Here is a 47,045-nt window from a genome sequence, read left to right on the forward strand (position 1 = left end):
TGACCGGTCCAGAGTGGTCGCCGTCCAGCTGGGTGCCCATCGGGTCGTGCGCGGTGATCCGAACCGTCCGTCCGCGGTGGTATTCGATCACCGGAATCGGCGCTGCGTGCCGGACCAGGGTCTTGGCCGCAATCCACAGCCAGCCGACCACGCTGCGCGGGCTGAGCACCACAATGTCCAGTTCGCCGTCGTCGATCTCCGCGGTGGGGATGAAATCGATTCCCGCCGGGAGCTTGCCGCAGTTGGCCAGCAGGATGCTGCGCACCCGCCGTGGCTGGGCCGGCTGGCCGTCGATGCTGACCATGACCCGTTTGCGCTGCCCGGCCAGGTGGCGGACACCGGCTTCCGAGTAGGCCACCCAGCCGAAGCGGCGTTTGAGGTCGTCCCGGGTGTCGGCCAGCACGTCCGCATCCACCCCGATGCCGGCGATCACCAGGAAACTGTCATGCACGCGTGAGCCGGTGGCCGAGTTCTCCAGCGTAATGTCCGCCGTATCGATCATCCGGATAACACCGTGCAACGCCACGTTGATGTTGGCCTGCAGGGCGCTTGGCTCAAGGCCGAGGTTCCGCGCCAGCAGGTTCCCGGTGCCCAGCGGCAGCACGCCCATCGGCATCTGGGTGCCGGACAGTTCCGAGGCGACCACCCGGATGGTGCCGTCCCCGCCGCCTGCAATGACGACGTCGGCCCGCTCTTCCAGGGCGCGTCTCGCCTGGCCGTGGCCCGGGTCCTCGGGAGTGGTTTCCAAGACCAGCGGAGGGCTCCACCCGGCAGCGGCACAGGCAGCCTCCAGTTGCAGGCGGGCTTCGGCGGCGCCGTTCTTGACCGGGTTCAGGATGAACACCACGCGCTGGTCGGGCAAGGCCGGAGACGGCACCGCAGCCGCGGACCCCGGCTCCACCCGCCGCCGGGAAGCCCGCCGGACGCCCAGCCAGATCACCAGCAAGGCGGCCGCAACAGCGGCTACGGTGAGGGCGACGATCCATTCGGCAGGCATGGTGCTCCTAGGATATCCAGCGGCGACTCTGTGTCCGCCCGCTGCATCGCTGCCGGTGCCGGCTGGCGCGGATCGAGGGCGGAACGCCTTATTCGGTACCCTTAGCAGGTGATCGATGTAAACGAACTCCGCGCCAATCCAGAGATCTTCCGTGCCTCGCAGCGTGCCCGGGGCGCTGACGAGTCCGTCGTCGACGCCGTCATTGCCGCCGACGTGGCGCGCCGGGAAGCGATCAACCGGTACGAGGGACTGCGCGCCGAACAGAACGTCTTCGGCAAGAAGGTGGCACAGGCCAAGGGCGAGGAAAAGGCAGCTCTGCTGGCGCAGGTCAAGGAGTTGGCTGCTTCGGTCAAGCAGGCGCAGGCGGCATCGGATGCCGCGCATAGCCAGCAGGAGTCACTGCTGCGCAGTATCCCGAACCTGATCGAGGAGGGTGTTCCCGCCGGCGGCGAGGACGACTTCAACGTAGTCAAGACCGTCGGCAAGCCCCGCGATTTCGGTCCGGACGGCTTTGAGCCCCGGGACCATCTGGCCATCGGCGAGTTGATCGGCGCCATCGACATGGAACGCGGCGCCAAGGTGTCCGGCTCGCGCTTTTACTTCCTCAAGGGAGTGGGCGCCCGGCTGGAGATCGCGCTGATGAACATGGCGCTGGACCAGGCGGTGTCCAATGGCTTTATCCCGATGATCACCCCCACGCTGGTTCGCCCGGAAGCGATGCAGGGCACCGGCTTCGATGTGGAGCACGACGACGAGATCTACCGCCTGGAGCGCGACAACCTGTACTTGACCGGTACGTCGGAGGTCGCTTTGGCGGGGTACCACGCGGACGAAATCCTTGACCTGTCCGCCGGCCCGACCCGCTACGCCGGCTGGAGCTCCTGCTACCGCCGGGAGGCCGGCGCCGCCGGCAAGGACACCCGGGGCATCATCCGGGTGCACCAGTTCAACAAGCTGGAAATGTTCATCTACTGCCCGGTCGAGGAAGCCGCCGACGAGCACGCCCGGCTGCTGGCTTGGGAAGAGGAAATGCTGGCGAAGGTAGAACTGCCCTACCGGGTGATCGATACCGCCGCAGGCGACCTCGGCATGAGCGCGGCCCGCAAGTTCGACTGTGAGGCATGGGTGCCCACCCAGCAGGCCTACCGGGAGCTGACCTCCACCTCCAACTGCACCACCTTCCAGGCCCGCAGGCTGAACATCCGCGAACGCCAAGTCTCGGCCGAGGGCGAGAAGAAGGGCACACGGGCGGTCGCCACACTGAACGGGACCCTGGCCACCACGCGCTGGATCGTGGCCATCCTGGAACACCACCAGAACGCCGACGGTTCGGTGAACGTACCCGCTGCCCTGCAGCCCTACCTGGGCGGCATGGAAGTACTTCCCGTGCTCTCCTGAAAGCCGGTTCCACGGCCGAGTCCCTGGCCTGGGAAGCGTCTTCGGGACCCCCGTCCGTTCACCAGCCTGTCATTCGCCCGTAGAAAACTTCTACCCGTCCGTAGCTTGGTCATGCTTCACTAGGTGGATGACAACTACAGCTGATAAAGCTCACGCTGGCATCGACGACCAGCGGATAGCAGCAGAAAACACGAAAGATCAGTCCAGCGCGGCCCTGCGGGAAAACTTTGTGGAGAACGGGGCCCGCAAGTTGGTGGCCTTGGACGTGGACGGCACCTTGGTCAACCACGACGGCCACATGAGCGATGCCGTCCGCGAAGCGGCCCGCGCCGTCGTCGACGCCGGCCACGAAGTGGTCGTATCCACCGGTCGGTCGCTGAATGCCACGCTGCCGATCATCGAGTTGATCGGGATGACCAAGGGGTACGCGGTGTGCTCCAACGGCGGCGTCACCCTGCGGATCGACACCTCGCTGGACGCCGGGTACGAGGTGGTCGACCGGGTGACGTTCAACCCCGGCCCTGCCCTGCGCGTGATGCGCTCGAAACTGCCGACCGCGAAGTTTGCGCTGGAGGACGAAGAGGGCAACTTCCTGGCCACCGAGCGTTTCCAGGACGCCAGCTTCGGCATCGAAGCCAAGGGTGTGGATTTTGAAACACTGCTGGAATCCACCGCCGTGCGCGTGGTGGTATCCAGCGCCGAAAACACTCCCGAAGAGTTCAAGGAAGCCATCGACACCGCCGGACTCAAGGGCGTGACGTACTCAGTCGGCTGGACGGCCTGGCTGGACATCGCGGCCAACGGCGTCACCAAGGCCAGCGCCTTGGAAGCGCTGCGCCGAAAGCTGGACGTGGAGCCGTCGCACACGGTTGCCATGGGCGACGGGCGCAACGACATCGAAATGCTGGACTGGGCCGCCCGCGGCGTGGCCATGGGGCAGGCGCCCGAAGAAGTCATCGCCGTCGCCCACGAAGTCACCGGCACCGTGGAAGAGGACGGCGCCGCCCGCATCCTGCTCAGCCTGCTGGACTAACACCCGGGCCGATCCCGGTGGCTGGCGGCCGGGTCAGGCTGCGCTGATCCCGAAGAGGCCGATGATCAGGGCCATGACCAGGAACGTGACCAGTTCGTGCACGATGTTCAGCACGGTCAGCCCGGCCGGGCGCCCCTCGAAGGCATCATGGGTGACGAACCGTGCCGCGGTAAAACCGGCCCAAAGGATCACCGCGGTCAGCACGGTGTTCCAGAGGAAGTTGCCGCCATAGAAGTCCTGCGCAATGGCAGCCGAGCCCGCCAGCACCCAGGCGCTGATGAAGCTGACAATCAGAGTGATGATGATAGGGCGCACGGCGCTTTTGCCGTCACCGGGACTGACCTTGGCGACCTTCATCCAATAGTTGCCGAAGACCTTCGGCGTGTACCAGATGGACCCGACGACCATAGTCGAAATGGTCGCCACGATGACCGCCCAGACATTAATTTCGGGGACCATGTGTGCACTCCTTTGTTCCACGCCACCGGCGTATTGCCGACGGCATCCTCACACGGAGTCTAAACGCCGCACCCGCGGTTGCCACGCACGCGGCGGGTCAGTAGGGCAGCGCGGCGGCCGGCATTGACCGCGGCCCGTAGACCAGGTCCAGCAGCCGGGCCGCAGCCGGACGGCACGCCCATTCCTCCACCCAGTGCGACCGGACCACCGCCTTGCTCACGGCCTGGCTGGTGATGCCCAGTTCCTCGGCAATGAACTTTTGCTGGCCGCGGGCCCCCGGCGTCATCAGGTCCAGGACCTTCCACTCCGCGTCGGTGCGGGTGGCGACAATCTGGCCTAGCAGCCGCAACACCGCCTCTGCTTCGGCCGCAACGTCCGCATCGGGGCCGGAGACGGCCAGCGGGACGCGCTCCCCGGTTTTTTGCGCACGGTTCACGGCGCGGCGAGCATAGACCAGCCCGTATCCTTCGGCGTCCTTGATCTCCGCCGGCAGCGGCAGCCGCAGTTCGCCGACGCCAATGCCCACATGCCAGCGCCGGCTGCGCAGCGCGATCAGCGCCGCGTCGATGGCCGTGGAAGCGTCCGCGACCGCACCGATGGCTTCGTCGCCGACGGAGCGCTGGAAGGGGATAGCCGCGGGCAGGTGGCGCAGCGACTTGATCAGTTCGGGCACCAGGTCGCCCACCTCGCGGGAATCGCGCTGGTTGACGGTGAGCACATACATGGCACCAGTATTGCCTCCACCCCGGCGGGAACAACCGATTTCGGTTGGTGGCGTGTCCGGTGCGCCCCAACAGCAGGCGGTCCGGACCCCAAAAGGGCCCGGACCGCCGTCGTTGTTGCCGCCGTCGCCCGGCGGAAGCGTCAGCTAGACGTCGCGGCCCTGCGGCTCGTCAGCGGCCGAGGCCTCGCCCTGCGCGGCAAAGCGCTTGATCGAGGCTTCCAGCTCGGCTTCGGCTGCGGCGCGGTCCGCCCAGCCCTCGGCCTTGACCCACTTGCCCGGCTCCAGGTCCTTGTAGCGGGTGAAGAAATGCTCGATCTCCTTGACCAGGAACTCCGGCACATCGGAGAGCTCCTGGATGTGGTCGAAACGCTTGTCGGCCGGAACGCACAGCACTTTGGCGTCCCCGCCGCCGTCGTCGGTCATGTTGAACACGGCGATCGGGCGGGACTCGACCAGCACGCCCGGCAGCAGGTCGAAGTCCTGCAGCATGACCATGGCGTCCAGCGGATCGCCGTCTTCGCCCAGCGTGTCCTCGAAGTAGCCATAGTGGGTGGGGTACTGCATGGAGGTGAACAGCACCCGGTCCAGACGGAGGCGGTGGGTTTCGTGGTCGATTTCGTACTTGACCCGGGATCCCTTGGGGATCTCGATGGTGACGTCATGCTGCATGGCTTCGCTCCTTGGAGACGTTCAGACTTTTGGCTTCGGCGCCGCCGGTGCACAACCGTGGCCCGGCGCCGACTACGCTTAACGATATCGGTCTTGCCTTCGCCCCCCGGCATCGGGGTTGAGCCGGGCGAAAAGCAACAAGCACAATCCTCAGGAGGGGCAGCATGGGGCGTGGCTTCCGCGTGCTCACCTCAGGACTCCTGGCCGTGGTCTTCGCCGCGCTGGCAGTGCCCGCAGGGTTCAACCTGGCGCAGGCCATCGAGTGGCCTCAACCGGAGCCGGTGATCAGCACGCCCGCGGCGCAGTTGCCCCCCACCACGCTGACCGAGGACCCCTTGGCGACCGGACCGAGCGGCACCGCTCCGCTACCCGATCCGGCCACGTTGAAACCGGCGCTGGACAAGGCCTTGGCATTCGACGGCGCCGGCAGCTTCACCGGGACGGTCACCGATGCGGCCAGCGGCGAGGTGCTGTACACCAAGGCCGCCACCGAGCCGGTGATTCCGGCGTCGAACCTGAAGACACTCACCGCGGTCGCCGCACTGGAATCGCTCGGCGCGGACCGCCGGCTCTCCACCACGGTCAAGCGCGGCAGCAACCCGGGGGTGCTGTACCTGGTGGGCGGCGGCGATACGTTGCTGGGAGCCGGGAAATCACGGCCCGGCGCGGTCTTGGGTGAAGCAGGACTGGCAACGCTGGCGGAGCAGGCAGCCGGGAAACTGGCCGCCAGCGGCTACACCGGTGAGCTGACCGTGGTGGTGGACGATTCGCTCTACTCCGGGCCAACCATCAGCGCCGCCTGGGACCCGGGCGATGTGAAGAACGGCGAAATAGCCCCGGTCTACCCGATGGCGCTGAATGCCGGGCGGGACCAGGCCGACGGCGGGGGAGAGCTGGTGGCCGATGCCGCCGGTCTGGCCGGGGCCACCTTTCGGGATGCGCTGGCCCAGGCCCTGGCCGGGAAGGGCCTGACCGTGGCGGCCACGGTGGGCCGCGACGCGGCACCGGCGGACGGGACCGTGCTGGCGGAGGTGCGGTCCGCGCCGGTCGCCGACCAGGTGGCCTACATGATGCAGCATTCGGACAACTACGTGGCCGAGGTGCTGGCACGCAACACGGCAGTGGCAGTGGGCAAGCCCGGCTCCTTCGGCGGCGGCACCGAGGCCGTGCGGGAGGCGGCCGAACGGCTGGGCATCCCGGTGGCGGGGATGGTGCTGGCCGATGCCAGCGGACTCTCGATGAAAAACCGGGTCAGTCCCGCGCAACTGGCCGCTGCGGTCAGCTTGATCGCCACCGCCGAGGACCCGGACCTGCGGGCAGGCATTGGTTCGCTGCCGATCGCCGGGCTGACCGGCACCCTCTCCGGCCGGTACCTGCAGGCCAACGCCGGCGGCGCCGGACTGGTCCGCGCCAAGACCGGCACGCTGAACTCGGTGACATCGCTCAGCGGCTACGTGGCCAGCGCGGACGGACGGCTGCTGATTTTCGCCTTCGTGGCCAACGGGCTGAACGGTTCGATCGACGCCGCCCGCACCGCCGCCGACCGCGCCGCCACCGTGCTGGCCGGCTGCGGTTGCCGCTGACCGGGCACCGATCCGGCAGGCGGGGAGGTAGTGACCGGCTTGGCGCTGGTGTGATCTGATGGAACGCATGGACAGCAGCGCACCCACCCCCAGTGATTCCGGCGCCTCCTCTGGCCCGCCCCCGCGGCTGGTCAATTGGGAACTGGCCGCCTCCACGGCAGCAAAACTGACCCCGGCCGGTCCCCGGATGAAGGGATCGGAGATCCGTGCCACCGTCGAAGAGCTGCGGCGGCTTGCCGAGGTATCGGTGGACCACGTGCACCGCATCACCGGACTGGACGCCGCCCGCGACCTCCGCGATTCCGAGGTGCTGATCATCGACCGCGCCGGCTGGTCAAAGGCCAACGCCCGCAGCTTCGAAGTCATGCTGGCTCCGGCCCTCACCGCGCTCGCCGAGAAACGCCCGGAGCAGCTCAAAAGCGCCACCACGGTCGTGGGCGGCGCTCTCACCGGGACCCAGATGGGCGCCATCCTCTCCTTCTTGTCCAGCAAGGTGCTGGGCCAGTACGACCCGTTCTGCTCGCTGCTGCCCGGCGGGCCCGCGGCCGGACGGCTGATGCTGGTGGCACCCAACATCGTGACCGTGGAACGCGAACTGAATGTGGTGCCCTCCGACTTCAGGTTGTGGGTCTGCCTGCACGAGCAGACACACCGGGTGCAGTTCGCCGCGGCGCCCTGGCTGCGCGACCACATGATGGAGCAGATCGGCGAGCTCTCGTCGTCCCTGGTGGAAAAAGCGGACACCCTGGGCGAGCGGCTGCAGCAGACGGTCAAGGCTGCCGTCGCCGCGACCAAGGACAGCGGCAAGAACGACGGCGGAGGGCCGGGTTCTTCGCTCAAAGGTTCCGTCCTGGAGTTGATCCAGGGTCCGGAGGAGAAAGCGGTCTTCTCGCACCTGACGGCGGTGATGAGCCTGCTGGAGGGCCACGCCAACGTGGTGATGGATGCGGTGGACGCCTCGATTGTGCCGACGGTGAAGACCATCCGCCAACGCTTCAATGCCCGCGGTCAGAGCCGCGGCGCGCTGGAGAACTGGGTCCGCAAGATCATGGGACTGGATGCCAAGGCGCGGCAGTACTCCGACGGCGCCAAGTTCGTCCGTGCCGTGACCCGGCAAGTCGGCATGGAAGGCTTCAACGCTGTGTGGGAGCGTCCGGAGAACCTGCCCACGGAAGACGAGATCCACCATCCCGACCTGTGGATCAGCCGCATGGACCTTAGCCGCGCATGAGCGGTGTGGCAGCGGGCCGGCGCAAGCCCCGGCTCCATCCGCATCTGGGAGCCGTCCGGCACCAGTTGCGCCAAGCGCTGGATGAATGTGGACCGGCACCCGCGGGCGCGGACTCCGCCGAGGCCCCGCTGCTGCTGGTGGCCTGCAGCGGCGGTCCGGATTCGCTCGCCTTGGCCATCGCCGCGGAGTTCTTCAACCGCCCCGCGCGCAACGGCGTCCGTCCCTACCGGGTGGGAGCCGTCGTCGTCGACCATGGACTGCAGCCGGGCAGTGCCGAGGTGGCCGAGGGGGCACGGCTGCAGCTCGAATCGCTGGGCCTGGCGCCGGTGCAGGTGCGCCGCGTGCAGGTGGAATCCGCCGGAATGGGGCCGGAAGCTGCCGCCCGCACCGCGCGCTATGCGGCCCTGGATGCGGCGGCGGCGGAGTTCGGGGCGGCCGCGGTCCTGCTGGGGCACACGCTGGACGACCAGGCAGAACAGGTGCTGCTGGGCCTGGGCCGCGGTTCCGGCACCCGCTCGCTGGCCGGCATGCCGGTGAAGCGGGGCCAGTACCTGCGTCCGTTCCTGGCGCTGCGGCGGCGGGATACCGAAGAAGTCTGCGCCGTGGCGGGACTGCAGCCCTGGCACGACCCCACGAACTCGGATCCGCGCTTCATGCGCTCGCGCATCCGGACCCGGGTGATGCCGTTCCTGGAGGAGGAAATGGGCCCCGGCGTGGCAGAAGCACTGTGGCGTTCGGCCCGGATCCTGGCCGCGGATGCCGAGTACCTGCAGGCGCAGGCGGTCGAAGAATACCGCCGGGTGCGGCTGGCGACGCCGGACGGAGTGGAGTTGCAGCGCGACGGGATGGAACGGCTTCCGGCCGCCATGAAGCACCGCGTGATCGCCTTGGCAGCGGCGGAGCTGGGCGGCGAGAATCCCAGCTACGAACGGCTGCAGGCGGCCGAAACGCTGCTGCGCCGCCAAGGCTCCGCCGGCCCCGTGCAGTTGGCCGGATTCGTCAGCGTCTACCGGCGGACTGCCGCCAATTCGGTTCCCCAAGATGGCACCGGCTATGGCAATCTTGTGTTGAGAACAACTGACCGCAGCCCCGGTCAGTCAGACCGCTAGACCCGGGAGCAAGTGGTGGATTCCAACGACGTCCAGGCAGACCTCAAGCACGTCCTCTACACCAAGGAGCAGATCCAGCAGCGCATTACCGAGCTGGCTGCCCAGATCGATAAGGATTACGAAGGGCGCGATCTGCTGATCGTCGGCGTCCTCAAAGGCGCGGTGATGGTCATGGCAGACCTGGCGCGCGCCCTGCACAGCCACGTCAAGATGGACTGGATGGCTGTCTCCTCCTACGGCTCCGGCACCCAGTCCTCGGGCGTGGTGCGGATCCTGAAGGACCTGGAGACGGACCTGATGGGCAAGCATGTGCTTATCGTGGAGGACATCATCGACTCCGGCCTGACCTTGTCCTGGCTGAAGACCAACCTGATTTCCCGCGGTCCGGCCAGCGTGGAAATCTGCACGCTGCTGCGCAAACCTGACGCCGCCAAGGTGGAGATTGACGTCAAGTACGTCGGCTACGAGATCCCGAACGAGTTCGTGGTGGGCTACGGGCTGGACTACGCCGAGCGCTACCGCAACCTGGACTTCATCGGCACGCTGGCGCCGCACATTTACGAATAACCGCTGCACCGTCTTCCGCAGGCCGCGCTACGCCGAGAGGGAACTAATCGGCTCCGCCGAGCGTGAATGAAGACGGACGGTGTATAGCTGTAGTAGCCCACCGGGCTGCCATCACGCGCGGACAAGCAGGAGGGACGGGCGCAAGCCCCCAAGTCGCATGAAATTGAAGAACCTTTTCAAGGGACCAATCATCTGGATTGTCCTGGTCTTGGTCATCCTCCTGATCGCCGTGCCCAACCTGGCCGGCCCGCAGTCGTCGCGGGTGGACACCAGCGTGGGTCTTTCGCTGCTGCAGGATAAAAAGGCGGAACAAGCCCGGATCAACGACGGCGCCCAGAGCGTCGACCTGACGCTGCGTGACGATCTGGTGATCGACGGCGCCAACAAGGGCAAGTCGATCACCTTCTTCTACAGCCGTGACCGCGGGCCGGACATCGTCCAAGCGATCAACACCTCCGGCGTGGACAACTTCACCGACCAGCCGGTGGAAAACAACTGGTTCATGAGCTTTATCAGCCTGATCCTGCCCATCCTGATCATCGGCCTGATCTTCTGGTTCCTGCTCTCGCGCATGCAGGGCGGCGGTTCCAAGGTCATGCAGTTCGGCAAGTCCAAGGCGAAGATGATCTCCAAGGACATGCCCCAGGTGACCTTTGCCGATGTCGCCGGCGCGGACGAGGCCGTCGAGGAACTGCACGAGATCAAGGAGTTCCTCTCCGAGCCGGCCAAGTTCCAGGCCGTGGGAGCTAAGATCCCCAAGGGCGTGCTGCTCTACGGCCCGCCCGGTACCGGCAAGACGCTGCTGGCCCGCGCCGTGGCCGGCGAGGCCGGTGCGCCGTTCTTCTCGATTTCCGGTTCGGACTTCGTGGAGATGTTCGTGGGCGTCGGCGCCTCCCGTGTCCGTGACTTGTTCGAGCAGGCCAAGGCCAACGCGCCGGCCATCATCTTCGTGGACGAAATCGACGCCGTGGGCCGGCACCGCGGCGCCGGCGTGGGTGGCGGCAACGACGAACGCGAGCAGACGCTGAACCAGCTGCTGGTGGAGATGGACGGCTTCGATGTGAAGACCAACGTCATCCTGATCGCCGCCACCAACCGCCCGGATGTGCTGGACCCGGCATTGCTGCGCCCGGGCCGTTTCGACCGGCAGATCGCCGTTGAGGCACCGGACCTCGAAGGCCGCCACCAGATTCTCCAGGTACACGCGGCCGGCAAGCCGATGGCCCCCGGCGTGGACCTGAAGTCGCTGGCCAAGCGGGCCCCCGGATTCACCGGCGCCGACCTGGCCAACGTGCTCAACGAAGCGGCGCTGTTGACCGCTCGGTCCAACGCCCAGCTGATCGACGACCGGGCACTGGACGAAGCCATCGACCGCGTCATGGCCGGCCCGCAGAAGCGCTCCCGCGTGATGAAGGAGCATGAGCGCAAGATCACCGCGTACCACGAAGGCGGGCACGCGCTGGTCGCGGCCGCGCTGCGCTACTCCGCCCCGGTCACCAAGGTCACCATCCTGCCCCGCGGGCGGGCCCTGGGCTACACCATGGTGGTGCCGGAGGAAGACAAGTACTCCGTGACCCGGAACGAACTGCTGGACCAGTTGGCCTACGCCATGGGCGGCCGGGTGGCCGAGGAGATCGTCTTCCACGATCCGTCCACCGGTGCCTCGAACGACATTGAGAAGGCTACCGGCACCGCCCGGCAGATGGTCACGCAGTACGGCATGAGCGAACGCGTCGGTGCCGTGAAGCTGGGCCAAGGCGGCGGCGAGCCGTTCCTGGGACGCGATATGTCGCATGAACGCAACTACTCCGACCACGTGGCGTTTGTGGTGGACGAGGAAGTTCGCCGGCTGATCGACGATGCCCACGACGAGGCCTACGCGATCCTGACCGAGAACCGCGACGTGCTGGACCGGCTGGCCCTGGCCCTGCTGGAACGCGAAACCCTGAACCAGAGCGAGATCGCCGAGATCTTCCACGACCTGCGCCGCCGCGACCTGCGCGATGTGTGGCTGTCCAAGGAGACCCGGCCGGTCCACGACATTCCGCCCGTCGTTTCGCGGCGGGAGCGCGAAGCCGCAGCCAACGGCCAGCAGGAAGAAGAAAGCCATGCGGCCGTGATCGTGGACCCGAATCCGGCTGGCGGAGACCTGCCGGAGGACGAGGGCCGAGGCGGCGTTCTGGGCACCAGCGGCTAGGATCGCATACGTGACCGATTACGATGACGTCGTTGCCGAACTGGACTTTGACCCGCAGATCGACCTGCCCCGGATCGAAAAAGCGGTTCGCGAGATCCTGATCGCCGTCGGAGAAGATCCGGACCGCGAAGGCCTGCTGGATACCCCGCAGCGTGTCGCCCGTTCGTATGCTGAGGTCTTCGCCGGACTGCACCAGGACCCGGCAGAGGTCCTCGGCACCACGTTCGACATCAACCACGAAGAAATGGTGCTGGTCAAGGACATTCCGTTCTACTCGACCTGCGAGCACCATCTGGTGCCGTTCCATGGCACTGCGCATATTGGCTACATCCCGTCGCATGACGGTAAAGTGACCGGGCTGAGCAAGCTGGCCCGCCTGGTGGAGATCTATGCGCGCCGCCCGCAGGTGCAGGAACGCCTCACCACGCAGATCGTGGAGGCCCTGGTCAAGTACTTGGAACCCAAGGGCGCGATCGTCGTCGTCGAATGCGAGCACATGTGCATGTCCATGCGCGGGGTGCGCAAGCCCGGGGCCAAGACGGTCACCTCGGCGGTGCGTGGCCAGTTGCGCGAGCAGGCCACCCGGGCCGAGGCCATGAGCCTGATTATTGGACGATAGCGAAAAGATAGAGACGGTAGAACTAGATGGATTCACTCGCCGCAGTCCCCGGAACCGGGCCCGCAACCTCGCCCCTGCCCGTGCTGCGCAAGGCACGCGCACCGAAGAAGTTCGCGGACCTGCCCACCGACCGGGCCGTCGTCATGGCCATTTTGAACGTCACGCCGGACTCGTTCAGCGACGGCGGTGAACACGCCAACCGCGAAGCGGCGATCGCCTACGGCCTGAAGCTGCTTTACGGCGGGGCCGACATCATTGACGTGGGCGGGGAATCCACCCGCCCGAACGCGGACTCCATCACGCCGGAAGAAGAGCAGCAGCGCATTTTGCCGGTGATCGAGGCGTTGGCCAAGGCCGGCGCCCTGATCAGCGTGGACACCATGCACGTGGACACCGCAGCGAAGGCCCTGGATGCCGGGGCAGCCATCATCAACGACGTGTCCGGCATGACCTTCGACCCTGACATGCCGGCGCTGGTGGCGGAGCGGAAGGTTCCCTACATCCTGATGCACCGGCGCGGCGACGCCCGCCATGCGGATCCGAAGGCGGATTATCAGGACGTGGTGGCCGAAGTCCTCGCGGAACTGACCGAACTGCGCGACAAGTTCGTCGCCGCCGGGGTTGCGCCGGAGCAGATCATTCTGGATCCGGGTCTGGGCTTCTCCAAGAATGCCGAACACAACTGGGAGCTGCTGCGCGCCACCGGGCAGTTCGCCCAGCTCGGACACAAGCTGCTGATCGGTGCGTCCCGTAAGCGGTTCCTCGGCTCGTTGCTGACCTCCGCCGGCAAGGCCGCCGCCCCCAAGGAACGCGACGAGGCCACGCTTGCGGTCTCCGCACTGGCCGCGGCCAACGGCGCGTGGGGCGTGCGCGTGCACGACGCCGGTGCCTCCCTTGACGCTGTCAAGGTCGCCGCTGCCTGGGCCAAGTAGGGCGGTCATGGCGGCAGGACAACCGGCGCGCCCGGACATCATCAAGCTCACCGGCATCTCCGCGGTGGGCTACCACGGCGTGCTGGAACACGAGCGCCGCGACGGGCAGCGGTTTATTGTGGACGTTGCCCTGCACACGGACATCCGCCCGGCGGCCGCCGGCGACGACCTGACGAAGACCGCTAACTACGCCGAGCTCGCGGACCAGGTGGAAGCGATCATCACCGGCGAGGCGCTGCAGCTGATTGAAACCCTGGCCGAACGGATCGCGGACCACGTGCTGCGCACCTTCTCCGTGGCAGCGGTGGAAGTCACCGTGCACAAACCCCACGCGCCCATCCAGGTGGAGTTTTCCGACGTGAGCATCAGCATCTACCGGGAGCAGCCATGAGCGTGCGCGCCGTGCTGGCGCTGGGCAGCAACCTGGGCGAACGCAGCGACACGCTCTCGCACGCCGTGGCAGACCTGGTGGACACGCCGCACGTGCGGCTGCGGGAAGTGTCAGCGGTGGTGCAGACCAAGCCGGTGGGCGGTCCCGAGGACCAGCCGGATTACCTGAACATGGTGCTGGAAGTGGAGACCGACCTGGATCCACACCAGCTGTTGGCCCACTGCCAGTCCGTGGAGAACAAGCATCACCGCACGCGGGAAGTGCGTTGGGGCCCGCGGACCCTGGACGTGGACATCATCACCTACGGCGATCTGACCCTGAACGATGACGACCTGATCATCCCGCATCCGAGGGCACATGAACGCGCCTTCGTCCTGGCGCCCTGGGCTTGGATGGACTCCAACGCCACGCTCAACGGCATCCCGGTCGGCGAACTGGCGAAGGCGGCGGGGGACCTGGACGGCGTCGAGCCCTACGAAGCCGAACCGTTCGAAGCCGGGCAGTAGTGTCCGGCGGGGTGGGGGCTTCGTGAGGACCATCAGGTACCGCTACCTGGCGACCATCGCCGTCGTTACTGCGGCGCTGGGCTGGATGGGCAACCAGATCACCGAGCGCAACGGGCTGCCGGTGCCGTTCCTGCATCTTTCCTCGCTGGTCACGATGGCGGCCATCGCCGTCTTCACGCTGGTACTGGGCCTGAAAGTGCGTCGCTGGCGCAACGGCAAACGGGACAAGGAACTGAATCCGGTGCTGGCCGCCCGCACGCTGGTGCTGGCCCAAGCCTGCGCCTATGCCGGATCACTGATCTTCGGCTGGCACACCGGCATCCTGGTGGACCAACTCCTCCTGCTGCTCTACCGGCCCGGCCTCGGAGCGCTGCCGGCCGTGCTGGCTATGATGGGCGGTGGCCTGGTCATGGTGGTGATAGGGCTGGTGGTGGAGCGCTTCTGCAAGCTCCCGCCTGAAGACACCGACGCGGCCAAGAACAATGGAACCGAGGCCCAAGGCGAGGGAGAGTATGCCTAGCGAAGCGATCGACCCGGCGGGGATCAACTGGATCCGGGTCTCGCCCAAGTACATCACGGTACAACTGATCGGCTGGGCGATCTTCACCGTGGTTGCACTCGCCGTCCTGTCCATTCCGCTGGTGCTGTTGCTGACCGGCGTGTGGCCCGATTTCCCCGCCTGGCTCGCCTGGCTGCTGAGCGTGGGCACCGTGGCGGCCCGCATCTGGATCGGACTGCTGATTCCGCGCCAGGTCAGGGCCATCGGCTACGCGGAACGGGACGAAGACCTGCTGATCCGGCGTGGCCTGTTTTTCCAGCGCGTCATGGTGGTTCCCTACGGCCGGATGCAGTACGTGGACGTCGCCGTGGGCCCGCTCGAAAGGGCGTTCGGGCTCTGCTCCGTGAAACTGCACACCGCCAGCCCGCAGACCAATGCCAGCATCCCGGGTGTGCCGGCGGCAGAAGGCGCACGGCTGCGCGAACAGCTCTCCGACCGCGGGCAGGCAAGGCTGGCCGGGCTATGACCGTTCCCGGCAGCACCGGGCCGGACCCGCTGCAGGGGCGGGACCCGCTGCACGGACAGGACCCGTTGCAGGGGCGGGACCCGTTGCGGGGGCGGGACCCGCTGCAGGGGCGGGGACCGGAAGCGCCGCCCGGCGATGTCCTGCCGGCCTCCCAGGGCGTGCCGCTCACCCCGGACCCCACCGGCATCTGGCACCGGGTTCATCCCGTTTCTCCGCTGGTCCGCGGCTGGATTGCCGTGGCGGCCATCGCCTACTTCTTTGGCCGCGACTGGTTCGAGACCGTGTTCCGCGGCGAGGAGTTCTGGGGGCTAAGCGGTGGCCGGGCGGTCTGGACCGTGCTGATCGTGGCCGGCGTGGTCCTGCTGCTGCTGGCCGGGTTCTTCCTGTCCTGGTGGTTCACCCGGTACCAAGTCACGGACGACCACGTCCGGGTGAACTCCGGCGTTCTGTTCCGCCAGCACCGCCAGGCCAGGCTCGACAGGGTGCAGGCGATCGACGTCATCCAGCCCCTGCTGGCCCGGATCTTCGGCCTGGCCGAACTCAAGTTCGAGGTGGCCGACGCCGGTGAGTCCGCCGTGCGGTTGGCGTACCTTCCGCTGGCCTCGGCCCAGGAGCTTCGGGCCACCATCCTGGCCCGGGCCGCCGGGCTGACCAGTGCTCCCGGCCATGCCCAGGAACCGGTACCCGAAGCCCCCGAGCAGCAGATCCTGGCCGTGCCCGGCAGCCGGATTGTCGGCGCGGCCCTGCTCTCCGGCACCACGGTGTTCCTCGCCGTCATGCTGATCGCCGCCGGGCTGTCCACCTTTGTGTTCGATGCAGCGTTCGGCCCCGCCCTGCTGCTGCCGGCCGCGTTCGGTGTGGCCGCGGGCTACTGGTCTACCTTCAGCACCGGCTACAACTTCCGGGCCGCGGTATCCCCGGACGGCATCCGGCTGCGCTACGGGCTGCTGGAGACCCGGGCGCAAACTGTTCCGCCGGGCCGGGTTCAGGCGGTGGAGATCATGCAGTCGCCGCTGTGGCGCTTCAAGGGCTGGTACCGGATGCGCGTGAATGTGGCCGGCTACGGGGTCAGTACGGAGAATTCCGGTGCCCGCACCACATTGTTGCCGGTGGGCACGCAGCAGGAAGTCATGCAGATGCTGGCCCTGGTCCTCCCGGACCCCGGCACCGAGGATCCGTTCACCGTCTTCGCCGCCGGCCTGGACGGGATCGCCGGCACGGACCAGAACGACGGCGGGGCCTTCGACGGCGGCTTCGTCACCTCGCCGCGGCGCGTCCGCTGGCTCTCCTGGCTGACCTGGCGGCGCAACGGCTTTGCCGTTACGGGCACCGCACTGCTGGCGCGCGGCGGCCGGTTGTGGCGCAGCCTCGCCGTGGTGCCGCACGAGCGGACCCAGTCCATTGCGCTGCACCAAGGTCCGCTGGCCCGGCGCCTGCGGGTGGCCGACCTGCGGCTGCACACCACCACAGGACCGGTCACGCCGGTGGTCTACCAGATCGACGCCGGCACCGCCCGCCGGCTCTTCGACGAACAGGCGTCCCGGGCCGCAGCGGCCCGGCGCCGCAGCCTTCCGGACCGCTGGCTCGAAGCCAGGCCCGAAGCCACGCCGGACCCCCATGGCGGACCAGGATCGGAGCCTGCCACTCGGCGCCCGGACGGGCAGCAAGCCCAGCAGGACAACCAGCAGCCGCAGCAGGAGGGGCACCAACGGCAGCCGGACGCCCACCAGTCGCAGCAGGACGGACACCATCCGGAGCAGGAGAGCCACCATGGCGGGTAGTACACGGCCCGGCCGGCTGGGCATCGGCGTGATCGGCGCCGGCAAGGTGGGCGCCGTCCTCGGCGCAGCGCTGCGGGGAGTGGGGCACGCCGTCGTGGGCGTTTCCGCCGTGTCGGAGGACAGCAGGGAACGGGCGGAGAACCTGCTGCCCGGCGTCCCGGTGCTGCAGATCCCGGAGATCGTTGAACGGGCCGAACTGGTGCTGCTGGCGGTACCGGATGACGCGCTGCCCGAACTGGTGGAGGGCCTGGCCGCGGCCGGCGTCTGGCAGCCGGGCCAACTGGTGGTGCATACCTCAGGGCGCTTCGGCACCGGCGTGCTCGCACCGGCACGGGCCAAAGGGGCCATCCCGCTGGCCATCCACCCCGCGATGACCTTCACCGGCATGAGTCTTGACCTGGCCCGGTTGACCGACTGCAGTTTCGGGGTGACCGCCGAAGCCACGGTCCTTCCGATAGCGCAGGCGCTGGTGGTGGAGATGGGCGGCGAGCCGGTGGTCATCGCCGAGCAGGACCGCACGCTCTACCACGCAGCCTTGGCGCATGCCTCAAACCACCTGGTGACGATTGCCGCGCAGTCCGCCCAGCTGCTGGCAGAAGCCGGCGTGGAGCAACCGGACCGGGTGCTCAGCGCACTGATGCGGGCATCCCTGGAGAACGCGCTGGCCTCCGGTGAATCGGCGCTGACCGGCCCGGTGGCGCGCGGCGATGCCGGCACGGTCCGCAGCCATCATGAAGCGCTGCTGCGCCGCGAAGTGGATTCGGGCAGCACCGACATCCGGCTGGCCTACGAGGAACTGGCCCGCGCCACCGCCCAGCGCGCCTTGGAGCGGGGCCTGTTGAAAGAGACGCAGGCCACCGAAATTCTGGACATTCTGGCCCAATCCCATCCGGAGGAGAACCCGTGACCCGCCCGCAGCTTGTGACAACCCAAGCCGAACTGAAGGATGCCACCGCCGGACTCCTGGCCGATGCCGGGGCTGGGGCCGAGGCAAGCGGCCGGCCGTCGGTGGGACTGGTGCTGACCATGGGAGCGCTACACGCCGGCCATGCAGCCTTGGTGCGCGCCGCGCGGCAGGAGAGCGACGTCGTCGTAGTTTCCATTTTTGTGAATCCGCTGCAGTTCGGTGAAGCGGAGGACCTGGATCGGTACCCGCGCACACTGGAGGCCGATCTGGACCTGCTGGCGGAGTGCGGCGCAGACGTGGTCTTTGCGCCGAGCGTGGAGGAGGTCTATCCGGACGGCGCGCCGGGGATCAGGATTGCCGCCGGGGAACTCGGCGCCAAGTTCGAGGGGGCCTCCCGTCCGGGCCACTTCGACGGAGCGCTCACCGTGGTGGCCAAGCTGCTGCATCTCGGGCTGCCGGCCGGTGCAGCCGACTATCGGACGTTCTTCGGGCAGAAGGACGCGCAGCAATTGGTCCTGGTCAAGCGGATGGTGGCTGACCTGAACTTCCCGGTGCAGGTCGTGGGAGTGCCCATTGTGCGCGACGACGACGGACTGGCGCTCTCCAGCCGCAACCGCTTCCTCGCCGAAGCGGAGCGGGACGCGGCACTGGTGCTGTCCCGCAGCCTCGCCTACCTGCGTGGACAGGCAGAGCGCCATGAAGCCCTGGATATTGACGGCGCCCTGGCGATGATCGACTCGGTCCCGCTGGTGCAGCTGGACTACTTGGAAGTGGTGGACCCGAGCACCCTGGAGCCGTTGGCCTTCAACTGCCGGGAAACCCCGTTCACCGGCGAGGCCTTGGCGCTGGTCGCCGCCAAGGTCGGCCCGGTGCGGTTGATCGACAACGTGCAGCTGGGGTACTGACGCTGAACTACTGACGTGGGACGTTTGGCTGGCCCGCCCCGGGTACCGGTACCCTTAACTACCGTGACCCGCGAAAATTCCCCCACTCCTCATCCCACAGCCGAGGCTGCCGACGCCTCCGAGCAGATGCACGTGCGCATGGCCAAGCGCGCCAAACTACTTGAACGCGGCGTGGAGGCCTACCCGGTGGGGGTGGACCGGACCCACACGCTGGCCGAGGTGCGGGAAAAGTACGGCCACCTCGAGGCGGACGAAACCACCGGAGACATCGTCGGCGTGTCCGGCCGTGTGGTCTTCATCCGCAACACCGGAAAGCTGTGCTTCGCCACCTTGCAGGAAGGCAATGGCACCCGGCTGCAGGCCATGTTGAGCCTGGCCAACATCGGCGAGGAAGCGCTGGCGGACTGGAAGGCGCTGGTGGACCTGGGCGACCACGTGTTCATCCGCGGCGAGGTCATCAGCTCCAAGCGCGGAGAGCTGTCCGTCATGGCCAACACCTGGCAAATGGCCTCCAAGGCGCTGCGTCCCCTGCCCGTGCTCCACGCCGGCCTCAACGAAGAGACCCGGGTACGGCAACGCTATGTGGACCTGATGGTCCGCGACGAAGCCCGGCAGATGGTGTACACCCGCGCAGCCGTGATCCGCTCCATCCGGGACACCCTCCACTCCCATGGCTATGTGGAAGTGGAGACGCCCATGCTGCAGTTGATCCACGGCGGTGCCACGGCGCGTCCGTTCGAAACGCACCTGAACGCGTTCAACCAGGACATGACCCTGCGCATCGCCACCGAGCTCTACCTCAAGCGTGCAGTGGTCGGTGGTATTGACCGGGTCTTCGAGCTCGGTCGGATTTTCCGCAACGAGGGCGTGGATTCCACGCACAGCCCGGAATTCACCACACTGGAAAGCTACGAGGCTTACGCCGACCAGTTCGTGATGGCTGACCGGATCAAGGAGATGATCCTTAATGTGGCCGACAGCCTGGGTACCCGCGTGCTGGAAACCCCGCAGGGCACCATCGACCTGAATGGAGAATGGCGCTGGCTGGCGGTCTACCCGGGATTGTCCGAAGCGGTGGGCCAGGAAATCACTCCGGAGACCGGCGGGCACGTGCTGCGCGAAATTGCCGACAAGCACGGCGTGAAGATCGATCCGAAGTGGGACACCCAGAAAACGGTGGTCGAGTTGTTCGGCGAAATCGTCGAGCCCACCCTGCTGCAGCCGACCTTCGTTTACGATTATCCGCCCGCTGCGCAACCGCTGGCACGAAACCACCGGGATAAGCCGGGCCTGATTGAGGCCTGGGATCTGATTATCGGCGGAATGGAGCGCGGCACCGCATTCTCCGAGCTGATTGATCCGGTAATCCAGCGCGAACGGCTGACCCAGCAGTCGCGTTTGGCAGCTGCCGGCGACGAGGAGGCCATGCAGCTGGATGAAGACTTCCTGCGCGCGCTCGAATACGGTGCTCCGCCGATGGGCGGCATCGGACTGGGCATTGACCGGCTGGTGATGCTCTTCACCCAGGTGGGAATCAGGGAGACCATACTGTTCCCGCTGCTGAAGCCGGAGGTGGGCTAAGGATGGAATATCTCTGGGTACTTGCGCCGTCGCTCGGCGTTGGACTCTTGTTCTATTTCGTGATGAAAGCCATATTCAATGCCGACCGCAAAGAACGCGAAGCATTGGCCGAAGCTGAGCACGAGGCCGATAGGCGTGCAGCCGAAGGCGGCACCGAATAACGGCTAACACCCCGGAAACCCTGGACAATGATCGATTGTCCGGGGTTTCTCCTTTAAGCACTACAGAACACGTGGTTTGCGCCCATTACGGGCAAACCAATATCACTCATACCGGATTTTTCCTAGTTTCCATTAATCAGTTCGTATTGCCTTCAAATCGAGTGTGCGCAATAATCAATTTGGTTCGGCAATCCCGGCCAAATAGATCCACTCACTAAAGGAGCCTTCCGTGGCGCAAGAAGTAAAAATCATTCTGGTTGACGATCTGGATGGTGGCTCGGCGGATGAAACGGTCCGCTTCAGCATGGATTCCAGCAGTTACGAGATTGATCTTTCTTCAACGAATGCCGCGGCCCTTCGCGACGCACTAAAGCCGTACATTTCCGCCGGTCGGAAGATTCCTTCCCGCGGCGCACGGGCCGGAAAGCCGGCCAGCAGCACCCGCAGCCAGGATGCCTCGGCAATTCGGGCGTGGGCGCGGGACAACGGTTACAACGTCAGCGACCGTGGTCGTGTGCAATCGGAGATCATTGAGGCCTACAAGGCCGCCCACGGGGGATAGCGGGCGGCCCGTTCCAGCGCGGGCAGATCAATCGGCGGGGCGGACAGGCAACTGTCCGCCTCGCTTTGCGCTCTCCGGCAGGGCATTACCCCTAGGGCGAACAGACCTCCGCAGACGCAGTCGGGCACGTAGCATCAAAGTACGCAGTAGCTAGGAGTGTGCGAGATGTTTGAGAGATTTACCGACCGTGCCCGTCGCGTTGTCGTGCTGGCTCAAGAAGAAGCCCGCATGCTCAACCACAACTACATCGGCACCGAACACATCCTCTTGGGTTTGATCCACGAGGGTGAGGGCGTTGCCGCCAAAGCACTGGAGTTCCTCGGCGTCTCCCTGAACGGCGTTCGCGAGCAGGTCCAGGAAATCATCGGCCAGGGCCAGCAGGCGCCGAGCGGTCATATCCCGTTCACGCCGCGGGCCAAGAAGGTCTTGGAGCTGTCGCTGCGCGAAGCCCTCCAGCTTGGCCACAACTACATCGGTACCGAGCACATCCTGCTGGGCCTGATCCGCGAAGGCGAAGGCGTGGCCACCCAGGTGCTGGTCAAGCTCGGCGCAGACCTCAACCGCGTACGCCAGCAGGTTATCCAGCTGCTCTCCGGTTACCAGGGCAAGGAGCCGGTCACCGCCGGCCAGCAGCAGGAGGGAACTCCTGCCGGGTCCGTGGTGCTGGACCAGTTCGGCCGCAACCTGACCCAGGCGGCGCGTGAATCCAAGCTCGACCCCGTCATCGGGCGCGAGCATGAGATGGAACGCGTGATGCAGGTCCTCTCCCGCCGCACCAAGAACAACCCGGTGCTGATCGGCGAGCCCGGCGTCGGCAAGACGGCCGTGGTGGAGGGCCTGGCCCAGGCCATCGTCCGCGGCGACGTGCCCGAGACCATCAAGGACAAGCAGCTCTACACGCTGGACCTCGGCTCGCTGGTGGCCGGCTCCCGCTACCGCGGTGACTTCGAAGAGCGGCTGAAGAAGGTCCTGAAGGAAATCCGGACCCGCGGCGATATCATCCTGTTCATCGACGAGATCCACACGCTGGTCGGTGCGGGTGCCGCCGAGGGCGCAATCGACGCCGCCTCCATCCTGAAGCCGATGCTGGCCCGCGGCGAACTGCAGACCATCGGTGCCACCACCCTGGATGAGTACCGCAAGCACATCGAGAAGGACGCCGCGCTGGAGCGCCGGTTCCAGCCGATCCAGGTCGAGGAACCGTCCGTGGAGCACGCCGTGCAGATCCTCAAGGGCCTGCGCGACCGTTACGAGGCCCACCACCGGGTCTCCATCACCGACGGCGCCCTGGATGCCGCCGCGCATCTGGCACACCGTTACATCTCCGACCGTTTCCTGCCGGACAAGGCCATCGACCTGATCGACGAGGCCGGCGCCCGGCTGCGCATCCGCCGGATGACCGCACCGCCGGAGCTCAAGGACATCGACGAGCGCATCGCGCAGCTGAAGAAGCAAAAGGAATCGGCCATCGATGCCCAGGACTTCGAAGGTGCCGCCACGCTGCGTGACCAGGAGAGCAGGCTGCAGGACGAACGGGCGGAGAAGGAACGCGCCTGGAAGTCCGGCGACCTGGATGAGATTGCCGAGGTTGACGAGGACTTGGTGGCCGAAGTGCTGGCCAACTCCACCGGCATCCCGGTGTTCAAGCTGACCGAGGAAGAGTCCAGCCGCCTGATGCACATGGAGGCCGAGCTGCACAAGCGCGTGATCGGCCAGGACGAGGCGATCAAGGCCATCTCGCAGGCCATCCGACGCACCCGCGCCGGCCTGAAGGACCCCAACCGTCCCTCCGGCTCGTTCATCTTCGCCGGCCCCACCGGCGTCGGCAAGACCGAACTGGCCAAGGCCCTGGCGGAGTTCCTCTTCGGCGAGGAAGACGCGCTGATCACCCTGGACATGTCCGAATACTCGGAGAAGCACACCGTCTCGCGGCTCTTCGGTGCCCCTCCGGGCTACGTCGGCTACGAAGAGGGCGGGCAGCTGACCGAGAAGGTGCGCCGCCGCCCGTTCTCCGTCGTGCTCTTCGACGAGGTGGAAAAGGCCCACGCGGACCTGTTCAACTCGCTGCTGCAGATCCTTGAGGACGGCCGCCTGACGGACAGCCAGGGCCGCGTTGTGGACTTCAAGAACACGGTGATCATCATGACCACCAACTTGGGTACACGGGACATCTCCAAGGGCGTCATGACCGGCTTCCAGTCGGGCACGGACACCAAGACCGGCTACGAGCGGATGCGCGCCCGGGTCCAGGATGAGCTCAAGCAGCACTTCCGGCCCGAGTTCCTCAACCGAGTAGACGACACGGTGGTCTTCCCGCAGCTGAGCGAGGAAGAAATCGTCCAGATCGTGGATCTGTTCGTCGAGCGGCTGCGGAAGCGGCTGACCGAGAAGAACCTCAAGATCGAGCTGAGCGATCCGGCCAAGGTACTGCTGGCAACCCGCGGCTACGATCCGACGATGGGTGCCCGTCCGCTCCGCCGGACCATCCAGCGGGAGATCGAGGACCAGCTCTCGGAGAAGATCCTCTTCGGCGAGTTCCACCCCGGCGAAACCATCCACGTGGACGTCGACGGCGAAGGCGATGCGGCAACGTTCGTGTTCACCAGCACCGGCGCCCCCAAGGCGATTGAGGAAGTTCCGGACACCCCGGCACTGTCCCAGTAGCCAGCACTGCGCACGGTGAACCCCGGCTTCGGCCGGGGTTCACCGGTTTAACCGTATTAACCGTCCGGATCCGGCAGCGACCTCGAAGATCATTTTGTGCAGCAATCTGTGATCCGTGGCACAAGTAGTGTTTACTGAATCCATGAGTTCTGAAGCACTTACTTCCGATATCCGGACGACGGCACCCCTGCAGCAGGATTCCGGTTCCCCGTTCGGCGACCTGGACCGCTACATCGCCCTGCCGCGGCTCGGCTCGCTGGCGCTCAGCCCGGATGGCAGCCGGCTGGTGACCTGTGTCAGCGTTTTGAACTCCGCCGCCACCGAGTACACCTCGGCCCTCTGGGAGGTCGACCCTGCCGGTGAGCGCCCCGCCCGCCGGATCACCCGCAGCTCCAAGGGCGAATCCGGTGCAGCCTTCGCCCGCAACGGCGATCTTTACTTCACCTCCGCCCGCCCCAGCCCCGATGATGCCGCTGAAGAACCGGTGCCCGCCCTGTGGCGCCTGGCGGCGGCCGGAGGAGAGGGCCGCGTGGTGCTGTCGCGCCCCGGCGGAGTGGCCGCGGTGCGCTGTGCGCGTGATGCAGACACCGTGGTGGTGGATGCCCAGGTTTTGCGGGGTTCCGACGGCGAAGAGGACGACGCGAACCTCCGGACCGCCCGCAAAGACAAGAAGGTCTCTGCCATCCTGCATACCGGCTACCCGGTGCGCTTCTGGGACCACGACTTGGGGCCGGGGGAGAAGCGGCACTTCGTCCTGCAGCAGTCCGCGGATGACGCGCCAACCACCTTCACGGTGGACGACGAGCCCAGCGGCAGCCTGCGCAGCATCACCGATTGGGCGGGAAGTGCCCTGATGGAAACCGGCGCGGAACTCAGCCCGGACGGGGCCACGCTGGTGGTCAACGTCCGCCAGCCCATGCCGCGGGGGGATGCCCGCAGCGTACTTGCCGCCGTGGATACCGGCACGGGCGAACGGCGGATCCTGCTGGATAGCTCGGATACCGACTACTCTCCCGGTCCGGTCAGCCCCGACAACAGCACCGTGGTGGTGGTCTGCGAGTCCGTATCCGGGCCGCAGACAGTTCCTTCGGTCAGCCTGGGTCTCCTCCCGCTGGGCGGCGGCGAACTGCGTCCGCTGGCCGCAGATTGGGATCGCTGGCCGCATCCCGCCGCCTGGCTGCCCGACGGGTCGGGCCTGCTGGTGACAGCCGACGACGGCGGCCGCGCTCCGCTGTTCCAGATCGACACCGGCACCGGCTCGGTGCGTAAGGTGACGCACGACGATGCGGCCTACTCCGACGTCGTGGTCAGCCCGGACGGACGTTTCGCCTACGCCCTGCGCAGCTCCTACCTGTTCCCGCCCGAGCCGGTTCGCATCGACCTGTCGTCCGGGGACACGACGGTGTTGCCCGCGCCGGCGCCCCGGCCGGAGCTGGGAGGGCGGCTGGAGGAAATCACCACGCCGGTGGGCACCGACGGCGAGCAGGCCGAGGTGCGCGGCTGGCTGGCGCTGCCCGAGAACGCTTCCGCGCAGAACCCCGCGCCTTTGCTGCTGTGGGTGCACGGCGGTCCCCTTGGCTCCTGGAATGCGTGGAGCTGGCGCTGGTGTCCGTGGCTGCTGGTGGCCCAGGGCTACGCCGTGCTGCTGCCGGATCCGGCCCTGTCCACCGGCTACGGGGACGACTTCATCCGGCGGGGCTGGGGCCAGTGGGGCCAGGCACCGTACACCGACCTGATGGCCATCACCGACGCCGCCGTGCAGCGCGAGGACATCGACGATGCCCGCACGGCCGCGATGGGTGGTTCCTTCGGCGGCTACATGGCGAACTGGATCGCCGGACACACCGACCGCTTCCGGGCCATTGTCACCCACGCCAGCCTCTGGGCGCTGGACCAGTTCGGACCGACGACGGACGTCTCTACTTACTGGGAGCGGGAGATGACTCCCGAGATGGCGCTGGAAAACTCCCCGCATCTGCACGTGGAGAAGATCAACACGCCGATGCTGGTGGTACACGGGGACAAGGACTACCGGGTGCCGATCGGCGAGGGGCTGCGGCTTTGGTACGAACTCTTGTCACGGTCGCAGCTGGCCGCGGGAACGGACGGGCAGACACCGCACCGGTTCCTGTACTTTCCGGACGAGAACCATTGGGTGCTCTCACCGCAGCACGCCAAGATCTGGTATTCGGTCGTCGGCAACTTCCTGGCCCGGCACGTGCTGGACCAGGAGACGGAACTGCCGGCCGAACTGGGGCTTTAGACTGACTGGGTGACCGACGCCTTCAAGATCCGCCCCGCCCGCACTTCCGACGTCACGGAGATCCGCCGCCTGGTCAAGCCGCTGGCCGACGAACGCGTGCTGCTGGAGAAGGAAGCGGTGGCCTACTTCGAAGGCATCCAGGAGTTCCGGGTGGCAGAGACGCCGGACGGTGAAGTCGTGGGCTGCGGCGCCGTGCACGTGATGTGGGAGGACATCGCCGAGGTGCGCACGCTGGCTACCGCGGCGCATTGGCGCGGCAGGGGAGTGGGCCACGCGCTGCTGGACGAACTCATCGGCGCGGCCAGGGACCTGGGTGTCAGCCGCGTGTTCTGCCTGACCTTTGAAGTGGACTTCTTCACCCGGCATGGCTTCGAGGTGATGGCCGACCAGTCGGCGGTTGATCCGGAGGTGTATTCCGAGCTGCTGCGGTCCACCGATGAAGGCGTGGCCGAGTTCCTCGACCTGGCCCGGGTCAAACCCAACACGCTGGGCAATACCCGGATGATCCGTTCGCTCTGAGCCGCCGGGCTGCCGCGGGCGCAGCTCGCGTCTGCCGCCGACGCACCCACCGGATACGCAGCGTTCGACCGTGAAGAACCGATCAGCCGTCGACGCGGACCGATCCCGGCACATACCGTGGAGCCGTTGGGGACGACCAGCCGGCCCTAATGCCGGCGTGACGGAGGGAAGCATCATGGGCGTTGGAGATCTCGGCGACGACGACGCAGAGCAGCAGGACGGCTCCAACAAACTGCAGGGCGACAAGCTGGACGGCCTGGCGGACAAGGCCAAGGGGATCGCCGGCAACCGGGCCGTCGACCAGGCCGACGACCATCAGGAGCAGCACAGAGGCGAGCAGGGCGAACCCGGCGACCATGCCGACGACCAGCGGGAACAGCACAGCGGCGAGCAGGGCGAACCCGGCGACAAGGCCAACGAAGTCTAGGCGGGGAGGCTGATCCCGCTGCCTGCGGTGACGGCCAGCCCGTCCGCGAGCAGCCCGTCGAGGGCGCGGCCCAACTGTTCGTCCCCGGCTGGCAGCGCGCGCAGCGCCTGAAGAGGCTTGTGGTAGGCAGCAGGCAGGGCCGCCAGGTCGATGCTGCCCAGCAGGACCTCGCGCGGAACGGACGATTCCGCTTCGCGCAGCACGGCCATCATGGCGCCCCGCACTTGCCGGTCGGTGCCCGCCCAGGCTTGCCCCTTGGGTACGTAATGAGGTTCCGGGCGCCCGGCTGCCACCCAAGCGCAACGATCCAGCACCGGGCAGGCGTCGCACCGCGGCGCCCGGGCAGTGCACACCAGGGCGCCGAGTTCCATCGCACCGGCGTTCCATTCCTTGGTGCCGCTGGCCGGCATCAGTTCCTGCGCCAGGCGCATCTCCGCTGCGGTGAGCGCTGGTGCGGGAAGGGCAGCGCCGGTCACCAGGCGCGCATGTACCCGGCGGATATTCGTGTCCACCACGGTTTCCGGCAGCCCGAAGGCAAAGGATGCCACCGCGGCTGCGGTGTAGGTTCCGACGCCCGGGAGTTCCAGCAGGCTGCCGTGGTCGTCCGGCACCCGGCCGCCGTGCCGCTCCACAATCGCCGTGGCCGCGGCATGCAGGCGAAGCGCGCGGCGGGGATACCCCAGCCGCCCCCAGGCCCTGACCGCTTCGCCGGCCGAATCGGCCGCGAGATCGGCAGGGCGAGGCCAGCGCTGCATCCACTGCTCCCAGACCGGCAGCACCCGGACTACAGGAGTCTGCTGCAGCATAAACTCGCTGACCAAGATGCCCCACGCGTCGCACTCCGGGCGGCGCCAGGGCAGGTCCCGGGCGCTGGCCGCAAACCAATCGCGGATGCGCCGGTGCAGCAGGTCGGCTTCTGCCGATGCGAGGGAAGAAGCCGGAGCGGCGGCGTCGAGACGGGGCATGGAACTCCTACGATGTGACCAACCAATACTGTACTGCCCGGCGTGGTGCTGACTGCACCGGCCGATGCGGTCTCTTAACCTTGAGGTATGGCAGGCAGCGGCACTTCGGGCGGGCGCGGACAGGGTTCACCTGTTCGGCGGCCCAGCCCTGCGGTCTATCGCCGCCGGCGCTTGGTGGCGCTGTCCCTGGTTGTGCTGGTGCTGGCCAGCATCGTGGCTGCCGGGTTCTGGATCGCCAGCCTGCTGGGACCGGGACCGGAAGACGCCTCGGCCGAAGTGGCCGGGCCGGCAGCGCCCAGCGCCCCGGCTGCCAGCCCCACAGCCAGCGCGGGCTGTGAGGACTCGGACGTGGTGGTGCGGGCCGAAACCGATGCCGCGGCTTACGGGAGCGGGGAGAATCCCACGCTCATTCTGGAAGTGGCCAACAAGGGCAAGAGCCCGTGCGAAGTAAACGTCGGCACCGATGCCATGGAGTTTGTGGTCACCAGCGGCGATGACCGCATTTTCTCTTCGGCGGACTGCCAAGTGGACCCCGAGCCACTGATGATGACGCTTGAGCCGGGCAAGAGCGAGCAGGCGCGTTTTACCTGGGAGCGGAACCGGACCGCCCCGGGCTGCACCTCGGTGGAGGCCAAACCGCAGCCTGGCACCTATGTCCTGACTACCAAGCTGGATAAGAAATCCAGCAAGAAGACCGTGTTCGAACTGCGTTAGCCGAGCCCCCGGCCCGCCAGATCCTAGAGGAACCGGTCCAGCAGGCTGGTTTCGGCAATCCGGGACAGGCCCTCACGGATCACCCGTGCGCGCTGCTCGCCGATGCCGTCAACGGCCATCAGATCATCGATGTTGGCCGCCATCAACGACTGCAGCCCGCCAAAGTGGTCGACCAAACGGTCGGCCACCGCTCGCGGCACCGATTTCACTCCCGCCAACAGGCGGTAGCCGCGGGGTTGGACCACGGCATCCAAGGAGTCCTGGCCGGGCTGGATGCCAATCACGCTGGCCACGCGGCCCAAATCGATCAGATCGTTGGAGGTGAAATTGCGCAGCGTGTGGAGTGCGCTGTCGACGTCGATGCCGCCCTTGATTTCCGCGTAGTCGCGCAGGATCATTTCGCTGTCCGGGCCCAGCCCCGAGGTCAGCTCATCCAGCTGCAGGGAGAGCAGCCGGCCGTCCACGCCGAGCTCAAGGACGTATTGCGAGATCTCGTCGGAGATGCGGCGGACCATTTCCTGCCGCTGCAGGGTCACGGCCACGTCCCGGACGGTGACCATGGCCTCGATTTCCAGCGCGGAGAGCGAGCCGGTGACCTGGTCCAGCCGCGCGCGGTAGCGCTCCAAGGTGGCCAGCGCCTGGTTGGCGCGGGCAAGCACCGGTTCGGAGCCCTCCAGCACATGCCGGATGCCTTCCACATACAGCGCGATGATCTGCATGGACTGGCTCACCGAAATCACCGGCAGCCCGGTCTGGATCGCGACTCGTTCGGCGGTGCGGTGCCGGGTGCCCGACTCCTGGGTGGCGATGGAAGGGTCCGGGACCAGCTGTACTGCGGCCTTGACGATGGTCGCCGCGTCCTTGTCACAGACGATGGCGCCGTCCATTTTTGCGAGTTCCCGAAGCCTGGTGGGTGAGAATTCGATTCCGATATCGAACCCGCCGCTGCTGATCTCTTCCACCTGCTGGTCGTAGCCCAGCACGATGAGCGCGCCGGTGCGCCCACGAAGGATTCGTTCCAACCCGTCGCGCAGTTGGGTTCCCGGAGCTACGCGGGCCAGTGTCGCCTTGAGGGCGTCCTCGGGGCTCTTGACCATATGGGCGTTTCCTTAGGGCAGGCGGGCATGGGAGCAGGGCCGCCGTCCGGACAGCCTCAGGCTCCATGATAGTGCCGGATTCGGGCTATTCTTCTCCCCGGCCGCTCAGCGGAAGAGCGTAGACAGCGCTTCGGAGACGGTATGCACTTCCTTGACCGTGAATCCGGCCGGAACCTGGCCTGTTCCATCCGGGGAAGCCGGAACGATAGCGTGGGTGAACCCGAGCCGTTCCGCTTCCTGGATGCGCCGGCCGATGCCCGGCACTGGCCGCACTTCGCCGGCCAGGCCAACTTCACCGAAGGCGATCAATTGCGGCGGCAGCGGCTGGTTGGTCTTCGCTGAGGCAATGGCCAGCACGGTGGCCAGATCGGTGGCCGGTTCGCCCAGCCGGACCCCGCCCACTGTCGCCACGTAGCTGTCGTCCTTGTGCAGCGACATTGATGCCCGGCGCTGCAGCACGGCCATCATCATCGCCACGCGGGAAGAATCCAGCCCGCTGGTGGCGCGCCGCGGCTGGGCGTTGGAGGTCTCGGCCAACAATGCCTGCACCTCCGCCACCAGCGGCCGACGGCCTTCGAGCGTGACCGTGATGCAGGTGCCGGAGACCGGGTCCTTGGTCCGGGAGACAAAGAGTCCGCTCGGATCGGTCAGCCCCTCGATGCCGCCTTCGGTCAGATCGAAACAACCGACCTCGTCGGTGGGGCCGTAGCGGTTCTTGACCGCACGCACCAGCCGCAGGCGCGAATGCCGGTCGCCGTCGAACTGGCACACCACATCCACCAGGTGTTCCAGGAGCCGCGGCCCGGCGATGGAGCCGTCCTTGGTCACGTGCCCCACCAGGATGGTGGTCATGCCCTTGGTCTTGGCTGCGTTGATCAGCGACGCCGCGACCTCCCGCACCTGCGTGACGCCGCCGGCAGCGCCTTCCACCGCGCTGCTGCTGAGCGTCTGGACCGAATCGACGATCAACAATGACGGCTGCAGTTGCTCCACGTGGCCCAGCGCAATGCCCAGGTCCGTCTCGGCGGTCAGATAGAGATTGTCCGCCACCGCGGAGATCCGTTCGGCGCGCAGCTTGACCTGGGCCGCGGACTCTTCTCCGGTCACATACAACACGTCGCGATCCTTCCGTGCCACCCGCGCCGCAACGTCGAGCAGCAGGGTGGATTTGCCGATGCCGGGCTCGCCGGCCAGCAGGATGACTGCCCCCGGCACCAGGCCACCACCCAGCACCCGGTCCAGTTCGCCAACCCCGGTGGCGCGGAAGGCGGCGTTCGTGGCATCAACGTCAGCGATCCGTTCGGCCGGCCGGGCGACAGCGGCGGCGGCGGTGGTGCGGGCCGCCACCTGGGTGGCCTCTTCAACCGTTCCCCACGCCTGGCACTCGCCGCAGCGCCCCACCCATTTTGCCGTGCTCCAGCCGCACTCGGCGCAGCGGTAGGCGGGGGCTTTGGAACGGGTCTTGGTGCTCATGCACCCAGCGTAGCCGGGGCGTAAGACAGTCAGAGTCTGGGCAGGTAGGCCGCGGCGTCGTCGTGGCTGAGCCCGGTGGCCTCGAGCAGGTCCACCATCAGCGGCCGGAAGACCAAGACCAGGCCCTCTCCTTCCATGGTGACTATGCCCAGATGCTTGGGGTGCAGCCGCGTGGCGATCTCGGCCAGATCGTTCCTGGCCCCGGAGAGCCGGCGCTCGCGCGCTCCCGAATCGCTGTCGGAGAGGCCTTCGGCAAGGATTTCGACGGCGTCGGCTGTTTCCTGCAGTACCTCGGAGAAGGCTTCGATCGCTTCGTCCGTCATGGCCGCGTGGTTGATCACCGAAGTGAGGCGGCGCGAAAACACCCGGCTGTTGCGCATGGCCAGATCGGCCATTTCGGCGGAATCCTGCAGGTCGCCGACTTCGTCGCGGTGGCGGCGGTAGGCCAGGGAGATCCGGGCAACTTCCCGCGCCGAGGAAAAGCTGCCGCGCACGTCGTCGATCAGCGGTTGGCTGGCCCGAGCCCGGACCAGTGCATGCCATGCCTTGGTGGGGTCGCTCTGCGCCAGGGCATCTGCGCACTCGCGCAGCACTCCGGACAGTTCATCCAGCAGTTTCTGCAGGTGCGAGCGTGGTTCCGAACGCGGGTCGCCAGGAATCAGCATGGTCACGATCAGCGCGAAGGCCCCGCCGATGACGGCATCCAGGCTACGGGTGAAGGGTCCGCCCACCGGCGCGGGCAGCAGCACCACCAGCACCGACTGCAGCGCCATCTGGGTGGTGAAGATGGTGCCGCTGTCCAGGAACCTGGCCAGCAGGATGGAGACCAGCAACACCAAGGCCGCCTGCCAGATGCCCGGACCGAGGAAGTGCAGCAGCAGGTCGCCGACGGTGATGCCCAGGGTGCAGCCGACGGCGACTTCGAGCACTTTGCGCACCCGTGGTCCTTTGGCGAAACCGAGCGCGATGATCGACGAGGTGGCTGCGAACAGCGGGCCCTGATGGCCCAGCACCCTCTCGGCCACGACGTAGGCGGCGACGGCGCAGAAGGTGATCCGCAGCGCGGGCATGAACGAGGACTTGCTGCGGCTGAAACCGGCACGCCCTCGCCTGCGCAGGAACGACCGGGCCTCTGTCAACCGGGTGCCTGCGCTCATGCTCCCAGTCTAGGCGGGCCGATCCGCGATTCTGCCGGACCACGGTTGCGCCGCCGGGCCGCACGCCGAAACCGGGTCCATAGTATGAGGCTGCTCACGAAGGCAAGGCATGCGCGCGGTTCGTTAGCAAACAGTCCGGTCTTGTTCACTTTGCGTTCACCTTGGTCGTGCACATTCTTTACGTGACGCCCATAGCGTCAAAGGAGCACGACACGGGGGCGGAAAAACGTCCGGTTGTCGTGATCCGTTCTCACCCTGAAAGGGACCATACTCGTGAAGGCAATTCGCATCGGCCGCGCGGCCGCCGTCCTCTCCGTTGCAGCTCTGGCACTGACCGCATGTGGCTCGGACAACGCCACCGGAAACCAGGCAGCAGCCGGCAGCACCGAGTCCGCGTCGACCGTTTCCGGCACCCTGTCCGGTGCCGGTGCTTCCTCGCAGGATTCGGCCATGCAGGCCTGGATGGCCGGCTTCACCGCTCAGAACCCCGAAGCCAGCGTGCAGTACTCGCCCGACGGCTCCGGCGCCGGCCGCGACGCGTTCCTCGGCGGCGGCGTGCAGTTCGCCGGCTCGGACGCCTACCTGGACGACGATGAGTGGAAGCAGGCCCAGGAAATCTGCGGCCCCGACGGCGCGATGAACATCCCCGGCTACGTTTCCCCGATCGCCGTCGCCTTCAACCTCGAAGGCGTTGACTCGGTGAACATGGACGCCGAGACCATCGCGAAGGTCTTCCGCGGCGACATCACCAAGTGGAACGACGAGGCCATCGCCTCGCAGAACGGGGGCGTCGAACTGCCCGACACCGCCATCACCGTGGTGCACCGCTCCGACGAGTCCGGCACCACCGAGAACTTCGTCGAATACCTGTCCGCTGCCGCCGGCGATGTCTGGACCGATGAGGTTTCCGGCGACTGGCCCGCCAAGCTGCAGTCCGAGAACGCGCAGGGCACCTCCGGCGTCGTTTCCACCACCACCGCCACCGACGGCGCCATCACCTACGCGGACGCTTCCGCCGTGGGCGGACTGGGCACCGTGAAGGTCAAGGTCGGCGAAGAATACGTCGAGCTCAGCGCCGAGGCAGCCTCCAAGGCCGTCGAGGTGGCCACCCCGGTTGAGGGCCGCAGCGACGTGGACATGTCCCTGGACCTCGAGCGCGACACCACCGAGTCCGGCGCCTACCCGATCGTGCTGGTTTCGTACCACATCTACTGCTCCACCTATGCTGATCAGAACACCGTGGACCTGGTGAAGGCCTTCGGCAGCTACGTGATCAGCGAAGAGGGACAGAAGGCCGCCCAGGATTCGGCCGGCAACGCTCCGATCTCTGAGACCCTGCGCGAGCAGGCCCAGAAGGCTATCGACTCCATCTCGGTGAAGTCCTAGTCATCATCGAATCCGGTTGGCCCCGCGCCGTCGCAGTTTGACGCGCGGGGCGCAGCCGTGTTCCGGCCCGGCAGCATTGCCGGGACGGAACGAACCAGCAAGACTGGCAGAACAGCCAGACGAAGTACAGAAGGAACCCGAAGGGTTGTGAAGTGTCCCAAACAATGACCGAGACAGGCAGAGGCCGGACCGGCGACAAGGTCTTTTCCGGCCTGACGCTTGCCGCAGGATGCCTGATTCTCTTCGTGCTGTTCTGCGTGGCGGCGTTCCTGCTCTGGCAGGCCCTGCCAACGTTTGGGGCGGAGTCCACCGCGATTACGGGCGGAAAGGGCTTCTTCGCCTACATCTGGCCCATCGTCATCGGCACCCTGATCGCCGCGGCCATCGCCTTGGTGCTGGCCACCCCGGTGGGAGTGGGCGTGGCCCTGTTCATCTCGCATTACGCGCCGCGCCGCCTCGCCCAAGGCCTTGGTTACGTGGTTGACCTGCTGGCGGCCATTCCGTCGGTGGTCTACGGTGCCTGGGGCATCGCCGTCCTGGCGCCGGCGCTGGTGGGACCCTACACCTGGCTGGCGGAGAACGCCGGCTGGATTCCGATCTTCACGGGGCCGGCCAGCCAGACCGGCAAGACCATGCTGACGGCCGGCATCGTGCTGTCCGTGATGATCCTGCCGATCATCACCTCGCTCAGCCGCGAAATCTTCCTGCAGGCGCCCAAACTCCACGAGGAGGCCGCCCTGGCCATGGGCGCCACCCGCTGGGAAATGATCAAGATGGCCGTCTTCCCGTTCGCACGCCCGGGCGTGATCAGCGCCGTGATGCTGGGACTGGGCCGCGCGCTCGGTGAAACCATGGCGGTGGCCATGGTGCTGTCCGGCGGCGGGCTGATCGCCAGCCTGATCAAGTCGGGCAACCAGACCATCGCTGCGGAAGTCGCCCTGAACTTCCCGGAAGCATACGGTCTGCGGCTGTCCGAACTCATCGCCGCCGGCCTGGTGCTGTTCATCATCACCCTGGCCGTGAACATGATCGCCCGCTGGATCATTAGCCGGCACAAGGAATTCTCGGGAGCCAACTGATGTCCAAAATGCTCACTGACGCCCCCGCGCCGGTCAAGCGCAACACGCTGACCAAAAACCAGCTGCCCGGCTGGGCCATCTGGGCCGTCGCAGCAGGATCGCTCGTCCTCGGCGCGGCGGCATCCTCGCTGCTCGGCTTCAGCCTGGTCTCCTGGGCGCTGATCTCGGCCGTGATCTTCGTGATCGCCGGCTACCTGGTCACCCTCTCGGTGGAGGGCGCCCGCAAGGCCAAGGACCGCTTCGCCACCAACCTGATCTTCGCCGCCTTCATCATTGCCGTTGTGCCGCTGATCTCGGTGATCTGGACGGTGTTGCAGAACGGCATTGCCGGGCTGAGCTACAACCTTGTTTTCACCTCCATGAACGGCATGACCGGCATGGTGGACAACCAGACGGTAGCCAACGGAACCGAAGTGCTCGGCGGCGCCTATCACGGCATTGTCGGCACATTGCTGATCACCATGTGGGCCACGATCATTTCGGTCCCGATCGGCCTGCTCACCGCGGTCTACCTGGTCGAGTACAGCAAGGGCGGAGCGCTCTCGCGCGGCATCACGTTCTTCGTGGATGTGATGACAGGCATCCCGTCGATTGTGGCCGGCCTGTTCGCCGCCGCACTGTTCGGGCTCATTTTCGGGCCGAGCACCCGCACCGGCTTCGTGGCCGCCGTCGCGCTCTCCGTGCTGATGATCCCCGTGGTGGTCCGCTCCACCGAGGAAATGCTCAAGATCGTGCCGAACGAACTCCGCGAGGCTTCCTACGCGCTGGGTGTGCGCAAATGGCGCACCATCCTGAAGGTCGTCGTGCCGACGGCGATCTCCGGCATTGCCTCCGGCGTCACCCTGGCGATCGCCCGCATCATTGGCGAGACCGCCCCGCTGCTGGTCACCGCAGGCTTTGTCAACAGCATCAACTGGAACGTGTTCGGCGGCTGGATGACCACGCTGCCCACCTACATCTACCGCCAGTTGATGAACCCCACCTCGCCCACCAACGTGGAACCCAGCATGCAGCGCGCCTGGGCCGCAGCACTGATCCTGATCGTCTTCGTGATGCTGCTGAACCTGATTGCCCGGCTCATCGCCCGCATCTTCGCCCCCAAGACCGGCCGCTGAGCCAGAACCAAAGAGAAGGAACCCCATGTCCAAACGCATCGACGTCAAGGACCTGAACGTCTACTACGGCAACTTCCGCGCCGTGGAGGGCGTCAACATCAACATCGACGCCCGGTCCGTGACAGCCTTCATCGGCCCCTCCGGTTGCGGCAAGTCCACCTTCCTGCGCACCCTGAACCGGATGCACGAAGTGCTTCCCGGCGCCCGTGTGGAGGGCGAGGTCCTGCTGGACGGCGACAACCTCTATGGCTCCGGCGTGGACCCGGTGACCGTGCGCAGCCAGATCGGCATGGTCTTCCAGCGCCCCAACCCGTTCCCCACCATGTCCATCCGCGACAACGTGCTGGCCGGCGTAAAGCTGAACAACAAGCGGATCTCCAAGTCGGACGCCGACGCGCTGGTGGAGAAGTCGCTGACCGGCGCCAACCTGTGGAATGAGGTCAAGGATCGGCTGAACAAGCCCGGATCGGGCCTTTCCGGTGGCCAGCAGCAGCGTCTGTGCATCGCCCGTGCCATCGCGGTCTCGCCGCAGGTGATTTTGATGGACGAGCCGTGCTCCGCCCTCGATCCCATCTCCACGCTGGCCATTGAGGACCTGATCGAGGAACTCAAGACCCAGTACACCGTCGTGATCGTCACGCACAACATGCAGCAGGCAGCCCGCGTGTCCGACAAGACGGCGTTCTTCAACATCGCCGGCACCGGCAAGCCGGGCAAGCTGATCGAATACGGCGATACCCCGACGATCTTCAGCAACCCGCTCGAGAAGGCCACCGAGGACTACGTGTCCGGCCGCTTCGGATAAACCTCCTCAGCAAGTACGACGGCGGTGCCTCCCCACGCGCGGGAGGCACCGCCGTCGCGCTTAAGCGAGGCCTGGGTAGCCGGAGGATCCGTAGCGGGGGAGAGGCCCGCTCAGGAGGCTCCAGCCGCCGCTGGGACCGTGGCTGCAAGCCGTTCGGCTCAGAGCACCGGATCCATCGCCAGCAGCAGGATGCCGCCCAGCAGCGACGTAACCACCAAGGTCAGCACCCAAGTGGCCAGTACGCGGATGGCCACCCGCCAGCGCACCGTATTCATCCGTTGGCTCGCCCCGGCGCCCAGGATGGAGGACGTCATGGTCTGCGTGCTGGAGAGCGGCATGTGCAGGCCGATCGCGCCGATGAACAGCATCGCCGAACCGACCCCCTGCGCGGCTGCCCCGTGCAGGGGATCGATCCGTACCAGCCGGGAACCGAGGGTGTGCGAGATCCGCCAGCCGCCGAAGAGCGCTCCAACCGCCAGCAGCACGGCCGCGAAGACTTGCACCCAGATCGGCATTTGCTCGCCCGTGGCGTAGCCGGCCGCGACCAGCGCGAGCAGCACTACGGCCATCGTCCGCTGGCCGTCCTGCAGCCCGTGGCCCAGCGAGAACGTTCCGGCAAACACCGCCTGGGCCAACCGGGTGGTCCGGCCCACTTCACGCGGCGTCCGGTAGCGGGCCAGCCAGGTCAGCGGCACCATCACCAGGTAGGACAGCGCAAACGCCACCAGCGGCGAGAGCAGTAACGGCAGCACCAGTTGGGCCCAGATCGGATTCTCGGTGGCGCTGATGTTCTCGCCGCCCAGCACGGTGGATGCCGCTCCGGCCCCCACCAGCCCGCCGAGCAGCGCGTGCGTTGACGACGAAGGCATTCGCAGCCACCACGTGAACACCCCCCAGGCGCTAGCACTCAGCAGCCCGGCCAGCAGGATGGCCAGTCCGGACTGTCCCGCGGGCAGGCCGATCCAGCCGGTACTGATCAGCAAGGCCAGCGTGCTGGAAAGCAGGGCGCCGGCGAGGTTGCAGATGGAGGCCAGCACGACGGCGATGCGCGGCGTGAGAGCTCGGGTGCGCACGGCCGCCGCTACGGCATTGGAGACGTCATGAAAGCCATTGATGAAGGCGAAGCAGCCGGCGAAAGCGACGACCAGCACCAGCAGGACAAGCTCCACCTACGATTCCTTGACCAGGATCTGCCCCACATGGTGGGACGCCTGGCGCAGGGTCTTGGTGGCACCCACCAGCTGGTCGGCTACGTCGCGGTGCCGGGCCAAGGTGGCACCCTTGTGGTCCGACAAGAGCTCCGACACCCAGACCCGGTGGGTGCGTTCGGCGCGTTTGGCTAGCCGGACCATCTCGATGCAGTACTCCTCGAGGTCTTCCAGAGAGTTCAGCCGCGGCATGGCGTCCCGGGTCATCTCCGACATCCGTCCGATCACTTCCAGCTGCTCGGAAGCGCGGGCAGAGAGGCGCTTGACCTGGTTCAGGGCAATCAGTTCGGCGGCGGCGTCGAGGTGTTCGAAAGTGCTGACCAGATGCAGCGAGAGTTGGAACATGTCCTCGCGCGGGAGAGGATTCACAAAGCTGGTGCGCAAGGTGGTGAGCAGTGCAAAACGCAGTCGCGAGACATTGCCGTCCCGGTCGTGCAGCTCTTCGGCGAGCTTGTCGTAGTCGTCTGCGGGTGCCCCGAGGATTTCCGAGAGGGTCTTGACTCCTGCCATGAGCTCGGCTGCCGTCTGTGCGAGCAGTTCCAGGCTCTTGGTGTCCTGCGGGAAGAGGCTTAGCTTCATGTCACCGGCGGTTTTCTCACTGGTCCGAACGGCGGAAGGGAAGCATCCGCCGTGCCTAGATTAGCGCCTCTGGGTGAACAAGATTAATGGTGCCGAACCGGGAGCGCCTCTCGGCGGAAGGCCGCTCGAGGCGGCTAAAAGTTGGAGCCCGGGGCTGCCACGGTTCGACACCACCTTCAGTTTTCTACGCCTCAGAGCCGATGTCAACAGCCCCGGAAAATCGTGGAAAAACGTGTCAACTCGGCGTATTTGTGGTACACGCGCGCGTCATGTTTGAGGGGTGTTGGCGGTCAGTCGAGTTCGCCGCGACGCCAGGCGGCTGCCGCCGCCTCAAGGTCCTCCGCGGTCTTCACCAGCCGGTGTGAACTGAGCGTCAGCTTGGTGGCGTGGTTCTCATTCGAAGGCTCGGTGGAATCAGCGTGATGCGTCTGGCCGAGCGCGACGATCCGGCAAAAGGCCGCGGACCGGTCGAGCGCCACATCGAAATCGCCGTCGAAGGCTCCGGACAGGATCGTGTCAGCCATGACGCGTACTTCATCGGCCCCCGGCGGCTCCGCCACGCCCGCAATGACCTTCGAGACTTCCGCCGATGACGTGCCCGCCTTGAAGAACGCTGCGAGCTTGTCCGGATGGGACTGAACCGCAGCGCGGATGGCGTAGAGCCGCCACAGCGCGCCTGGCAGGGACCGCGCCGGACTCTCGGACCACATCTCGGCTATGGCCTCGAGCCCCTGTTGGTCGGCGAGCTTGACCAGGCGCTTGGTGATCTCGGGGTCATCGGAGCCACGGCCTCGGTGTACCAAAGCCTGGGCTGCCAGATGGGCAGCTTCGGAAACCCGTGCCGGGTCGGCGCCGCCGGCGAAGTCCTCAAAATCCAGCGGAGCGAAAGGCTTCGGCTTGTGCGGTCGGGGGACGTCATTTCCGTTGTTCGGGCTCATGCCACGACCCTACTCCCGCATCTGACGCCGGTACAGAGAGGCGGTCTCCCGGGGCAGCGGCAGGTCCCAGCAAGGGCAACGCCATCACCGGCACGGCGGATTCGAATGCGCGGCAGTGGGTGCGATAAACTGTGAACCGGCCAAATCCGCCACGTCCCGGTCTCGACCAGGATGGACGGTATCGGCTGGCGGGCCTTTAGCTCAGTTGGTAGAGCATCGGACTTTTAATCCGCGGGTCGCGGGTTCGATCCCCGCAGGGCCCACCGCCAAGAATCCCCGTCGTTCTTTGGAACGGCGGGGATTCTTTGTCTGAAGGTGGAGACTGTAGTCCCCGCATGGTGGTTTATCTGGTGGTCTCCACCAAGCGGTTTCGACTAGTAGCGTGCCGGCCGGGGCCGCATTTCCTTTGTCCGTGCGATGTGGCGGACTGGGCTGGGGGCCTCCGGGTCTGGGCCGGGGTGCAGGGTCCTGCCGGGCAACGCTGTCCAAGTTCAGGCCTTATTGCGCGCCCGCTTTTGGCGCCGGATCTGAGCAGTCGTCTAGTGAGGGATTGGTGCGCCGACACCAAGGGCCCCGGCCCGACTACGAATAATGCCCTCACGTAACGGCCTACAGGGCGCTCTTTCCGCCGTTCGGATCAAGGAATGAGCCGTCCGTCACACGCCCTATGTCACGAAATGATAACGAAAAATCGAGGGTCGGGCACCGCCGTCGTTATTCCCTCGGAGGGCAGGTGGCGCAAGGGATCCGGCGGGACCGAGGCGGACTGAACAGATCTCGATTTTCCCCGGAACCCTTGTCAAATCCAGCAAGTCCAGGTTGATAACGCCCCGATCCTCGTTAGGTTGGAAGGGATGGTTGAAGAACTAGCAGAAGCCCAGTCCAAGCCGAGGATCGAAGCAAAATTCCGTAAACCAACCCTGAACGACGGGCAGTCCCTGTGGCGCATGGCCAGGGATTCCCAGGTCCTGGACCTGAACTCGTCCTACTCCTATCTGTTGTGGTCCCGCGACTTCTCCGATACGTCGGTGATGGCCACAGTGGACGGCGAGCCGGCCGGTTTCATTACCGGCTACATGCGGCCCGGCGAACCCAACACCCTGATGGTGTGGCAGGTCGCCGTGGACCACGAATTCCGCGGCCGCAAGCTGGCCGCAGAGATGCTGGACCGCTTGGCGACGCAAGTGCGGGCCGAGCGCGTGGAAACCACCATCACTGCGGACAATGAGGCCTCCATCAGGCTGTTCGCCGGCTTCGCGTCGCGCCGGGAGGCGCCAATGGAACGCGAGCCGCTATTCACCGCGGAACTCTACCCCGACGGGCACGACACCGAGTACCTGTACCGGATCGGCCCGCTCACCTAATTCCCGCCGGCGTCGTCGCGCACCGAACGACGGCCAAGCACCATCTGCACCAACGCACATCCGCACGAATCGACCTGCGGCTGCTGTGGCGCTGCCCCGTACCCGGGAGCGTTCGCGGCCGCACTGAGGAAGGAAGCGTTTTATGACTGACATTTTTGAAACCCTGGAGTCCGAGGTCCGCGGCTACTGCCGCAACTGGCCCGCCGTGTTCACCCGCGGCGATGGCAGCAGCCTGACCGCCGAGGACGGCCGCACCTACCTGGATTTCTTCTCCGGTGCCGGCGCGCTCAACTACGGGCACAACAACCAGCACCTGCTGCAGCCGCTGCTGGAGTACCTGGCCAGCGGTGCCGTAGTCCACTCGCTGGACATGAAGACCCCGGCCAAGCGGAAGTTCCTGGAAACCTTCCAGGACGTCATTCTGCGGCCGCGCAATCTGGACTACAAGGTGATGTTCCCCGGCCCCACCGGCACCAATACCGTTGAAGCGGCGCTGAAGCTGGCCCGCAAGGTCACCGGCCGCCAGCACATCCTGTCCTTCACCAACGCCTTCCACGGCATGACCTTGGGCTCGCTGTCGGTGACCGGCAACTCCATGAAGCGCCGGGGCGCGGGCATCCCGCTGACCAACAGCTCCAAGATCCCCTATGACGACTACTTCTCCGGCGAGACCGCGGACTTCCTCTGGCTGGAGCGCGTGCTTGAAGACAGCGGCTCGGGCGTGGACAAGCCGGCGGCTGTGATCGTGGAGACGGTCCAGGGCGAAGGCGGCCTGAATGCCGCGCGTGCCAGCTGGCTGCGCGGCCTGTCCGAACTGTGCCGGAAGCACGAGATTCTGCTGATTGTGGACGACGTGCAGGCCGGGTGCGGCCGCACCGGCACGTTCTTCAGCTTCGAAGAAGCAGGCATCACCCCGGACATCGTCTGCCTGTCCAAATCGATCTCCGGCTTTGGCCTGCCGATGGCGCTGACCCTGTTCCGGCCGGAGCTGGACGTCTGGGACGCCGGAGAGCACAACGGCACGTTCCGCGGCCACAACCCGGCCTTCGTGACGGCAACGGCCGCGCTCGAGACATACTGGCGCACCGGTGAGTTCCAGCAGCAGGTCAAGGCCCGCATCACGCAGCTGCACGAGGGCCTGGAGCGGATCGCCGCATCGGTGGAAGGCGCCAGCGTCCGCGGCCGGGGAATGCTGGCCGGGGTCAAGTTTGCCGACGACGAGACCGCCGGCAAGATTGCCGCCGAGGCCTACCAAAACGGGCTGCTGGTGGAAACCTCCGGGCCGGAGAGCGAAGTAGTGAAGCTGATGCCGGCGCTGACCATCAGTGCCGCCGACCTGGACCGCGGCCTGGACATCCTGATCGAGGCCACCCGCGCCGTGACCGCGGTTCCGGAATTGGTCGGGGCGCACTAGCCCGTCGGCTGCGGCGCCGCGACGCCGCCACCCTCCCCGCGCCGCCGCCTCAGGGGCAGGCCAAACCGCAACTACACACAGACCATCCACACCGAGGAGTACCCATGATTGTTACCAACCTGAACGACCTGAACGACACCGACCGCGACGTGAAGTCGGAGACGTGGCGTAGCCGCCGGATGGTGCTGGCGGGGGAAGGCGTGGGCTTTTCCTTCCATGACACCGTGATTTACGCGGGCACCACTTCCACCTTCCACTACGCGAACCACATCGAGGCCGTTTACTGCGTCCAGGGCGAAGGCACACTCACCAACGAGGTCACCGGCGAAGTCCACGACCTGCGCGACGGCACCATGTACCTGCTGGACGGGCACGAGAAGCACACCGTCCGGGCCACCACCGAGCTGCGCATGGCGTGCGTGTTCAACCCGCCGGTCACGGGCCGCGAAGTCCACGACGAGAACGGCGTTTACCCGCTCGTTGAGGCTGAGCCGGTCCGCTGACCGGCACCGGGAGTCCGGTCGGCGACCTTGCCGGCCGGGCTTTTCCGTACCCGGCACAAGAAATAACCCACGAGGAGGAAAAAGATGACTGCGACCGCAGACCGAAGCCGTGTTGACCTTTACCCCACGCGGGCGGCAGGAACAGCCAGCGTGCAACCCCGCCAGGACAAGGTTGTCTGGGGATCCGCGGAGGCGGGCCCCATGGACGCCGCCACGCTGGCCGGCTTCGAGCAGAAGGGCTACCTCAACATCGAGGAGCTGATCTCGCCCGAGGAGGTGAAGGCGTACCAGGCGGAACTGGATCGGCTGGCCGCGGATCCAACGGTCCGCGCTGACGAACGCTGCATCGTCGAAGCCAAGAGCCAGGAAGTGCGCTCCATCTTCGAAGTACACAAGATCAGCGAGGTCTTCGCCAGGATCGCCAACGACCCGCGCGTGGTGGACCGGGCCAAGCAGTTGCTCGGCTCCGACGTCTACATCCACCAGTCCCGGGTGAACTTCAAGCCCGGGTTCGAGGGCAAGGAGTTCATGTGGCACTCCGATTTCGAGACCTGGCATGCGGAGGACGGCCTGCCGCGCATGCGCACGGTGTCCATCTCCATCTCGCTCACGGACAACTACTCCTACAACGGCCCGCTGATGATCATGCCCGGATCGCACCAGGAGTACATCTCCTGCGTGGGCGAGACCCCGGATGACAACTACAAGCAGTCGCTGGTGATGCAGGGCGCCGGCACTCCGGACAAGGCCACGCTGCGCGACTTCGCCGACCGTTACGGGATCGACGTGATGGAAGGCAAGGCCGGCGGGGCCACCATGTTCGACTGCAACTGCATGCACGCCTCCAACGGCAACGTCACGCCGTACCCGCGCTCCAACCTCTTCTTTGTGTACAACAGCGTGGACAACACGGCCGAAGAACCCTTTGCGGCCAAGTCCCAGCGGCCGGACTACATCGGCGCCCGGGAATTCACTCCGGCCGGCCGGTAGGTCCCCGCGGTCCGGCCGGTAGCTCCACCGGTCCCCGCCGGTCCGGTGCGGGCGCGTCCCGCGGGACGGCCGCCGTGCTGGACTGACGCCAAAAAATAACGACGGCGGTGGCCCGCCTTCCGAAGGAAACCCTGCGGGAGGCGGGCCACCGTTTTGTCCTGCCACTGGGCTCCAGACGGGAACCTAGTGCCCGGCGGCCAGAACCTTGCTGAGTACCGGGCGGGTGGTGCGCAGGCCGGCCCACACCACCAGGATGCCTGCGCCCAGGCAGCCCGCGATGGTCAGGATGGAGAGCGGCGCCAGCACCAGGGCCATGCCGGCCAGCGGGAAGATCAGCAGGAAGGAGACCGCGGCGGAGCCGAGCGAAACCAGCACCAGTGGAAGCATCACGGCGCGGGTCCGGGCCGCGTTCATGGTCTTCAGCGGCATGCCCAGGTGGTCCAGGCTGGTGTACAGGTCGGCTCGGTCCAGCACCGCAGCCGCCTGATTCACTCCCGAGGAGCAGGCCATCATGACAAACGAAATCAAAATGGTGATCAGGATGCCGGTGCGGATGTCGCCGCTAAGGAACTGTTCAGGACCTGAGACCGGTCCCGGCACGCCGTCCGTCATGGCCACACCGGTACCGCCGAAAACGGCCACAAAGCTGGTCATGGCCAGCCCGGAGACCTGCCGCCACGCTGCCTTCGGGGATTCAAGGATGCTCCGGGCGGCCAGCAGCTTCTCCGCCGTTCCTGCCTTGCTCAGCTGCCGGCGGCCCATCACGGCTACCGCCCACGGGCCAATGAGGTTGAGCACCGCCAGCCCGGCGGCGAAGGCGCCCAGCACGAAGGCCACCGCCACGGCCGTGGAAGCATAGCCGGTATTCATCGCGACGAAGCCGGCCAGCACCACCGCAGCGGCGATCAACGCGCGCAGCCAATGCATCTTCGCCGGAGCCTGGCGGGTCCGCACGCCCAGCGGCGAGATGACCACCTTGCGCAGGCCCACGGCTGCACTGATGGCGGCCAGCAACACCACGCCGGCCACCACTGCGACTACCGTCAGCGGGCTGAGCCAGTAGGCTCCACCGATCGGCTCGCCACGGAACGGGATCAGCTGCACCGCCGGACCCAGCACCAGATAACCGGCCACTCCGGCCACCGCGCCCGCAGCAGCCAACGCCGTTGATTCAATGATGGTGATGCCGGTAACCGTGGACGGCGTAGCGCCGAGCAGACGCAGGGTGGCCAGCCGGTCGTCCCGGCGCCGGGCCGAGAGCCGCGCCGCCGACCCGCCCAGGGTCAGCAGCGGGAAAACCAGCAGGATCAGCGCCAGCACCGCCAGCAGCTGGTAGAGAAACGCCAGTTCGTCGCGCCAGCGCAGGAAGGACAGCGCGCCGGCCAACACGGTCAGCAACAGCGCGGTGACCAACCCGAACGCCACCACCGGCAGCAGCGCAGTTCTGCCGCCGGATTTCCCCGGACGCGTCAGCAGCCAGGCCAATTTCCATGGCACGACGGCGGTGCTCCCGCCCCGCGGAGCCGTCGGTCTGGTGGGCGGGGTCGGTCTGGCTTGGGAGGCGGGGAAGCTGCCGAGACGCTCATCGGATGCCGCCCTGCGCCAGGCCTGCCGCGATCACGCCGCCAGCACTGTCGCCGGTCAGCCGGCCGTCCCGCATGGTGAGCACACGGCCGCAACTGGCCGCCACGCCGTCGTCATGGGTGACCAGGATCAGGGTTTTCCCGGCGCCAATGGTGGACTCCAGCAGCACTTGCATCACGTCGGCTGAAGTGGCGGAGTCCAATGCACCGGTGGGTTCGTCTGCGAAAATCACGCCCGCGCCGGTCACTTGGGCCCGGGCGATAGCAACGCGCTGCGCCTGGCCGCCGGAGAGCTCGCCGATCCGGCGCTGCTCCATTCCGCCCAGGCCCAGCGCCTGCAGCCAACCGGCGGCGGCTTTTTCGGCCGCCGGGCGCGGCGTGCCGTTCAGCATCAGCGCAACTGCCACGTTCTCCAACGCGTTGAGCTCCGGGATCAACAGGCCCTGCTGGAAGACAAAGCCGAAGGCCTCGCGGCGCAGCCGTGACCGCGCGGACTCAGAGAGCGCTTCCACCTGCATGCTCTGCCCGGGCAGATTCAGATGCACCTGCCCGCTGTCCGGGCGGATGATGCCGGCCAGCACGTGCAGCAGTGTGGTCTTGCCGGAACCGGATGCGCCCATGATGGCTACGGATTCGCCGGCCCTGATGTCCAGCGAGAGTCCGGCCAGTGCCGTGGTTGGGCCGTAGGACTTTGTGAGGTTGCGGGCGCTGAGTACCGGCGGGTGGCTGGGGTGCTGGAAGTAGGCTGCCGCAGAGGCGCTTGGGGAAGCCGGGGCCGGGGTGGAGTCGCGGTTCTCGTTCATGATTCCATCGTCGCGGCCCGGATGGCGGCGGCGCCTCGGGCCGAAGGCTGAAAACGGCGGCTGGGAGCTCATACCCAGGGTGGAGCCACGCCTGTTGGGGCCCGCCTTCGGCCGCGCCCGTGCCCGTTGCCCGCCGGTTGGAGCCTGCGTCTGGCCGCACACCCTTGCGCCTCCTTGCCGGTTGCCCGCCGGCTGGACCTGTCTCAGGCCGCGCCCTTGCCGGTTGCTCGTCGGTTGGACTTGCCTCGGGCCGCAGCGTCATCTCGCCGTCCAATCAGCCGTACGGATACGCCACATTGCAGACATCCGACGACCACGCGGCCCGCAAAAGCAAGGAAATATGTTTGGTACTTCCGCAAATGAGCCTCTGTCGGTGGGCCCTGCGAGCCAATGTGGCGTATCGCGTACATGGCGGCGCACTATCTGGCTGCCGGAGCAGGAGCTCCGCACCCCGAGGCGGCAGGCGAGCCACAGCGCTGAACCCGTGCAGCCCGCGATGCACTATCCCGCCGTACACCGAGCCGAGCGGCCCGGGTGCACCAGCCCGGAGGACGGCCGCATCCACGGTCGGAACCCACAGGCCGCACCATCGAGAACACCTCCTCCGCGGAGCGGTAAGGCGGCAGGGGGCAGACACCTGCCGGTGCCGTCGGTATGGTGAG

The 47,045-nt window shown here is 66.7% G+C and carries 45 protein-coding genes and 1 tRNA gene (1 of these 46 only partly in view); 33 read left to right on the forward strand and 13 right to left on the reverse strand.

The window, feature by feature from the left end:
* Positions 1 to 997, reverse strand: the 5' portion of a protein-coding gene (locus ACMX2H_RS04020; protein ID WP_414959071.1) for a diacylglycerol/lipid kinase family protein. It extends 89 nt beyond the left edge of the window; 997 of the gene's 1,086 nt are visible here — the first part of the coding sequence; the start codon lies at positions 995 to 997; its stop codon lies off the left edge, out of view.
* Positions 998 to 1,105: 108 nt separating this feature from the next.
* Here ACMX2H_RS04020 and serS point away from each other — a divergent pair, with 108 nt between their 5' ends.
* Both serS and ACMX2H_RS04030 read left to right on the forward strand, forming a co-directional pair.
* On the forward strand, positions 1,106 to 2,395 hold the full coding sequence (serS, locus tag ACMX2H_RS04025; protein WP_414959072.1) for a serine--tRNA ligase: 1,290 nt from the start codon (positions 1,106 to 1,108) through the stop codon (positions 2,393 to 2,395).
* Between the two features lie 127 nt (positions 2,396 to 2,522).
* A complete protein-coding gene (locus tag ACMX2H_RS04030; RefSeq protein ID WP_414959073.1) occupies positions 2,523 to 3,428 on the forward strand; it encodes an HAD family hydrolase in 906 nt (301 codons plus the stop codon).
* A 33-nt stretch (positions 3,429 to 3,461) separates the two neighbouring features.
* On the opposite strand, the gene ACMX2H_RS04035 is transcribed toward ACMX2H_RS04030, so the two are convergent.
* The 3 genes from ACMX2H_RS04035 to ACMX2H_RS04045 all read right to left on the reverse strand — a co-directional run bounded on the left by ACMX2H_RS04035 (position 3,462) and on the right by ACMX2H_RS04045 (position 5,280).
* Positions 3,462 to 3,887, reverse strand: coding sequence for a DUF1761 domain-containing protein (locus ACMX2H_RS04035; RefSeq protein WP_414959074.1), 426 nt, complete (start codon positions 3,885 to 3,887; stop codon positions 3,462 to 3,464).
* Positions 3,888 to 3,984: 97 nt separating this feature from the next.
* The gene (locus ACMX2H_RS04040) at positions 3,985 to 4,611 is read right to left on the reverse strand and encodes a hypothetical protein (RefSeq protein ID WP_414959075.1); all 627 of its coding nucleotides are present in this window, start codon (positions 4,609 to 4,611) and stop codon (positions 3,985 to 3,987) included.
* Positions 4,612 to 4,755: 144 nt separating this feature from the next.
* Positions 4,756 to 5,280 (reverse strand): inorganic diphosphatase, encoded by a 525-nt coding sequence (locus ACMX2H_RS04045; protein WP_414959076.1) that lies wholly within the window; start codon positions 5,278 to 5,280, stop codon positions 4,756 to 4,758.
* Positions 5,281 to 5,444: 164 nt separating this feature from the next.
* On the opposite strand from ACMX2H_RS04045, the gene dacB reads away from it, so the two are divergent.
* The 21 genes from dacB to ACMX2H_RS04150 all read left to right on the forward strand — a co-directional run bounded on the left by dacB (position 5,445) and on the right by ACMX2H_RS04150 (position 27,210).
* Positions 5,445 to 6,863, forward strand: a complete 1,419-nt coding sequence (gene dacB, locus ACMX2H_RS04050) for a D-alanyl-D-alanine carboxypeptidase/D-alanyl-D-alanine endopeptidase (RefSeq protein ID WP_414959077.1) — start codon at positions 5,445 to 5,447, stop codon at positions 6,861 to 6,863.
* Between the two features lie 67 nt (positions 6,864 to 6,930).
* Positions 6,931 to 8,094: a zinc-dependent metalloprotease gene (locus tag ACMX2H_RS04055; RefSeq protein WP_414959078.1), complete on the forward strand. Its 1,164-nt coding sequence runs from the start codon at positions 6,931 to 6,933 to the stop codon at positions 8,092 to 8,094.
* Positions 8,091 to 9,203, forward strand: coding sequence for a tRNA lysidine(34) synthetase TilS (gene tilS / locus ACMX2H_RS04060; RefSeq protein ID WP_136785596.1), 1,113 nt, complete (start codon positions 8,091 to 8,093; stop codon positions 9,201 to 9,203). The genes ACMX2H_RS04055 and tilS overlap by 4 nt, the downstream gene beginning before the upstream one ends.
* Before the next feature lie 15 nt (positions 9,204 to 9,218).
* Positions 9,219 to 9,770 carry a hypoxanthine phosphoribosyltransferase gene (hpt, locus tag ACMX2H_RS04065; RefSeq protein ID WP_136785597.1) on the forward strand — a complete coding sequence of 184 codons (552 nt, stop codon included), beginning with the start codon at positions 9,219 to 9,221 and terminating at the stop codon, positions 9,768 to 9,770.
* A gap of 157 nt (positions 9,771 to 9,927) precedes the next feature.
* Positions 9,928 to 11,967 (forward strand): ATP-dependent zinc metalloprotease FtsH, encoded by a 2,040-nt coding sequence (gene ftsH / locus ACMX2H_RS04070; RefSeq protein ID WP_414959079.1) that lies wholly within the window; start codon positions 9,928 to 9,930, stop codon positions 11,965 to 11,967.
* A gap of 10 nt (positions 11,968 to 11,977) precedes the next feature.
* A complete protein-coding gene (gene folE, locus ACMX2H_RS04075; RefSeq protein ID WP_240691789.1) occupies positions 11,978 to 12,586 on the forward strand; it encodes a GTP cyclohydrolase I FolE in 609 nt (202 codons plus the stop codon).
* A 26-nt stretch (positions 12,587 to 12,612) separates the two neighbouring features.
* Entirely contained in the window at positions 12,613 to 13,518 is a 906-nt protein-coding gene (gene folP, locus ACMX2H_RS04080) for a dihydropteroate synthase (protein WP_414959080.1), read from the forward strand.
* 7 nt (positions 13,519 to 13,525) lie between these two features.
* On the forward strand, positions 13,526 to 13,909 hold the full coding sequence (gene folB / locus ACMX2H_RS04085) for a dihydroneopterin aldolase (RefSeq protein WP_414959081.1): 384 nt from the start codon (positions 13,526 to 13,528) through the stop codon (positions 13,907 to 13,909).
* Positions 13,906 to 14,415, forward strand: coding sequence for a 2-amino-4-hydroxy-6-hydroxymethyldihydropteridine diphosphokinase (gene folK / locus ACMX2H_RS04090; protein ID WP_414959082.1), 510 nt, complete (start codon positions 13,906 to 13,908; stop codon positions 14,413 to 14,415). The genes folB and folK overlap by 4 nt, the downstream gene beginning before the upstream one ends.
* 22 nt (positions 14,416 to 14,437) lie before the next feature.
* The gene (locus ACMX2H_RS04095; RefSeq protein WP_414959083.1) at positions 14,438 to 14,935 is read left to right on the forward strand and encodes a DUF3180 domain-containing protein; all 498 of its coding nucleotides are present in this window, start codon (positions 14,438 to 14,440) and stop codon (positions 14,933 to 14,935) included.
* Positions 14,928 to 15,440: a PH domain-containing protein gene (locus tag ACMX2H_RS04100; RefSeq protein WP_414959084.1), complete on the forward strand. Its 513-nt coding sequence runs from the start codon at positions 14,928 to 14,930 to the stop codon at positions 15,438 to 15,440. The genes ACMX2H_RS04095 and ACMX2H_RS04100 overlap by 8 nt, the downstream gene beginning before the upstream one ends.
* On the forward strand, positions 15,437 to 17,221 hold the full coding sequence (locus ACMX2H_RS04105; RefSeq protein WP_414959085.1) for a PH domain-containing protein: 1,785 nt from the start codon (positions 15,437 to 15,439) through the stop codon (positions 17,219 to 17,221). The genes ACMX2H_RS04100 and ACMX2H_RS04105 overlap by 4 nt, the downstream gene beginning before the upstream one ends.
* Positions 17,211 to 18,128 (forward strand): Rossmann-like and DUF2520 domain-containing protein, encoded by a 918-nt coding sequence (locus tag ACMX2H_RS04110; RefSeq protein WP_414959086.1) that lies wholly within the window; start codon positions 17,211 to 17,213, stop codon positions 18,126 to 18,128. The genes ACMX2H_RS04105 and ACMX2H_RS04110 overlap by 11 nt, the downstream gene beginning before the upstream one ends.
* The gene (gene panC, locus ACMX2H_RS04115; protein ID WP_414959087.1) at positions 18,125 to 19,033 is read left to right on the forward strand and encodes a pantoate--beta-alanine ligase; all 909 of its coding nucleotides are present in this window, start codon (positions 18,125 to 18,127) and stop codon (positions 19,031 to 19,033) included. The genes ACMX2H_RS04110 and panC overlap by 4 nt, the downstream gene beginning before the upstream one ends.
* Positions 19,034 to 19,096: 63 nt before the next feature.
* Complete coding sequence (gene lysS / locus ACMX2H_RS04120) at positions 19,097 to 20,614, forward strand: lysine--tRNA ligase (protein WP_414959088.1); 1,518 nt, start codon at positions 19,097 to 19,099, stop codon at positions 20,612 to 20,614.
* A gap of 2 nt (positions 20,615 to 20,616) precedes the next feature.
* Positions 20,617 to 20,775 (forward strand): hypothetical protein, encoded by a 159-nt coding sequence (locus ACMX2H_RS04125; RefSeq protein WP_169303941.1) that lies wholly within the window; start codon positions 20,617 to 20,619, stop codon positions 20,773 to 20,775.
* A gap of 229 nt (positions 20,776 to 21,004) precedes the next feature.
* Complete coding sequence (locus ACMX2H_RS04130; protein WP_136785607.1) at positions 21,005 to 21,337, forward strand: histone-like nucleoid-structuring protein Lsr2; 333 nt, start codon at positions 21,005 to 21,007, stop codon at positions 21,335 to 21,337.
* A gap of 165 nt (positions 21,338 to 21,502) precedes the next feature.
* Positions 21,503 to 24,001 carry an ATP-dependent Clp protease ATP-binding subunit gene (locus tag ACMX2H_RS04135; protein WP_414959089.1) on the forward strand — a complete coding sequence of 833 codons (2,499 nt, stop codon included), beginning with the start codon at positions 21,503 to 21,505 and terminating at the stop codon, positions 23,999 to 24,001.
* A 142-nt stretch (positions 24,002 to 24,143) separates the two neighbouring features.
* Positions 24,144 to 26,264: a prolyl oligopeptidase family serine peptidase gene (locus ACMX2H_RS04140; RefSeq protein WP_414959090.1), complete on the forward strand. Its 2,121-nt coding sequence runs from the start codon at positions 24,144 to 24,146 to the stop codon at positions 26,262 to 26,264.
* 9 nt (positions 26,265 to 26,273) lie between these two features.
* On the forward strand, positions 26,274 to 26,783 hold the full coding sequence (locus ACMX2H_RS04145) for an amino-acid N-acetyltransferase (RefSeq protein WP_414959091.1): 510 nt from the start codon (positions 26,274 to 26,276) through the stop codon (positions 26,781 to 26,783).
* Between the two features lie 175 nt (positions 26,784 to 26,958).
* Positions 26,959 to 27,210: a hypothetical protein gene (locus ACMX2H_RS04150; RefSeq protein ID WP_414959092.1), complete on the forward strand. Its 252-nt coding sequence runs from the start codon at positions 26,959 to 26,961 to the stop codon at positions 27,208 to 27,210.
* Here the strand turns inward: ACMX2H_RS04150 and ACMX2H_RS04155 are convergent.
* Positions 27,207 to 28,175, reverse strand: coding sequence for an HhH-GPD family protein (locus tag ACMX2H_RS04155; RefSeq protein WP_414959093.1), 969 nt, complete (start codon positions 28,173 to 28,175; stop codon positions 27,207 to 27,209). The genes ACMX2H_RS04150 and ACMX2H_RS04155 overlap by 4 nt on opposite strands.
* A gap of 87 nt (positions 28,176 to 28,262) precedes the next feature.
* Here ACMX2H_RS04155 and ACMX2H_RS04160 point away from each other — a divergent pair, with 87 nt between their 5' ends.
* Entirely contained in the window at positions 28,263 to 28,889 is a 627-nt protein-coding gene (locus tag ACMX2H_RS04160) for a hypothetical protein (protein ID WP_414959094.1), read from the forward strand.
* 23 nt (positions 28,890 to 28,912) lie between these two features.
* Here the strand turns inward: ACMX2H_RS04160 and disA are convergent, their stop codons facing one another.
* The 3 genes from disA to ACMX2H_RS04175 all read right to left on the reverse strand — a co-directional run bounded on the left by disA (position 28,913) and on the right by ACMX2H_RS04175 (position 32,616).
* Positions 28,913 to 29,986, reverse strand: a complete 1,074-nt coding sequence (disA, locus tag ACMX2H_RS04165) for a DNA integrity scanning diadenylate cyclase DisA (protein WP_414959095.1) — start codon at positions 29,984 to 29,986, stop codon at positions 28,913 to 28,915.
* Positions 29,987 to 30,091: 105 nt separating this feature from the next.
* Entirely contained in the window at positions 30,092 to 31,459 is a 1,368-nt protein-coding gene (gene radA, locus ACMX2H_RS04170; RefSeq protein ID WP_414959096.1) for a DNA repair protein RadA, read from the reverse strand.
* 29 nt (positions 31,460 to 31,488) lie between these two features.
* Positions 31,489 to 32,616, reverse strand: coding sequence for an FUSC family protein (locus tag ACMX2H_RS04175; protein WP_414959097.1), 1,128 nt, complete (start codon positions 32,614 to 32,616; stop codon positions 31,489 to 31,491).
* A 273-nt stretch (positions 32,617 to 32,889) separates the two neighbouring features.
* Here ACMX2H_RS04175 and pstS point away from each other — a divergent pair, with 273 nt between their 5' ends.
* From pstS to pstB, 4 genes are all read left to right on the forward strand, one after another.
* Positions 32,890 to 34,002 carry a phosphate ABC transporter substrate-binding protein PstS gene (pstS, locus tag ACMX2H_RS04180; protein WP_414959098.1) on the forward strand — a complete coding sequence of 371 codons (1,113 nt, stop codon included), beginning with the start codon at positions 32,890 to 32,892 and terminating at the stop codon, positions 34,000 to 34,002.
* A 164-nt stretch (positions 34,003 to 34,166) separates the two neighbouring features.
* Positions 34,167 to 35,081, forward strand: coding sequence for a phosphate ABC transporter permease subunit PstC (gene pstC / locus ACMX2H_RS04185; protein WP_414959114.1), 915 nt, complete (start codon positions 34,167 to 34,169; stop codon positions 35,079 to 35,081).
* Complete coding sequence (pstA, locus tag ACMX2H_RS04190) at positions 35,081 to 36,196, forward strand: phosphate ABC transporter permease PstA (protein ID WP_414959099.1); 1,116 nt, start codon at positions 35,081 to 35,083, stop codon at positions 36,194 to 36,196. The genes pstC and pstA overlap by 1 nt, the downstream gene beginning before the upstream one ends.
* A gap of 25 nt (positions 36,197 to 36,221) precedes the next feature.
* The gene (gene pstB / locus ACMX2H_RS04195) at positions 36,222 to 37,001 is read left to right on the forward strand and encodes a phosphate ABC transporter ATP-binding protein PstB (RefSeq protein ID WP_136785619.1); all 780 of its coding nucleotides are present in this window, start codon (positions 36,222 to 36,224) and stop codon (positions 36,999 to 37,001) included.
* A 158-nt stretch (positions 37,002 to 37,159) separates the two neighbouring features.
* Here the strand turns inward: pstB and ACMX2H_RS04200 are convergent, their stop codons facing one another.
* From ACMX2H_RS04200 to ACMX2H_RS04210, 3 genes are all read right to left on the reverse strand, one after another.
* Positions 37,160 to 38,170 (reverse strand): inorganic phosphate transporter, encoded by a 1,011-nt coding sequence (locus tag ACMX2H_RS04200; protein WP_414959100.1) that lies wholly within the window; start codon positions 38,168 to 38,170, stop codon positions 37,160 to 37,162.
* On the reverse strand, positions 38,171 to 38,788 hold the full coding sequence (locus ACMX2H_RS04205; protein ID WP_414959101.1) for a nuclease PIN: 618 nt from the start codon (positions 38,786 to 38,788) through the stop codon (positions 38,171 to 38,173).
* 290 nt (positions 38,789 to 39,078) lie between these two features.
* Positions 39,079 to 39,726 (reverse strand): hypothetical protein, encoded by a 648-nt coding sequence (locus tag ACMX2H_RS04210; protein WP_414959102.1) that lies wholly within the window; start codon positions 39,724 to 39,726, stop codon positions 39,079 to 39,081.
* Positions 39,727 to 39,916: 190 nt separating this feature from the next.
* Here ACMX2H_RS04210 and ACMX2H_RS04215 point away from each other — a divergent pair.
* The 5 genes from ACMX2H_RS04215 to thpD all read left to right on the forward strand — a co-directional run bounded on the left by ACMX2H_RS04215 (position 39,917) and on the right by thpD (position 43,997).
* A tRNA-Lys gene (locus tag ACMX2H_RS04215) sits at positions 39,917 to 39,989 on the forward strand.
* Between the two features lie 591 nt (positions 39,990 to 40,580).
* A complete protein-coding gene (gene ectA / locus ACMX2H_RS04220; RefSeq protein ID WP_414959103.1) occupies positions 40,581 to 41,090 on the forward strand; it encodes a diaminobutyrate acetyltransferase in 510 nt (169 codons plus the stop codon).
* A gap of 142 nt (positions 41,091 to 41,232) precedes the next feature.
* Positions 41,233 to 42,504: a diaminobutyrate--2-oxoglutarate transaminase gene (ectB, locus tag ACMX2H_RS04225; protein ID WP_414959104.1), complete on the forward strand. Its 1,272-nt coding sequence runs from the start codon at positions 41,233 to 41,235 to the stop codon at positions 42,502 to 42,504.
* Between the two features lie 104 nt (positions 42,505 to 42,608).
* A complete protein-coding gene (locus ACMX2H_RS04230; protein WP_414959105.1) occupies positions 42,609 to 43,007 on the forward strand; it encodes an ectoine synthase in 399 nt (132 codons plus the stop codon).
* Between the two features lie 84 nt (positions 43,008 to 43,091).
* Positions 43,092 to 43,997 (forward strand): ectoine hydroxylase, encoded by a 906-nt coding sequence (gene thpD, locus ACMX2H_RS04235; RefSeq protein WP_414959106.1) that lies wholly within the window; start codon positions 43,092 to 43,094, stop codon positions 43,995 to 43,997.
* Positions 43,998 to 44,180: 183 nt separating this feature from the next.
* Here the strand turns inward: thpD and ACMX2H_RS04240 are convergent, their stop codons facing one another.
* On the reverse strand, positions 44,181 to 45,494 hold the full coding sequence (locus tag ACMX2H_RS04240) for an FtsX-like permease family protein (RefSeq protein ID WP_414959107.1): 1,314 nt from the start codon (positions 45,492 to 45,494) through the stop codon (positions 44,181 to 44,183).
* 85 nt (positions 45,495 to 45,579) lie between these two features.
* On the reverse strand, positions 45,580 to 46,383 hold the full coding sequence (locus ACMX2H_RS04245) for an ABC transporter ATP-binding protein (RefSeq protein WP_414959108.1): 804 nt from the start codon (positions 46,381 to 46,383) through the stop codon (positions 45,580 to 45,582).
* Positions 46,384 to 47,045: the final 662 nt, after the last annotated feature.

Origin of the sequence: Arthrobacter sulfonylureivorans, assembly GCF_047607445.1 — a bacterium.
GTDB classification, from domain to species: Bacteria; Actinomycetota; Actinomycetes; order Actinomycetales; family Micrococcaceae; genus Crystallibacter; species Crystallibacter sulfonylureivorans_A.

Excerpts from the sequence above, each read along its gene's own strand:
- ACMX2H_RS04030 (WP_414959073.1), top strand. The coding sequence starts at position 2,523 with ATGACAACTACAGCTGATAAAGCTCACGCTGGCATCGACGACCAGCGG.
- ACMX2H_RS04035 (WP_414959074.1), bottom strand. The coding sequence starts at position 3,887 with ATGGTCCCCGAAATTAATGTCTGGGCGGTCATCGTGGCGACCATTTCG.
- ACMX2H_RS04040 (WP_414959075.1), bottom strand. The coding sequence starts at position 4,611 with ATGTATGTGCTCACCGTCAACCAGCGCGATTCCCGCGAGGTGGGCGAC.
- ACMX2H_RS04045 (WP_414959076.1), bottom strand. The coding sequence starts at position 5,280 with ATGCAGCATGACGTCACCATCGAGATCCCCAAGGGATCCCGGGTCAAG.
- dacB (WP_414959077.1), top strand. The coding sequence starts at position 5,445 with ATGGGGCGTGGCTTCCGCGTGCTCACCTCAGGACTCCTGGCCGTGGTC.
- ACMX2H_RS04055 (WP_414959078.1), top strand. The coding sequence starts at position 6,931 with ATGGACAGCAGCGCACCCACCCCCAGTGATTCCGGCGCCTCCTCTGGC.
- tilS (WP_136785596.1), top strand. The coding sequence starts at position 8,091 with ATGAGCGGTGTGGCAGCGGGCCGGCGCAAGCCCCGGCTCCATCCGCAT.
- ftsH (WP_414959079.1), top strand. The coding sequence starts at position 9,928 with ATGAAATTGAAGAACCTTTTCAAGGGACCAATCATCTGGATTGTCCTG.
- folP (WP_414959080.1), top strand. The coding sequence starts at position 12,613 with ATGGATTCACTCGCCGCAGTCCCCGGAACCGGGCCCGCAACCTCGCCC.
- folB (WP_414959081.1), top strand. The coding sequence starts at position 13,526 with ATGGCGGCAGGACAACCGGCGCGCCCGGACATCATCAAGCTCACCGGC.
- folK (WP_414959082.1), top strand. The coding sequence starts at position 13,906 with ATGAGCGTGCGCGCCGTGCTGGCGCTGGGCAGCAACCTGGGCGAACGC.
- ACMX2H_RS04100 (WP_414959084.1), top strand. The coding sequence starts at position 14,928 with ATGCCTAGCGAAGCGATCGACCCGGCGGGGATCAACTGGATCCGGGTC.
- ACMX2H_RS04105 (WP_414959085.1), top strand. The coding sequence starts at position 15,437 with ATGACCGTTCCCGGCAGCACCGGGCCGGACCCGCTGCAGGGGCGGGAC.
- ACMX2H_RS04110 (WP_414959086.1), top strand. The coding sequence starts at position 17,211 with ATGGCGGGTAGTACACGGCCCGGCCGGCTGGGCATCGGCGTGATCGGC.
- ACMX2H_RS04125 (WP_169303941.1), top strand. The coding sequence starts at position 20,617 with ATGGAATATCTCTGGGTACTTGCGCCGTCGCTCGGCGTTGGACTCTTG.
- ACMX2H_RS04135 (WP_414959089.1), top strand. The coding sequence starts at position 21,503 with ATGTTTGAGAGATTTACCGACCGTGCCCGTCGCGTTGTCGTGCTGGCT.
- ACMX2H_RS04140 (WP_414959090.1), top strand. The coding sequence starts at position 24,144 with ATGAGTTCTGAAGCACTTACTTCCGATATCCGGACGACGGCACCCCTG.
- ACMX2H_RS04150 (WP_414959092.1), top strand. The coding sequence starts at position 26,959 with ATGGGCGTTGGAGATCTCGGCGACGACGACGCAGAGCAGCAGGACGGC.
- ACMX2H_RS04155 (WP_414959093.1), bottom strand. The coding sequence starts at position 28,175 with ATGCCCCGTCTCGACGCCGCCGCTCCGGCTTCTTCCCTCGCATCGGCA.
- ACMX2H_RS04160 (WP_414959094.1), top strand. The coding sequence starts at position 28,263 with ATGGCAGGCAGCGGCACTTCGGGCGGGCGCGGACAGGGTTCACCTGTT.
- disA (WP_414959095.1), bottom strand. The coding sequence starts at position 29,986 with ATGGTCAAGAGCCCCGAGGACGCCCTCAAGGCGACACTGGCCCGCGTA.
- radA (WP_414959096.1), bottom strand. The coding sequence starts at position 31,459 with ATGAGCACCAAGACCCGTTCCAAAGCCCCCGCCTACCGCTGCGCCGAG.
- ACMX2H_RS04175 (WP_414959097.1), bottom strand. The coding sequence starts at position 32,616 with ATGAGCGCAGGCACCCGGTTGACAGAGGCCCGGTCGTTCCTGCGCAGG.
- pstC (WP_414959114.1), top strand. The coding sequence starts at position 34,167 with ATGACCGAGACAGGCAGAGGCCGGACCGGCGACAAGGTCTTTTCCGGC.
- pstA (WP_414959099.1), top strand. The coding sequence starts at position 35,081 with ATGTCCAAAATGCTCACTGACGCCCCCGCGCCGGTCAAGCGCAACACG.
- pstB (WP_136785619.1), top strand. The coding sequence starts at position 36,222 with ATGTCCAAACGCATCGACGTCAAGGACCTGAACGTCTACTACGGCAAC.
- ACMX2H_RS04205 (WP_414959101.1), bottom strand. The coding sequence starts at position 38,788 with ATGAAGCTAAGCCTCTTCCCGCAGGACACCAAGAGCCTGGAACTGCTC.
- ACMX2H_RS04210 (WP_414959102.1), bottom strand. The coding sequence starts at position 39,726 with ATGAGCCCGAACAACGGAAATGACGTCCCCCGACCGCACAAGCCGAAG.
- ectA (WP_414959103.1), top strand. The coding sequence starts at position 40,581 with ATGGTTGAAGAACTAGCAGAAGCCCAGTCCAAGCCGAGGATCGAAGCA.
- ectB (WP_414959104.1), top strand. The coding sequence starts at position 41,233 with ATGACTGACATTTTTGAAACCCTGGAGTCCGAGGTCCGCGGCTACTGC.
- ACMX2H_RS04230 (WP_414959105.1), top strand. The coding sequence starts at position 42,609 with ATGATTGTTACCAACCTGAACGACCTGAACGACACCGACCGCGACGTG.
- thpD (WP_414959106.1), top strand. The coding sequence starts at position 43,092 with ATGACTGCGACCGCAGACCGAAGCCGTGTTGACCTTTACCCCACGCGG.
- ACMX2H_RS04245 (WP_414959108.1), bottom strand. The coding sequence starts at position 46,383 with ATGAACGAGAACCGCGACTCCACCCCGGCCCCGGCTTCCCCAAGCGCC.